The organism is Paenibacillus sp. Leaf72 (assembly GCF_001422685.1).
GTDB lineage: Bacteria > Bacillota > Bacilli > Paenibacillales > Paenibacillaceae > Pristimantibacillus.
Genome location: NZ_LMLV01000007.1, coordinates 57,672 through 115,342 on the forward strand (window position 1 = coordinate 57,672; position 57,671 = coordinate 115,342).

Consider the following 57,671-nt stretch of genomic DNA (forward strand, 5'->3'; position numbering starts at 1 on the left):
TGCAAGGAGCAAACTCTCAAAACAAGCGGCTTTATGCGACTTCTTACCCCATCATATACCTTCATACAGCTTCAAGCTGGAAAATAACGTTTTATTAGCAAACGAATGAACGGCTTTTTCTTTGCGCACCCTTCGACAATGGCTGCTAAAATAAAATGATACCCGCTGCCCCTGCTCCGGCAATGATAATAAACGGATGCAGCTTAAAGCGCATCAGTAAGAATAAGCTGCCTGCAACGATGAGCAGCATTCCAGCGAACGACCAGCTCAGAATCGCGCCATCATTCGGATATCCGAAATGAATGGCTGCATAGACCATTAGGCCGGTAATCATCGGCTTCAAGCCGTAAAAGGAGGCTGACAGCCATTTATTATTTTGAAGGCGGAGGATAAACGCTGACAGCACAATCATGAGCACCAGCGACGGCAGCACCATGCCAGCAGTCGATATAATCGCACCCGTGATGCCGGCGGTCTGATAACCGATTAACGTCGCCGAATTTGTTGCAATCGAGCCCGGCGCCATCCCGGCAAGGGAGACGGCCTGCTCAAATTCCCCTTGCGTCATCCAGCCTCGGGATAGAGCCTCATATTGAATAATCGGAATAACCGCGTAGCCCCCTCCAAACGACACACAGCCTATTTTCAAAAAAACAATAAACAGCTCTCCGAGCATGCTCCGTCCCCCCTCTCCATTTCCCGTCTAAATGTAGTATTCAATTTCGCTGCTGCTTCTGCTGACAGAAGCTTTCTCCGTCAATACCTTCATCCCCAGCAGCTGCTTGCCCTTCGTGAATATGATGCCTCCAAGCAGCCCCGCCATGACGACGTAAATCGGATTAATCGCAGTAAACAGCAGCACAGCGAGCGTCACAACCGCTACGAACGTCGTCGCAACATCAAACAATGCCGTCCGCGCCATGCGGTAAGCGGCCATCACCATTAAGGCGATGACCGCCCCATGTATCCCTTTAAGCGCCGCCACCAGCTTCGGATGATCGCCAAAGGCGCGTATAAACAAGCCCAGCAGCAAAACGAGCAGCAGCGTAGGGAGCGTTATGCCAACGATGGCGATAATAGCTCCTGCGGCACCGGCCTGGCGATAGCCAACCATCGCTGCAGCATTGACGCCTACACCGCCTGGCGCTGACCCTGCTAGCGAAATGAGCTGCGTCCATTCTTTTTCATCCAGCCACTGCCGCTTCTGTACGGCCTCCCGCTCGATCATCGGCATCATCGCGTAGCCGCCGCCAAACGTTGTAGGTCCAATTCGAAAAAATATCCAAAACAGCTGCAGCAGCATACCCAGCCGTTTATTTTGTCCATTTGCCATGAGGTTCCCTCCATTGATGGGGTGATGCTTTCTCTCTATTATACCACCTTTATTCCATAATGGATTTAACTTATCAAAAAAAGGCTCATCATTTCGTTTTATCGAAGCTATTCGATTGAATTATGAGTGATTTGGGTTGAGTTTATTTCTTTTCGAATAAATGTTCGAAGCAGACGTGAACATAGCGACTGTCCATGAATTACGATATAATGAGGAGTGGCACTTTCATTTTTTTCATCCTACCTATAGTAAGCAGGGATTAGTTATGTACAAAGCGGAACGGAGCGTTCCCTCTCATAAAGAGCTTATTTATACACAAATCGCCGAGCAAGGCACCGTATCGAAAGCGGAGCTGCTGGACAGGCACAAGCTGACGAGCAGTACGCTAACGCGTGTATTGGAGGAGCTTGTGACGGACGGGCTGATTCAGGAGACGGGTCTTGGTCCCTCCAGCGGCGGCAGACGGCCGATTTTGTATCAGATTCATGCGGAGTACCGGTACATTTTTGGACTGGAAATTTCGCGTTTCTCTTCGACATTAGGCTTATTCGATATGCAGCTGAATCAGAAATCACTCGTTCGCTGGCGGATGGATGAAGCGATGACACCGCAGGCGCTGGTCGACTACGCGTCGCAGCTGATGCGTACCCTTCTTCGGGATCACCGGATTGAGCGGGAGCAGATTCTCGGCATTGGCATCGGGGCAGTTGGTCCGCTTGACCGGAGCAGCGGGATGATTTTGGACCCGCTGTATTTTGCCGCCAGAGGCTGGACACAGGTGCCGATTTGTCAGATGTTTGAGGAAGCAACCGGATTCACAGCGTTTCTTGAAAATGGTGCCAACACCGCGCTGCTCGGCGAGCGCTGGGCGCTGCGCCATGAAGACATCGAGCATGCGCTGTATGTGCATGCCGGCGTCAGCCTGCGCTCCGCGATCATGTCGTATGGCCGTATCGTCCATGGCACGATGGATATGGAAGGCTCGATTGGACAGATGATTATTCACACTGATGGGCCTCGGTTGTCTTCGGCGGGCAATTACGGTGCGCTGGAGGCGTACGCTTCGATTCAGGCGCTGGAGCATCAGGCACGCTCCCATGCGAAGATGGGGCAGGATTCGCTGCTCAAAGCGTATTCCGTCACGCCCGAGCAGCTGAATTATGAAGTGCTGCTGCAAGCTCTGTCGGCGGATGATCCGTATGTGCAGGAGCTGTTCCAGCAGTCAGCCGTCTATTTCGGCGTCGGCCTGGCGAATTTGATTAATATTTTTCATCCGGAGCTTGTTATTCTGGGCGGCGCTTTAATCAATTCTAAGCCGATGTATTTTCAGACGGCTACAGATACTGCAAAGAAAAACACTTACTACTCCCCCGCCTATGAGCCTAGGTTTTCCAAAGGCCAGCTCAAAGAGGATGCCGTCGTGACCGGCGCGGCGCTGACTGTGCGCAATAAGATGCGGATTTAATAAGCGTGATGAAAATAGTGCAGCAGGGCAGCAAAATGGTTGAGCGGACTGATGAAGTCTCAGTTTAATAGGCTGACCAAACGGTTAGGCAGGCAAGCCTTGTTGCTTGATCCCGCCTTCCATGGTAAAATAATCAATGCTGCGCGCCCGTAGCTCAGCAGGATAGAGCGACAGTTTCCTAAACTGCAGGTCGTACGTTCGAATCGTATCGGGCGCGCCATAACAAAGTCTTCAAAACCTTTATTCTATAAGGGTTTTTCTTTTTTTTACACCAGAATCAAAATGGGCTTTATTCTGTTTGGTGCCCAGTTGGGAACAAATTAGTGCCGTTTTTCTCAACTGTATTGCACGCATTTCAATAGCAAAGAAGCCCCATTAATCTAATGATTTCTGGGGCTTCTGCAATTCCAAGCCTATTCAATCAATACCCGGACTGGCTCCGCATTTCAACTTACTACCTATCTAACAGTTCATTTAAGCATACAGCCCCATGCTCACGCACATTCACGACCAGCACAGGCGTGTCCAGCATTCCGCCAATCCATGACATATACGCTTCCGCATGCTCGTTAGGAATAATGGTCAAAATCACTCCAGCGAATCCTCCGCCATGAACTCGGCATGCGCCATCGCCGATTTTTTTCAAATAGTTTTCAGTAAGGGACAGGGCGATAGCGATCTCCTGATTTTGAATAGCCCCGCTTTGATATACATTTTGAAGCCATTTCCAAGATGAATTCCCCGAAGCCGTAATGAGCGTCAAGAAATCATTGAACCTGCCATCCTCAAGTGCCAGCACCTGCTCATCGACGCGCTGATTTTCCGCAAAGAAATGCAAGGCGCGCAGTACAGCCCGGTCTCCAGCCGCTTCTCTAACCGCCTTCAAATTAGCGTAAATATCCTCTGGCGCTAAATCACGGCAGACCGAAGCTCCTAGCGCTTTGGCCACCGCATACATCTCATTAGGTACCGCCGCATAATCTTCCGTTAAATCAGCATGATTTCCGCCTGTATTTACAATGACCAAGGAGTAGCCATTTTTCTGAAAATCCCAACGCACGGGCTTAATAACAGGCTCCTTAGGCGTCTCAAAATCAATCGCGATTAAACCGCCATAGGCGCAGGCCATTTGGTCCAGCAGGCCGGACGGCTTATTCCAATAGCGATTTTCAGCAAATTGGCCGACTTTAGAGAGCGACACAGCATCAAGCTTTCCATCATTATAATAATGATTTAGAATCGTGCCGATTAGCATTTCGAAAGACGCAGAAGAGCTTAATCCCGATGCAGCAAATACGTTGCTCGATATATAAGCATGGAAGCCGCCTACTTGAAAGCCCGCATTAATGAATCCGGCTGCAATGCCGCGAACCAACGAGGTCGTGCCATCGTCTCCAGACCGAGGCTGTATATCCTGAAGATCAATCACATATTTCGTTGCATAGCCTTCCGAGAAAAAGGTAATAACAGGCTCGTCCACCTTCACCGCCGCCCCAATCGTATCCAGCGTAATGCTTCCCGCTAGAACCTTGCCGTGATTGTGATCCGTATGGTTGCCGCCAATCTCACATCTTCCAGGGGAGCTAAACAGTCCAATCTCCTGCTCTCCGAAATACGTCTGAAATTGCTCAACAAGCGATTGATACCGGTTAGTTTGCTCTACAAGCTGCTGCTTGCCATACATTTGGACAAGCAGCTCCTGTCCCTCGGCCGTTTGCAGCCTTTTTAGCATTTGATTACTCATCTTAATTCCTCCTATATGTCACCTTTAATTGACTTAATAGACTTGATTAACTCGATAAACTTGAACCATACTCTTATCTACAGCCGCTTCATCACAATTATCTCAAATTATGTCCCTATATAGTAGGGCACGAATGCAAGATATACGCTCTTCTTAAACGCCTAGTCCATCCTCCCCAATTCACGCCTCACATAGGAATATTTAACTATTTTTTACAAATTCATATCACTATAGCAGATGTTCACATGCTAGAATATGGACGAACGCTAAGATTAATGATTCATGGGAGGAATGGAATTGATGAAGCTTATACAACGGAAGTCATCCTTGTCACACAAATGGATCAAGTCGCTTATCGCTCTATCTGTCGCTATTCCGCTGCAAGCTGGTTTATGGGGCGGTACGACTGCGGTTCACGCCGAAGGCCCTGCAGATCCGGCCCCTTTTATCCACCCTAAAGTCGTGAACGAAAACGCTGGAAAAAAGATTTTGTTCGACAATACCCACGCCCAGACTGCTGGAGCAGCAGATTGGGTCATTGACGGCGGCTTCTCTGATTTCGGCGACGCACTCGCTAATGATGGCTATTATGTTCAAGAGCTTCGCAAAACAACCCCATTTACCTACAATGATTTGAAAGATTACAGCGTATTCGTCATCGCAGAACCCAACATCCCTTTCAAAGCAACAGAACAAGCTGCTATGACGCAGTATGTAGAAGGCGGCGGCAGCATTTTCTTCGTTGGCGACCACTACAACGCCGATCGCAACAAAAACCGCTGGGACGGCTCCGAAGCGATCAACGGCTACCGCCGTGGTGCATGGACAGATCCGGCAAAAGGCATGAGCGCTGAAGAGCGCAGCTCAGAGGCCATGCAAGGCGTAACCAGCTCAGACTGGCTGTCCGACCATTTTGGCGTTCGCTTTCGCTACAACGCGCTTGGCGACATAAGCGCTAATCAAATTGTACCGCAAGAGCAGGCCTTTGGCATCACCGCTGGCGTATCCGCAGTTGCGATGCATGCGGGCTCCACGCTTGCGATTACCGACCCAACCAAAGCCAAAGGCATTGTATATTTGCCACAAACGAATCAAGCTTGGGGCAGCGCCGTAGACCAGGGCGTATACAACGGCGGCGGTGTCGCTGAAGGGCCTTATGTCGCTGTCTCCAAGCTGGGAGCAGGCAAGGCCGCTTTTATCGGGGACTCCTCTCCGGTTGAAGATGCTTCTCCAAAATATTTGCGCGAGGAAACCGGAGCGCGCAAAACGACCTACGACGGCTTTAAAGAGGAAGATGACGGCGTATTGCTTGTGAATTTGGTCAATTGGCTCGCTGAGCAGGAAAGCTACACGAGTCTAACTGAGGTTGACGGGCTGCAATTGGACAGCGCTACGGCACTGCTGCCTTTTGAGGACCCTACCGCTTCGACGGAGCCGCAGCCGGAACCATGGTCCGCGCCAAGCGCAGGCTACAAATGGTACGACCGTTCTACGTTTAAGCCTGGCTCGTACGGCGGCCCAACAGCGAGCGCCAATGCCGCTTACAGCTTCGTCAAGCAGGCGACGCTTCCGAACGCGCAGGATTTTCAAATTCGTGTTGTCGCCGACAATTTGCCTGCCAATACGACCATATCCGGCTTTAGCGCCGGCATTTATTTGACCGGAGGCACGCAGGTCGCCATGGTTCAAAATGAAAATGGCACCTGGCCGACTGCCTACGGCTACAGCTCAGCTTTTAGTGTCACATCGGACAGCAAAGGACATGCCTTTAAAGATTTGACCGTCCGCATTAAATCTGGAACGTCCGGTGCAGCCAGCTTGCGCCTGCGCTTGAACGGAAGCAATCTGATTACGAACGCAGTAACCGTAGGCAATGTACCGGCAGAGCCGCTTCCTGAAGAGGAAGGTCCGATCCCTGCTCTGGTTCCCATTACGGAAGCTCGTAATAAGCCAGTCGGCTCGACCGTAACGGTTGAAGGAATCGTGACGACGGAGCCGGGCGCATTTGGCGGACAAGCTTTTTATTTGCAGGATGACTCAGGCGGCCTTTATGTGTTCCAAAGCGCAAGCGGCTTCCATCAAGGCGACCGCATTAAAGTGACAGCCGCTACAGCTCTATACAATTCGGAGCTTGAGTTGACCGATGTTATCGCTATCGAAAAAACCGGCACAGCGCCGCTGCCAGCCCCCCTTGCAGCAGACCGCGTCTCGGCAAATAACCAGGGTCAGCTTGTTCAGCTTTCAGAAGTAACGATTCAAAATTTGACGAGTGCAACGCCAGTCGGTTCTTTCGAGTTTGACGCCGTCGATGCTGCCGGAATCAGCAACCATATCCGCGTAGACACACGCACTGGCTTATCGCTAGCTTCCTTCCCTTATGTCGAAGGCCAGCAGGTTAGCATTACAGGCGTTGCCGCTATTTTCAGAGATGTCTTTCAATTGAAGCCACGCGGGCTTAGCGATTTCACCCTGCAAGGCGATACAGCCACTCCGGAGACAACGGCTTCCCTTTCCGCTTCGCCTAATGAGGCGGGATGGCTGAACCAAGACGTTTCCGTAACCTTGACAGCAACCGATGACGCAAGCAGCACCTCCCCTCTTCGCACAGAATACGCCGTGAACGGGAGTGTCTACCAAGCCTATGAAGCACCATTTCTTATTAATGAGGAAGGAAGCTCTGTTATTTCTTTCTTCTCTACAGATGCGGCTGGCAATAAAGAAGCGGTGAAATCTGTAACGGTCAAGCTGGATAAATCAGCACCCGACGTGATTTTAACGCAGTCCGGAGGCGCGATAGCTGATGCTTCCGAGACGGATACGCTTATTTTTGCGCTGAGCAGCTCGGATGCCTTGTCTGGTATTGCTAGCGAGCAGCTGCTGCTGGACGGCCAGCCTGTTAACAGCCCTTATTCCATTACAGGCTCTGAGCTTGGCATTGGCACTCATAACGTTGCTTACTCGGTAACGGATTTTGCCGGCAATCAAGCTTCCCTGCAAGCTTCTTTCCGCATTACCGGGCAGCCGCTTGCGGTAGGTGCTCCTGGAATGCCTGTGCTTTCGAGCAACAACGGCTATGATACAGGCTTGCAAGACGGTGACTATACGATTTCCTTGAATATGTGGTGGGGCAACAATGGGACGAGCTACAAGCTTTATGAAAATGGCGAGCTTATAGACAGCCAGACGCTGCCTGATGTCTCCCCCTCTGCCCAATTTGCCCAAACCCATGTAAGCGGCAAGGCCAATGGAACTTACACGTATACCGCTGAGCTTACGAATGCCAAGGGGACAACCCGCAGCGAGGTCTTAACGGTACGGGTGACCGATGCGTCTCCGGGCAAGCCTGTGCTGTCGCAAGACAACTGGGACGGTGACGGCCAATACAGCATTACCATGAATATGTGGTGGGGAACGAACGCGACGGAATACCGTTTGTACGAAAATAACGAGCTCATCGATACCCAGTCGCTGAAAGCAGCTGCTCCTGCCGCTCAACATGCCGTAACAGCACTGTCTGGCCGCCAGCTTGGGTCTTACGAATATCGGGCCGAGCTTGTGAATGCAGCAGGAGTGACAACGAGCGAAACGATAACCGTTCAAGCAAGCGTAAACGGCTGAAGCCGTCCTTTGGCGGCAAAGCTATCGTTTCGCGGAGAAATATAGAGAAAGAGGATAAAATAATCATATAATTTCCTATATTTCAAGGTGAAACGGCTGTCGTCGTCCTTGGCGACGCGGCGCGTTTCATTCCGGGAAAAATAGAGATAGGATAACGAAAGAATATCCTTTCCTATATTTTTAAAAAATAGTTCTGCCTATTCTGGCGACAAGCTCCCAGTACCGGACAGCAGCGCTTGCTCATCCATTCTTGCTCACAAATTCAGCTCTCGCGATTCCTTTATGGAAACACGAGAGCTTTTTTATTTAGCAACGGTATTTGACGCACACAAACCTTTACCCTGCTGTAACCTTCCAATTCCCCGCGCGAGGGGCATCCAGCGGCTGATGCTTGCGGATGTAATTTTCGGCGAGCATCGCCATATCCGTATCACCGGCAAAAAGAACAGGCTTTCCTGCATACATCGCGTAATTGCCGCCGCCAGCCGCACGATAGCTGTTCATTACAACCGAATACTGAGCATCCATCTGCAAGGGCTCTCCATCGCGATCAAGCTTGACCACCCGGCTTCCCTCCGGCCGCGTAATATCCAGCTCATAGTTGATGCCTGCCCACATGTCGTAGTTATAATGCTGCGCCTTCGGCTCCATGTACAATGGATTTACAATAATCTCCCCCTGATCGTCCAGTGAAAAATAACACGCAGCCTGCTCCAACGCAGCCCGAATGTCCTGCCCGCTTAGCTCCAGCACCGTCAGCGTGTTGGGATAAATAAAATTCGAGAGCACATCCCGCATCGTTACCTTGTTCCCAAAACCGCGCGCCTCCTCGCTTAGCAAAGCAGCGTTAGAAAGCTGTGCTCCCGTAGCCTCCATCTGGACCTGATGGACAAAAGCAAGGAACGGATGGGCAGCCAGCCTCAGCTCAGCTGCATTCTGGATCGACAGATCGCCAATGATTTCGCCAATCGGCTGATCCAGCCAAGCTTGTGCACGTCGCTCCAGCTCATCGGTAAGCGTAAGAACGGCGGCGTCAGGCAAGGCAGACTCCTCTGGATAAAGCAGCTCGGCTCGCTTGCTCTTAATTTCCCAGCGGCCTTCTGGCTGCCGCTCCAGCTGCACCGCAACATGAGCAGCAGATGATCCGTTATAACCCGTCTGCACAATCGTGACGCCATGCAGCTCCTCCGCAAACGACCGATGCTGATGCCCGGTCAGCAATACATCTATGCCTTCCACCTCGCGGCAAATGGCATAGGCTTGATTTTCACCCGTCAGCGGTTCGGCTGGTTGACCTGTTTCTAGATCATTTTCGAAGCCTCCGTGATAGCTGACTATAACGAGATCCGGCTGCTCCTTGTCGCGTATGTGCTGAACCCATGTCCGAATCGTCTCTAATGCATCAAGAAAACGCAGCCCTTTCATATTCTGAGGCTGCTCCCAGTTGGGGATGTAGTGGGTTGTAGCCCCAAGCAGAGCGACTTTTACGCCAGAAGCCATATGCTTCATGATGTACGGAGGCCCAAAAGCGGGCTCGCCACTTTGTTCATCGACGATATTAGCCGACAGCCATGGAAATTTTGAAGCCTGAACAGCACGGTTCAGCATATCCAGGCCGTAATTAAATTCATGATTGCCCATAACAGCAGCATCATAGCCAAGCTCATTCAACACCTCTATAAAAGGATGCGTGTCATAGCTGTCTTGAAAGGTAGCAGCGTAGGAAGCCAGCGGCGAGCCCTGCAGCAAATCCCCATTGTCCACCAGCAGCAGCTCAGGCGCCCGTTCGCGTTCCTGCTTAATTCGCGCTGCCAATAAAGCCAGTCCGTTATGGCTGTAGGCATTGGTCGGGTAATGGATCGGACGGATCGCGCCGTGCAGATCACTCGTCAGTATAATTTCGCAGGTGTACTTGTTCGTTTGCGTCAACATAAACCTCTCCCTCGTTGCAGCATCATTTTTTTCCAATGTAACTATTCTAGCAAAATCATTTTCAACTTAGCAGTGCATAAGCTTGTTTTACAATTAATTCATTTATCGTTGATACTCCGCAAATATAAATTGAATATAGTAAGCAAGTGTCAAAAAATACAATCTCTTGGAGGGTTTTTGATTGAAAAAGATGTATGCCTTTATGTTGCCTCTGTTACTGACTACGCTCTTGCTTGGAGCTTGCGGAACGAACAATACGACTGGTTCGGCTGGTACCGAATCCGCTAGTCCTAGTTCAAGCCCATCTACAGCTGCCTCAACTGAGCCAGCACCAACAGCTAGTGCAGACACAGGCTATGTGCCAACAACACTGACTGTCCAATTCGTCCCTTCACAAAATGCAGATACGCTGGAAGCGAAAGCAAAGCCGCTTGAGAAGCTTCTGGGAGACAAGCTTGGCATTCCGGTAAAGGTCAGCGTGTCGACTGACTACAACACAATCATTGAAGCAATGGCATCTAAAAAGGTAGACGTTGGCTTCCTGCCTCCAACTGCTTATGTACTGGCTAAAGAAAAAGGCGCAGCTGAAGTTATTTTGCAGGCGCAGCGCTTTGGCGTAAACGATGAGACTGGCGCTCCTACGGACCAGCTTGTTGATTTCTACAAGTCCTTGATTATTGTGAAAAAAGATTCGCCGATTCAATCGGTTGAAGAGCTTAAAGGCAAAAAAATCGCCTATCAGAACGTGACGTCATCCGCTGGTTTTGTATGGCCGGCCGCCCTGCTGATGGACAAGGGTCTGAACCCGCTTAGCGATGTGCAGCCTGTAACGGTTAAAGGCCATGACCAAGGTGTTATTGCGGTAATCAATGGCGATGTGGATGCGGCGGCGATTTTCCAAGATGCGCGCAATACCGTCATGAAGGATTTCCCTACCGTGTTTGAAGACACGCGTGTGCTTTCGTTTACAGAAGCGATTCCTAACGATACGATTTCCGTTCGTTCCGACATGAGCGCGGAATGGTCTGCTAAAATTACGCAAGCTTTCATTGATATCGGCAAAGATACAGAAGGACATGCCATTATTAAAGAAATTTATTCCCATGAAGGTTATGTGCAATCCGATGACAGCAAGTTCGATATCGTTCGTCAATATAATGAAAAAGTAAAAACAGAGTAGTACGATTTTTCGTCCTGCACCGTGCGGCACAAGGCGAGCCAGTTCAGCGCAAGCGTGCGCTGTGCTGGCTTGTTGCATTGATTGCATTGTTGCCCGCCGCTATTCTCGCACCGAACTTGAACCGAAAGGATTGACGTCATGATTGAGCTTCGTCAAGTATCTAAAGTGTATCCCAATCAGACCAAGGGCCTGAATAATATTAATCTCACCTTCGAACAAGGCGAGTTTGTCGCTGTTGTCGGATTATCGGGTGCAGGCAAGTCTACGCTGCTGCGCTCGATTAATCGGCTGCACGACATTAGCGAGGGCGATATCCTCATTAACGGCAACTCGATTACGAGTGCTCAGGGCCAGAATCTGCGAATGATCCGCCGCGACATTGGCATGATTTTTCAAAGCTTCAATCTCGTCAAACGTTCTACCGTGCTGCGCAATGTGCTGGCAGGGCGCGTCGGCTACCACTCCACTCTTCGTACGATATTGGGCCGTTTTCCCAAAGAGGATGTGGATTTGGCGTTTGAAGCGCTGGAGCGGGTCAACATTTTGGAAAAAGCTTATTCCCGCGCCGACCAGCTTTCCGGCGGACAGCAGCAGCGTGTCGCGATAGCACGCGTGCTGGCGCAAGAGGCCAAAATCATTTTGGCGGACGAGCCTGTCGCTTCGCTAGATCCGCTTACTACAAAGCAAGTCATGGATGATTTGAAGCGAATTAATCAGGAGCTGGGCATTACGACGATCGTTAATCTTCATTTTGTCGATTTAGCTAGGCAATATGCGAAGCGAATTGTCGGGCTGCGGGCAGGCGAGGTCGTATTTGATGGCCCTGTAGCTGAAGCTACAGACGAGCGGTTTGCTGAAATTTATGGCAGGCCTCTTCTTGAAGGCGAGCTGCTGGGAGAGGTATCGGCATGAAAAGCCCGCTTGAGACTGGAACAAGCCAGGCGCCCCGTCCCCTGCCGCCTACGCGCACGAAGCATGTGCTGACTACGCTGCTTATTTTGCTGCTGCTCTGGGGCAGTGCCGTGCAGACGGAAGTGAGCTTTAAGGAGCTGATTGAGGGCTTTCCGAACATGTTAGATCTGCTGCGCGAAATGTTTCCTCCCCGCTGGACCTACTTTGATAATATCGTGGACGGCATGCTGGAGACGATTCGCATGGCACTAGTAGGAACAACGATTGGGGCGATTATAGCCATTCCGGTGGCATTGCTGTGCGCGGGCAATTTGATGCCGCATCGCTGGGTGTATTATCCGGCACGATTTTTGCTCAATTTGGTAAGAACGCTGCCTGACCTGCTGCTCGCCGCCCTGTTCGTCGCGGTCTTCGGGCTTGGGCCTGTGCCGGGCATTCTCGCGCTTGCTGTTTTTTCGGTCGGTTTAATCGCCAAGCTGACTTATGAGACATTGGAAACGATAGACCAGGGACCGCTTGAAGCGATGACGGCGGTTGGGGCCAACGCTATTCAGCGCATCGTATTTGGAGTGGTGCCGCAAATTTCGGCTGCCTTTATGTCGTACGTGCTGTATACCTTCGAAATTAATGTGCGGGCAGCCGCCATTCTCGGCCTTGTCGGGGCTGGCGGCATCGGCTTGTTTTATGAAGCGACGCTTGGCTTTCTCGAATATGACAAAACCGCTGTTATTATATTATTTACACTGGTCATTGTTCTGTTTATTGATTTTGCAAGCACGAAGCTGCGGGAGAAACTACTATGACGACGAAAAATGGGGATTACCTCATCCAAAAACCGCGGAAAAACCCGCTTCGGTGGCCGATTATTATTGTGCTTGCGCTCGTTTACATTTGGGCGTTCTCTGGCGTTCCGTTTACTGGCTTTAAAGAGACCGCGGGTCAGATCATGAAGTCGATTATGGCGGGCATTTTTTCTCCCGATTGGGGTTATGTATACTTGCCTGAAGGCGAGGATTTGCTGCGGGGGCTGCTGGATACGCTGGCTATTTCGATACTCGGTACGGTGATTTCGGCTGTGCTTTGCATTCCGTTCGCCTTCTGGTCCGCTCGCAATATGAGCAAATATCGGCCGATTTCCGGCTCGGGCAAAATCATGCTCAGCTTCATCCGGACGTTTCCGGAAATTATTATGGCCATTCTGTTTATTAAAGCGGTCGGCCCCGGCTCATTTGCCGGCGTTCTTGCCCTCGGACTGCATTCGATTGGCATGCTCGGCAAGCTGTTTGCGGACGATATTGAAAATATTGATTTCGGTCCTTCCGAAGCGCTGCTCGCTTCCGGAGCGACGCGTTTGCAGCAGCTTTGGTTCGCTGTGCTGCCTCAAGTGCTGCCAGGCTTTCTGAACTACACGCTGTACCGCTTTGAAATTAACGTCCGCTCGGCCACGATATTGGGTGTCATTGGCGCTGGCGGAATCGGCACGCCGCTGATCTTCGCGCTGAGTACCCGAAGCTGGCCTAGGGTCGGCATTATTTTGCTCGGCATCGTTATGATGATTACCGTTATTGACCTCATCTCCGGCTATGTTCGCAAGAAGTTGGTGTGAGGCAGCATAGGCGGTAGCAGGGGCCAGCGAAAGCAGCCAGTTGCCTGAGTGAAGTGCAACCCTTAGAGTAGACATTGGAAAACCCATATGGGAACCAATGATGCTTTAAGGGGTACTTGTATAAGGAATGGCTCCAAATTAAATAACAACCGACAGAACACATACTAAATTTCATGAAAAACTTACCACACATTCATAGCGACTAGCAGTATGAAGAGCCAGTCTCCAATGGACTGACTCTTCACCATGTCAATTTAGCCTTGTTTTTTTAGTGCGATGATTTCAGCTTCAGACAGTCCGGATGCCTTAGCTATAATAGCTGTATCAACTCCAAGCTTGAGAAGTTCCAGAGCCATCTGGGCCGCTTTCCTTTTCTCGCCTTCAGCTAACGCTCCTTCAATCATTGAAGCTTCGTCATGAAGATACTTTTGTCTGTCTTCGTACAATCGGCGGGCCTCGGCATCCTGACTAAGAAATTCTAACGTGTCCATTGCTTTCCTCAAAACAGGCTCGTTCATCGTCAGCACCTCCCAATTGGATTTATCGACACCTTTCAAGAAGAGTAACCAGTTGACCAGTCCACCGCTCTCCACAGGAGCCGCATGATCGCTAAGCTTGGGCAATTCGAGAAAATGCAGTTCCATGTCATCTATAAGCGGTATACCACTTCGATCTTCACGCAAATGAAAAACGTTATGATATTGGTTGTTGGGCAGGAACGAGTAGTTCAGGATGTTGATAGTTACACATTTCTTCAACACTTTATATGATTGGCCCTCTTGAAGCTGTCCGCTGTATAGCTTGCTCCAGTAAAAGAGGGTACGTTTCTCGGTATCGTATTTGTTGAATAATTGCATTTCAACGTTGATAAGTTCCCCGTCCGTTGTTTTGCCGCGAATGTCCAATATCGACTGTTTGTCGCGGGGGGCATCTTTTTCGGTGTAAGGATTCAGCAGGATGATTTCTGTCAAAGGCGGTCTGTCAGCTTCTAAAAAGGTCTTGTTCAAGAAGGCAAGCAGAACGTCGCGGTTTTCCTCACTGCCGAAAATCCGTTTGAATAAAAAGTCATTACGGGGATCAAGCAGTTCATTCATCTGCATTCAGCTCCAATCAGTAATAGTATATCATGCTCACAGGTTCTTAAACACACCAAGCAAGCAGGCACGCAAAAATGAATTCGCGTACCAGCGTGAACTATTGTATTTTAATGTTGCAGAGTATTCGATTCGTCCGAGTTTACCCTAAAAACTGATACGGGGAACCGTACCATAAGTAAAGACTAAAACTTTTCTTAGGGGAACTGACCCAACAATACAATTAACCAAAATAACAACACTAAGTGATATATATACTCGTGTTGCTATCGTGTTTCAATACCCAAACTTCTATTACATACATGCTTTTGTTAGATGCTAAAACGATTTAAAATATTCGGATATCACGAATCCCCTTGTCCGAACAAGCTCTCGATCAGCTCCCATGTCTTCGAATGTGAAGATACATTAAAATCCTCCGCCGCCAATAACGTCAGTACGAACAAAAATCCAGCGATAACAAGCAGACTTATTTTCTGCCACCGCTTGTACATCGACATAAATCTCGGATAAATCAGCGAAATCGTAAAAATAATCATGACAACGATGGCTAGTATTTGCAGAGCTATGCGCATGGCGGGTTCTCCTGTCCTATCTTATACCTGATCAATTAAGCTTAAAGCTTCATCACCACATTTCAAAGGGAATAGGGACCTAAACCTTCCTATGAAAAATAAAGCACTCCTGCCGTTTTTAAGCCCCACCATACTTGAAAACCAAACCTCTTGTCCTGGTTATCCAATTGTGTGCCTTATTCAATGCCAACAGCCTGCCTTTGCCGGATTGATCCGACCAAAGCAGGCTGCTGCTCTTCCTATTTGGTTACGTTAACCTCCATTTGGCTGCTTTCCGTGATGCCGCTATCGTTGGATAGCTCGACGCGGTAAGTGTAACTGCCTACAGCGCGGTCCGTTATTGTCGTAGATGCGCTTTGAGCGCTCGGCGTATTTGCCGTCAGCGTCTGCGTATCAATCAGCGTACCATTTTCATACAAACGGTATTCGGTGGCGTTCGTTCCCCACCACATGTTCATCGTCACCTTGTAGCTGCCATCCCCGTCCCAGTTGTCATTGGACAGCACAGGCTGGCCGGGAAAAGCGTCCTTAACCGTTACAGTATGAGGGGTACAGCTCGTCGTACCGAAGGAATTAGTCAGCTCGCAAGTATACGTATAGGTACCGTTTGCTTTTCCGGTAATATCTACGGACGCCGACTGCGCAGACGGCGAGTTGTCCGTTAACACCTTGCTAGCAATGAGCTCCCCATTCTCATACAGCTTATATACCGTACCATTTTGCCCATACCACAGGTTCATGGTGATTTTGTAGCTGCCATCCAGCAGCCCATTGTCATGACCGTTATTGTCGGACAGCACCGGCTTGCCCGGAATATCCGTTGCCTTCTCGGCTCCTGTCACTGTAATGACGACGGTTTGCGTCGTTTGCAGCCCTGCCTCATTGAGCGCTGTCGCTGTAAAGGTATGCGTTCCAGCCCGGCCAGCCATGGACAGAACGTCGCCATTTACCACTGGATCGCCGTCAAAAGAAAGCGTCAGGCTCCGAATGCCTGATTCCGGATCTTCCGCCGTTACCGCCACCGTCCAGCTGTCGGCTTCGGTCATCTGCTGCGGCGGCAAGCCTGTAATAACAGGAGGGGTTGTATCCTCTTCCTCCTGCGGCGCACCCACATACTGAATGCGCGGCATTGGCGGCTCCTCCATACCTGCACCTAGATAGAAGCTAGTGTGCGGCGGCTGATTGTAAGCTACATTTTGCCATGCAATGCCAAGGCGATATACAGGATCATGCATCAGTGTTCTAATCCGATGCTCGGTTACATCGGTCGTCGTATAAATACGAAGCTCCGAGCTGTCTGTAGAACGCCACATCACTTCCTCACGCCAGTCGCCGAATAGATCGGCCTGCAAGCTCGGATTGGCCTTCGTCGAGTTGTTCGAGGAAGCGCCAGTCGCTGTGAGCAGATTGACCGTCGTTTCATTGACATAATCCCACTTGTCGATCCGATTGCCATCCTGCAGCTCGCGCAGCAAATCGCCATCCCACCATACGCCAAAGTTAGTCGAGGAAGGGATTTTAGTCGTGATCAGCTCGCCGCGTGCATTGTACAACCCGGTGATGGGAATGTGCTGCTCATTCGTAATCGTTGCAGACCACATTTCTTCACCAATATGGTTGGGATCAATTTCTGCTGACAGTCCGCGTCCGGTATCTATGCCGGTGAAGACGCCCCAAAGAATTTCTCCCGTCGCTGCATCGCGCATCTCCATGCCATATTTGGAATCTGTATGCTCATGCACGCCAAACACTTCCAGTCCCGGACGGGTAGGGTCCAAATCGCCAAAATGCAAAGCATCGCCATGACCAAGCCCTGTGTTGTATAGCGGTTTGCCATCATCGTCAATCGCCATCGCGCCAAACGTAATTTCATCCTTGCCATCGTTGTCTACATCGCCAATCGACAAGTTGTGGTTGCCCTGCCCGGCATAGGAGCCGTAGCCTTCGGTATTTGAATCAAATTTCCACTGCTGCGTCAGTTTTCCGTCACGGAAATTGTAGGCAGCCAACACCGTTCTTGTATAGTAGCCACGGCTGAAAATAACGCTCGGATGCTCACCGTCCAAATAGGCGACGCCCGCAAGAAACCGGTCGACTCGGTTGCCATATGCATCGCCCCATGCGCCGACATCGCCGCGCGGCGGATCATAGGCAACGGTATCCAGTGCACCGCCAGTCAAACCATTGAATACGGTCAAAAATTCCTGCCCCAGCAGCACGTAGCCGCTGCTATTGCGGTGATCGGCACTCGGATCGCCAATGACGCGGCCCAGGCCGTCAATCGTTCCATCGGCTGTTTTCATCGTTACTTCAGCGCGTCCATCTCCATCAAGATCGTAAACCATGAACTGCGTATAATGGGCACCGGAGCGGATATTTGGCCCCATATTAATGCGCCACAGCCGTGTTCCGTCCATTTTGTAGGCATCCAAGTAGACGATGCCTGTATAGCCTGCCTGCGAATTATCCTTGCTGTTGGATGGTGTCCACATGAGTACAATTTCCAGCTCGCCGTCCCCGTCAAGATCGCCAACGCTCGCATCGCCCGCATTGTACGTGTAAGGCTGGCCATCCTTTGTATAATCGTCGGCTGGCTTTTGCAGCGGAATGGACAAATACGATTGTGTCCACACGCCGAAATCGTCAGTCGCCGGCTTCTCCACGCCGTTCAGAACAGCCGTCACCTGATAAATGGAGCTGTCTGTTCCTTCCGTATCGAGCAGGTTCGTGCTGCCTGTTATCGGCTCCGCATTCACTTTGCTGCCATCGCGGTACACATTAAAGGCTATGGATGATGGATCAAGCCCAAGCATTCTCCAGCCAATGTAGTTGCCTTCAGCCTTCTTCACCGCAACCGGAGCACGGTCCAAATACTCCATATTGCGATACAAAGTCGTTACGGCAGACGTCTCCAAGCTTTGGGACAGCTCGGAAATGCCGCCCGCATTCACAGATGCAGCCTTATAATAGTAAGGAATCGTCGTCAGCACCGTTGTGTCCGTATAGGCGGCTTCCGCAGACTTGCCAATTAGCGTGTAATCGCCATCCACCTTGGTTGCCCGGTAAATATAGAACACTTTCGCATTGCTGACCGCATCCCAGCGGAATGTCAGGTCATTTTTATTCGTTTCCACAAGCGTGAGGCCTGTCGGAATGGCTGCCGTTGGCACATTTGGATCAACCATCGACACAGCAAGCGCATTGGAGGCCACCGACTCAAGCCCCGTATGGTCAACGGCTGTCACCGTATACACATAATCCAGACCGACATCAGCTGTCGTATCGGCAAAGCTAAGCGCTGCCGTCTCGGTCAAAAGCTCTGCACTAGCGGCTACAGCAGCCTGACGGTAGACGCGGTAGGCCGATGCGCCTTCCACAGCGTCCCATGCCAGGGCAGCCGTTACAGGCTCGTTCTCAAGCTCCAGTTCCGTCAGCGCTAGACCTGTCGGTGCCAGCAGCAGCGGCGTAATTTCCAGACCATTCAAATGAGCCGTTTGGCCGCTGAATACGAGGTTCATTTGACCATCCTTCACGGCAATCTGATTGAATACCCGCTCGGCAATAGACTCCTTGCCGGACGTAATCGTGCCGTAATCCTTCCCTTCAATATTGACATTGGTACGTGTCGAGCCAATCCAATCGCCCGTATACGTTTTGACCGAATAGGAACCGTTCGGCAAATCGACCTTGAACTCATAGCTGGCATTGAAATAAGCCACAAAATCGCGTCTCAGGTCGTCCGTTCCCGCCCCCCGGTCGCGGTCAATCATGCCTGTGCTGTTCGTCAGCCCATAGCCGAGCTCAGGTGTATACAGCACATTGCGCGTAACTTCGGTGTACCCAGCAGCAACGGGTGCTCCTACCGGACCGAAATCAAAACGGTACTGCGCCGATTTGGTCGTGATCGATACTTCGCTGGATGGCAGCGATTCGCCGCGGCCATTAACAGCCGTTACCCGCACGTTATAAGACTTTCCTTCCAGCATTCCGCCGATGGTCAGGGTTGGCACCGTCGCTGTGCCAATCATTGCGTAAGCCGAATCAGGCTCGGAAGCCAGCTTGCGGTAAATTTTATAAATATCGGTGTTGTCCGAAGCGTTCCACTTCAGCACAGCACCGGCGTTGCTGACACTTCCTGCAACTAGATTAGCTGGCGCGTTAGGCACTGCATCAGGCTGTGCAATTTCGCGGACAAAATCCGCCAGCGGCACCGGAAGCTGTTCAATGCCGCCTGCCAGCAGACGAGCGATTTGAATGGCCCCGTATTCCTGGAAATGCGTATTGTCCGCAGAACCATTCGGGAAGGCCCCATAAATGCCTGGCTCCACATGAAGGAATACAGACAAGGAAGCTTGCGGGCCAATGGAGTTGTAGTAGGCGATACTGAGCGCACTCAGGTCAACCAGCTCCACATTCAGCTCGGCAGCTACCTCTTTCATGGCCTGCACATACTCTGGAAAGCTAATATTAAAAATGCCTGTGTCCGCATTGAAATCACGGCGGCCCATCGGCGTTACGAGAATCGGCGTCGCGCCGCGCTGTCTGGCACCATTAACGTAGGTTTTCAAATAGTTTTTGTAATCGGCTGGCGAAGCATAGCGCTCAGGAACACTAATCGTCGCATCATTGTGGCCGAATTGGACAAGGAAATAGTCCCCCGGACGAATCGTCCGCAGCACTTCATCCAGACGGCCCTCTACAATAAAGGATTTGGAGCTGCGGCCGCCAATGGCATGATTTTTGAAAATAACATCATTGCTGAAGAAGCGCGGCAGCATTTGGCCCCAGCCAGCCTGTGGCTCCCAATAGGGATCATAGGTTTGAACGGTAGAATCGCCCGCGAGATATACGGCCTGCCGCTCTCCAGGCTGACGCTCCTGCTGTTTCTTGATGACAAGCGCGTTCAGTTTGGGCGCGGACCCCGTAAATGCAAGATTGAGCTGCCCATCCACAAGCGCCAGCTGAAAGTCCATCTCCAGATATTGGCCAGCTGCTTTGCTAGTCAGCTGTACCTTCTGAATGGTTTCGGCCTTGATCGCGATTTCGGATGCTTCGGTCGCATCACCCGCAATGAGTGAAATCGTATAGTCGCCATTAGGCAGATCGACGTTAAAAACCCCATTATTCGGTGTAACAAAATCCGAGCGCAGCGGATCAGCTGTGCCACGGTTGCCTGAGCCGATATTCGAAATATCAGTAAAGCCGTATTTGAGCGCAGATGTATAGGCGGTCTCGGCTGTTACACGGACATAGCCGTCAGCAAGCTCGCCCGATCCAAAATCGAAGCGAATGGTATCGCCTTCCGGCAGTGTAGTAGGCGGCACATAGACAGCGCTCTCCACAACCGCGGAAGCTTCCGATTCCCCGTGCACGTTAGTAGCTTTCACAGTGTAAAATTGCGCCACAGACGTGTCGACGCCCGTATCCGTATAGGCAGGAACCGTCGTTTGGCCGATTTCTACAAACGGCCCTGCTGCCGCATCGGCACGCAGCACCTTATAGCCTTCCGCTCCCTCGACAACCGTCCAGCCCAGCACAACCGCCGAAGCTTGCACGGCGCTGATGCTGACTTGGCTCGGCGCGGCTGGAGCCGTAAGCGCCGGTATCGTTATCGCAGCGGTAGGGGCGCTTAAGACCGACTCCAGTCCAGCTGTACTGACGGCAGCGACGAAGTAGCTATAGCTGCTCCCTTCTGCAACGGCCGTATCCACATAGGAGGCAGCTGCCGTTTCACCTGCAAGGACAGGAGCGGCAGCGCCCTCCGAGCGATAGAGCTTGTAACGAGCCGCACCGGTAACCGGATTCCACGCGAGCGTCACATCCTGAGGCGTCACGCGTGTCACGGCAAGCCCGCCCGGCGCCTCAGGAGCAGCAGCTACTACCTGCTCAATGACGATGCCGTTCAAATAAGCGTAGCCCGTAGTCGCCGAAATATCGACCGTCAGCTGCCCGTCATTTACCGTGGTCCGGTACGTGCCATGAACGACCGCCTGACGTGTAGAAAGCGTTCCGGCAGCGACTCCCTCCAAGGCAATATTTGTTTTAGTCGAGCTTGTGCCCGTCAGTAAATCGCCCGAATACACGGTGACATCATATTCGCCATTAGGCAAATCCGCATAAAACGAAAACGAGGTTCCGAGGACAAAATCATTCGTCAGCTCATCTCCGCCGGAGCGGTTCCGGGATGCCAACGCGGCGCTCAGCCCGTAACCAGCCTCAGCCGTATACAGCTGCGATTCGCTTACGCCGATAAAGCCTTCCTTGACAGGACTTGAGGCTGTGCCAAAGTCGAATTTCTTCACAAGCTGTTCTACTGTGCTTGCGTAGGCCGTCTGCGATCCAAGCGGCAGCCCCTGCAAAATAGTGGTCCATAAAACCGCTGCGGCAAGCAGCAGAAACATTAGCCTTTTTTTACTTCTTAACATATAAAAAAATTCCCCCCATTTTCTCAATTGAAATGTTCATTCATTGCAACAAGGTTCGACTTGCGGGTAAACTGCGTATCCGTTTTTTAGCCTCAATATTAAGTAAGCGTTTACAAAATACCGCATCCTGCTGTACGATCCTAAGCTGTCTGTTCGTTATGAGGCCATCATCCCTCCCTGCTTCTATGTTTAATGGCTTTGGCAATTAGTTGAATACGCTTTCAAATAGATACTAACGTTGTTTTTTGTGAAATAATAGCAAAAAAACCGTCTTTTTTGATTAAAAATCCGGTTTTCATAGCAAAGCTGCCGCCGAAGCAGCAGCCTCTGAGTATGTTGGAGCTTTTTATTAATGCCTATGCTGCTAATTGAGGACCAATTAGATTCTGCTGCCTTCCTTCAGCTATAGGCCGGATAAACAATGCCAATATCCAGCTCTTTTTCTAAATGCCCCTCTGTATAATGAAGCTGTTCATTCCCCTTAATCTCCAAAGCGAGCTCCGCTCCATCGTAGTGGACAACTCCATTAATCGTCCTAACGCTCATGCCGATCAAGCGGCTCAGCCTGCCTGCTCGATCCGTAACGGCGCGAATGCCGAACGGGAAACGCATATGCTCCTTCCCATCTAAATAAATGACAGACTCCTCCCGAGTATTGAGCAGCTCAAACGTCGAGCCATCCACGGTTCTGCTGTAGGCTGTGCTTCCGCCTGCCGGCTCATCGCCATGATCCATCGCATAAGGCAGCAGCCCCGTAAACCACAGCGTTCCATCTGGCGCAGGCAATATACCACATAATCGCTCTACATAATCCAGCACGCTCAGTATCGCTGGCGAATACGTTTCCGTATAGCCCTCCACCCCCGTCCATGGGCTAAGCGCTTGTGAAAACCGCGTCATATTGGCCATTGCCGACACAAGCGGATACATAACCCAGGTCAGCTCTACATAACGCTGATGCTTCTCGAACGCATGGGCAGCGCGAATAATGCTAAGAAAGTTAGTCGGCCCGCCCCAGCTGTTATAGCTGGAAAACGGATCAAAACGCGGATCATCCATCGCCATCGACGTAAACGGAAATTTAGCAAAAAACTTGCTCGTATTGAGCAGATAGCGCCTTAGCATCGTATCAAAAAAACGGCGGTCGCCCACCTCGCAGGCCATAACCCGCAGCAGCACGTCCGACTGCACCTTTACCAGCTCATTTTGGCGGTCGCGATCATAGAAGAAATGATCCGCTTCGTCAAAGCAATATTCGAACAGGCTTGCAAGCGAGGCCTCCGCCTTCCGCTTCCATTGCTCGGAGGGCAGCCCCAACTCCTCCGCTATTAACGCCAAATACTGCCGCTGGCAATATACATTAGCTGTTAGGTCTGGAGCCAAAAATGGCAAAATCGGAGAATCCGGCTGACAATGTGCCGCATCCCCCAAATGCGGCGTATCCGGCACATGCCAGAAGCGGGGCGACAAATCATGGCCCGTATCGAATGTACTGAACGCTTCTACACAGCCCGTCCCTCTCGTATCGCGGTGAGCCGCCAGCCAGTCGTCATAACGAGACATAGCGTCATACATCGTTTGTAAAAAAGCCTTGTCCCGCCCATGCAGCGCATAATGGTTCCAAACGCTGCGGGCGAGCGGCGTCACCAGCTGAATTTGCCGGTAAGACGGTCCATTCTCCGTTATTTTGTACGGAAATAGGCCATCCTCCCGCTGAAACGCGGCAAAGGAGAGATACGTTGTCTCCGATACAGATGGAATAAACCGGGACAACAGCTCTGCGTTTATCGTCCCTGTACTTTCCAGCCAGCAGCCTAAGTAGACGCCGCCCTCATGCAAAATCGGCTCCGGATTGCCGCCCGTCGGCACGATGCAATCCAGCAAGCGGCGCATGGCCTCCTCATGTACGCCTTCCAGCCGCCCTTCGGCTGCAGCAAATTTTACTCCGCCAGCTTCCCACTCGCTTATTAACGATTGATCGGAGGCTTTGCTCCCCTGCCCCCATATATGCTTTGCAGACTTGCTCCTAAGCCGTTCCAGCAGTTTTTCTTCCATTAATTTCGCCCCGCTTTCTACTAAAATGAACGATTTCAATTGGCACCTGCTAGGTTAAAATACGCGAGCACACTCGCATGCCGACCTTAGCCCCTTCTCCGCCCTTATCGGCTCTGACAACAGCAGGCTGCCTGACGGCAGCCCGAATGAACCTATTTATATTCCAATTAGCAGGTTAGCGCGGCCTTCACCTTTGCATTTCTCTTTGCTTTCGCCTTTGCCTTTTCTCCGCCTATAAGCTTCATTGCCTATTGATTTTTCGCAAAAATTTGCAGCGTGCCGTTGTAAAAATCGGCAACTGCCTGCTCTACCTTTTTACGGCCAAAACCGATTTCCTGAACCGTCGTCTCCGCCAGCTTGGAAAACTCCGCGAAGCCCGGAGGATTGTAGCTGACTGCGAAAGGCTCCGTTTTTGTCGCTTCCGAAACGCGGCTCGTATAATCATAAACGATACGGTCCGCGTCGCTCGCTTCGGCCTGCAGCGCCTCCCGATTTTTGGACGTAACCGGAACGCCGCGGTCATTGCCGAGCACCTTGGCTGCCTCTGGATCATTAATGAAGAAGTTGATCAGCATCGCCACTTCCTTCGGATGCTCTGTTTTTGCATAGCCCGACAGCCCTTGGCTCGACTCGAATACGACACCCGTTCCCTTCGCCCCCCTAGGCAGCTGCACCATCGTGAGCTTATCCTCCGTCAGCCCTTGATACGCTGCAAACTGGTTGGATGGTATAAGGCTCATCGCCACCTTGCCCGTGATGATTAACGATTTGCTAGGATCGCTCGGCGGATTCGATACGGCAAGCTCCGGCGTCACGACGCCGCCTCCCGCCGTTGTCGCTTCCCAGTATTTAAACCAGCTCAGCGCCTGCTCTTCTGTAAAGCCTGGCTTGCCTTCTGCCATGTTGTACAGCTGCGCGCCATTTTGCTTAAGCGCAATATCCATGCCATCTACCGTAAAATTATAGGTGCCATATACGCCATCGCCGAGCTTTTCAGACAGCTCCTTGCTAATGGCGGCGTAGTCGTCCCAGCTCCATCCATCCTGAGGCACCGCAATGCCTGCTTTCTCGAACAGCTTCGTATTAATCAGGATGCCTCTCGCATTCGCGCCAGCAGATATATGCAGCAGCTTGCCTCCCAGCGTACCATACTCCACCATCGACTCATCCATATCCGTCAAATCGAGCTCTTTGCCTACATACGGGTCAAGCTCCAGCAAAACCCCTTTATTGGCATAATCGACAACGTTGCCGCCGAGGAAAAAAACATCCGCCGGCGTACCCGATGCGAGCTGGGTATTCAGCTTGTCAAAATAACCGGATGAAGGCGCGAACTCGCCCTGTACCTTGATGTTTGGATTTTTTTTCTGGAATAGATCCAGCACCTGATTTGTACGGTCAGCCCGCCCTTGGTCTCCCCACCACATGATGCGCAGCTCTACCTGCTCCTGGCCTGTACTGCCGCTGCCAGCGCTTGCACCATTGCCCTCTCCATTATTGCCAGATGCTGCTCCTCCTGCTCCCGTACCTCCCGAGCATGCCGTTACAATTACCATTAATGCTGCCAGCATTGAAAATAGAATACGCCGCTTCATGCCAATCTCCCCCATTTTCGTTAATTTTGTTTGAGTAAAACGCTTACAACGCCATCTTACTTTAAACCTTAGCCTCAGCGCCTTTCATTATTTCGGCAGTTCATTTGCAATTTTTTCGGATCGCGTTATTGCCATATCGCTGACTCGCCGATTGCTAGCCATGAGGCCGCTATTTCAAGCCTGTCGTTGCAATCCCCTCCAGAAAATAACGCTGGAACGTCAGGAAAACCGCCGTAATGGGAAGCAGCGACAGCGCAGACATTGCGAGCAGCGCACCCCAATCCGAGGAGCCCGATGGGTCGAACAGCGCCCGAATGCCCAGCTGCACCGTGAACAGCCGAATATCGCTCAAATAAATCATTTGGCTGAAAAAATCATCCCATGTCCATATAAACGTAAAGATGGCCGTCGTAATCAGCGCCGGGACCAGCAGCGGAAGAATGATGCGGAAATAAATTTGTTTTTGGCTGCATCCGTCAATCGTTGCGCTTTCGTCAAGCTCGCGTGGAATGCCCCGGATAAACTGGACCATGAGCAAAATAAAAAACGAATCCGTCGCCAGCCATTTTGGCAGCACCAGCGGGTAATACGTATTAATCCAGTGCAGCTCGTTGAAAATGACGTATTGCGGTACCAGCGTAACATGATAGGGCAGCATAATCGTAACCAGCATCAGCGAAAACCATAGCTTGCTGAACTTAAAGGTTAATCTAGCAAAAGCAAAAGCAGCAAGCGAGCAGGTTATGGCATTTCCAAGCACGCTCGTGAGCGATATCGCAAAAGAGTTGGCGAAAAAACGGCTGAAGCTGATGCCTTGGAAGCCGCGCCAGCCATTCACGTAATTTTCCAGCGTAAACGAGCTTGGCCAGATGCCCGGATCGGAAAAGATCAGCTGGTTCGGCTTGAAGGAGCTGCTGATCAGCCATAGAACGGGGTAGATCATCAGCAGGCCCATGACGATGATCGGCACATGCCTCAGTACTTGCCCATATTTCATGCGGTTTGTCATCCTTTGCCCTTACCTCCCGTCCTTGTTGTCTCCATAAAACACCCAGTATTTCGAGGTCACGAATATAATCGCCGTCAACGCTCCAATAATGAGCAGCATAATCCAGGCGAGCGCCGAGGCGTAGCCCATATCGAAGAAGGAGAAGCCCTTCAAATACAAATACAGCGTATAAAACATCGTCGCATCAAGCGGGCCGCCGCGGCCGTCACCGATGACGAAAGCCGGTGTAAACGCCTGAAACGAATGAATGACGCTCATAATGAGGTTGAAAAAAATAACCGGCGTCAAAATCGGCAGCGTAATGCTGACGAACTGATTCCACTTCCTCGCCCCGTCCACCTGGGAAGCTTCGTAAAGATCGGCGGGAATTTGCTTTAGCCCCGCTAGAAAAATGACCATCGCCGAGCCGAACTGCCACACCGACAGCGTAACAATCGTATATACAATATAATCTGGATGGGCAATCCAGGATGGGCCTTTGATGCCGAGCCAAGCGAGCGCCTTGTTTACAGCACCAGTACCGTCGAATATTTGCCGCCATACGATAGCGATAGCAACGCTCCCACCAAGCAAGGACGGGATATAATAAATCGTCCGGTAAATTCCCAGTGCCCGGATGCCCTTATTGAGCGCGACTGCTACAAGCAGTGCAAAAGCCAGCCTGAGCGGCACGGAAATGAATACATACTTGAAGGTTAGCCATAACGAGCCCATAAACGTGCTGTCATTCGTAAAAATTTGTACGTAGTTATCCATCCCAATCCATGATGGCGGAGACAGCAAATTGTACTTGGTCATGGACAGGTACAGCGAGCCAAGCATCGGTCCAGCCGTCATGCAGAAAAAGCCAATCAGCCACGGCAGCAGAAACAAATAAGCGGTTTGGTTCTGCTCGCGGGCCAGTGTTTTGCGGGAAACGCCCATGGCAAAAATCCCTCCTAATGATTGATGTACGCAAGCAAGCTGCACTCGTACACCAATCATACGCAGGAATAGGATTCGGCAACATATCATTTCTTCGGGAGTTCGTTATCACTTTTTTCAGATAGGCGCTGGCGAAATTCGGACGGTGTCAGGCCATACATTCTTTTAAACTTGGAGCTGAAATAGCTCGCATTGGAAAAGCCGGACAGCTCGGAAATATCCCATAGGCTGAGCCCCGTTTCCTCCAGCAGCCGGGTCGCATGCGCCATGCGGACTTCGGTCAAATAGTGAATAAACGTTTTTCCCGCTTTCGCTTTAAACAGCTCCGAGAAGTAGGACGAATTATAATTGAATCGTTCAGCAAGCATCGTCAAATTCAAGTCATACATGTAGTTTTCTGCGATATATTGCCTGGAAGCCTCCAGAACCGTATCAACAGCGCCCTCTTCCGCCCCTTGCAGCTTGTCATGAATAGACGAGGCAAGCTTCATCAAAAATTGGCAGGCTTTCTCCGCTGTGCTTAGGTTGAGCGCCATTTCCGGACGCAGCCAAAGCTGCTCGCCGCCCGTTAACGGCACATGCGCTTCATGCGCCTGCGCCTCCAAGACGAGGTTAAACTGAAAAATCGCCTTCACGAACCGGATGCGCGATACGCTAAGCGCCTCCTTCAGCTCGCGCTCTATCATTTTGACGAGCTGCTCCATTTCTCCCCGTTCCAGCAGCCGCCGGATCAAACCGACCGTCTCCTTCGGAAGCAGAAACGGCTCCTCCGCTGCCCGTTCGCCTTGGCGAGCTTGCGCCTCCGCCAAATTCCAGGCGACGAGCGAGGACATGCAGCCCTCCTTCCACTGCTTAAAGCCTTTAACAGCATTTCCTATGCCGATGGAGGGCACGAATCCGAGATGCCCGTACACCATATCGCGCAGCTTCTGCTCAAATTCAGCTGGCTTCTCCTCTCCATCCAGCAAAGCAATATGCATTAAGCCGTGATAATGCTCGTCTCGAACGACTTGCACCGAGCCGGTGGAGCCATCCGCCAGTTCCCGGCAAATTAATTCGAACGGCAGGCTGAATTGCTCAGGCCTACGGTTCGACTGCCAATCTATCTGATCCGTTTGGCCAGTCTGGTCTGACTGGTCTGCTTGGTCTGACTGGTCCGTCTGGCCTTTCCGTTCGGCTGGGTCTGTCTGGTTCATCTGTTCCTTCTGACTCTTCAATCCAACCTGCTCCGCTTGATTCGGCTGAACCTTCTGACTCTTCTGTCCAGCCTGCCCCGACTGATTCAGCTGATTCAACTGCTGCCCACGCTGCTCTAATCCTGCTGTCATAAATCTGACCGTCCGCTCTCCCCATTCCTCCAGCTGAAACAGCTTTGCCCGCTCCATTAGCGCTTCCTCACGCCCTGCCTCGCCCCGGATGAGATAGCGCAGAAAATGCTCCTTCATTTCCCGATAATACTGGGTCAGACGCCATTTCATATCCTCGGACTGCCGATGGCTCTCCTGCTCCCTATCGAGCTCCCCTCTGACCTTCAGCAGTGCCTCCGTCAGCTCATCCCGCGCAATCGGCTTGAGCAAATAATGGCGTGCCTGATGGCGGACAGCCGCATGCGCATAACTAAAATCCTCATAGCCTGTAAGGATGATCAGCCGGATTTCAGGATACAGCCTGCGGCAATCGTCCAAAAAAGACAATCCGTCCATAACGGGCATATTCATATCTGTCATAACAACATCGAAAGCATCGCGCTCCAGCTGCTCCAGCGCCTCCATGCCATTCGCCGCCTCGCCCGCAATACATAGGCCCAGTTCCTCCCAATCTACCTTGAGCCGCAGCCCCAGCCGGATTTCCGGTTCATCGTCCACAATCAGCACCTTATACATGCTTACCCTCCTCCTGTATAGGCAGCGCCAGTACGATTAGCGCACCGCCCCAGCCGCTATCTTTAATCTGGATCTCAAACAGCTCGCCGTAATACAGCCTGCACCTTGCAATGACGTTGCTGAGGCCAATTTGACTATCTCGGCTATTCAACAGCATGTCCATTCGAGCAGCGGCCGAGCGTTCCGCAAGCTGGCGCTTCATGTCGTCAGGAATGCCCTGGCCATTGTCCGCAATGCTCAGAACGATGCGCCCCTCACTCCTGCTGACCACAATTTCCACCCAGGCTTCCGGCTGATGCTGAAAGCTGTATTTGACGGCATTTTCGATTAGCGGCTGCAAAATAAACTTAATAATCGTCAGATGCGCAAGCTCGCCTTCTTCCTTCAACGTCAAGCTCAGCCGTTCGCCAAAGCGGATTTGCAAAATCTCCACGTAATCCTTCACGTATTTCAGTTCTTCGCGCAGCGGCACCACATCGTCGCTCATTCGCAGCGAGAATCGCATCATTTTGCCGAGCGACTCGATGACCTGCACCGTATCGTCGGTGCGCTTCTGCATGGCGAGGCTGCTCATCAGCTCCAGCGTATTGAACAAAAAATGCGGATTGATCTGCATCAGCAGCGCCTTGTATTCCGCTTGCTGGCGCAGCAGCTTCAGCTCAAATTCGTTTTTGATATGCTGCCGGAGCTGGCGCACCATATTGCGGAAGGTTACCGTCGCAAAACCTACTTCGTTGCGAATGCTGATTTCTGGCGGAAGACGCAGCTCCGCCTGATTGAAATCGCCCCGCTGAACATGGCGCATAGCGGATATGAGGCGGGATAGCGGATTGGAGATGCTCTGCGACAGCCATATGGCTAGAAAGACGGATAATACGAGCAATATGGAGGCGAATAAAATAATGCTGCTGCGCAATTGGAACAGCTTTGCATACAAGTCTTGTTCCGATACGAAGCCGACAAGTATCCATCCCGTTCTTTGCAGCTTTTTAAATACGACAATATCGGTTTTCCCTTTATCCGAATCCATATAAATAACGCCTTGTTTGCGCATATCTCCGCGGATTTTCTCCATAGCAGCCTGCATGTCGGCCTGTGCCCCGGCTTCAGGCGGGGAAAGCAGCAGCTGGCCGCCTTGATCCAGCAAATAAATGGTACCGCTTTCACCAAGGTGAATCCGATTGAGCGGCTGCTGAAAATAGTCGCTGCTCACATTGATTTTCATCACCGTTCGGGCACGGCTTGGCTCAAACGTTCCGATTGGCATGAGCATGCTGACAACCGGATGCGTGTTATTGTATCGTGCCTCGACCGGGTCAATATGGCTGGCCACCCAGTGGGTTCCCGATGCTTTAAAATCGCTGTACCACTGCTGCTCAAGCAGACCCGGATCGGACACGACCTGATTGTCGCTGCTGATCCACGTGCCATCGGCGCGGTAAAAGGTCACCCGCGATACGCTCGTATAGCTGTTCATCGCCTGCGTGAGAAAGCTGCTGAGCTTAATATTCGCCAGCATTTTCTCGCCCGCCACAAGCTTCGGGTCTGTCATGGCCCCGTCCCAGTTTTTCGTCGTATCGCTATTGAACACGAGCGAGGCCAGATCGTAGATCTGCATCTGGACCATATCGACGTAAGCGCCGTACTCCTCCATTTTCTCCAGTGCCGAGGATTCGATATAAGAGCGGATAATAGAGCGTGATTCATTAAATAATATATAAGACATAGCGCCAAAAGAAAGGACGAACAGCAAAATAAAAACAGCAATTAGTCGGCTTTTTAATGAGTAAAACACAGCTAGTCCCCTTTTCTGTCAAACATCGTGCTTGATTTGCCAATATAGTAGCACAATGCTTGCTAGGTTCGCTCTTTTTTCTCTAAATGGTGAGGACAGGGGTTCCGCTATTCTGGATTTTGAACCGATTTCGGGTCGTAAGCGGACAGGAAATTCGTTATCAACCGCATGATCCCGTCAAAATGGCCATTTGCAGCATATTAACGGCTCCTGTGTCCGCGGCCTGTGCCTTAACCCATCATTCTGATAAAATAGCTGCTACTGTGTCCGCCAAGACTAGCTCTGTGCTGGAAGTAAACTCTCAAAACGAAAAGGACAACTCTGCCTCTCGGTATGTAGGTTCACATTCATAAGGGGAGACTTTTTCGGCAGAAGAGGGCATTCAAAAATAATACCTTGACCTTGAGGTATACTTCAATCTTTATACTCTGTTTATACAAGATTTCCGGCCTGCTGGACGGAGAATACAGAAATAAATGGAGGTACTGTATAATGAAAATATTAGAGGTCATTGTCATTCTGGTTATTTTAGCGGCAGCGGGAGGCTTGTTATTCGCAAGAAAATCGAAGCGGCTCGATGCCGGGATGCTTGGAGCGGTTGTACTGGCTGTGCTCTTGCATGGAGTAATCGATCATTTCCGCATCCAGATGGTTGCTGCTTACGCTGTAGCTTTCGTTTTGATTATGGCCTTAGTCCGCCGGCTGCTGAAGCCCTATGACAATTCTATCCGTTCCAAAGCTATTATTAAAAAAAGTCTGCTCTCCCTTATCGTCATCGCACTTAGCGGATTTTCTGGATATGCGAGCACGCTGCTGCCGATTTTCACAATGCCTGAACCTAACGGCAGCTATGGCATTGGCACCATCGCACGGCAACTGACGGATGAGTCCCGCGCTGAAACGCACAGTGACGACCCGAATGACAAGCGCGAGCTGATGATCAATATATGGTATCCGGTAGATAAAAATAATACCGAAGGCGCATCGACTGAGCATTACCCTTCGGAAATTGGGGAAGCGGTCAGCCTCGTATTCGGCATACCGAAGCAAATTTTCAGCCATGTGGTTAACATTCCGACGCATGTCGTAGAAGGGGCCGAGCTATCCTCTGCTGAAGCGAGCTATCCGGTTGTCCTGTTTTCTCCTGGCATTCGCTCGACCCGCTTCCAGAGCATGACGGCAATTGAGGAACTCGTAAGCAATGGCTATATCGTCGTAGGCATGGATCATCCTTATACATCAGCGAAGGTTGATTTTCCGGATGGCCGTTCGATTTTATACGAAGCTGAGCCCGAATTTCCAACTTCAGCAGAGCTTTACGACAACAATATCAAAGAAGTCGCTATCCGTGTAACTGATACGAGTTTTGTGCTCGACACGTTGACGGCATGGAATCAGGATGACCCTGATCATAAGCTGGAGGGCAAGCTGGATCTAAGCCGCGTTGGCATTTTCGGCCACTCCTATGGCGGGGCGACAACTGCGGAGACGCTGGCACAGGACAGCCGTTTTAAGGCGGGGGTTAGTTTAGAAGGCGGATTTTGGGGCGATGTAGCCCATAATGGCTTGAAGCAGCCGTTCATGTATTTGATGACAGGCGACACAGCCAAAAGCCTTGCTCCAGCGACGAAGGAGAAATCCTATGTCTATTTCGATGAGTTCGCTTCCGATTTGGATTCGGTCATGACGAAAAGCACCAATGACACGTATTACATGACTGTTGAACCCTTTATCCATCAGAGCTTTACCGATATCGCGCTGCTGTCGCCTAAGCTGTTCGCCAAAGGAGTCGACTCTGTTCACGTGGTAGATATTACCCGTTCTTATATCACAGCCTTTTTCAATCAATATTTGAAAAATGAATCGCAGCCGCTGCTGGCTGGGCCATCGCCGGACTATCCTGAGGTTGTGTTCGACAATAACTATACGAAAAAAGCTGCTGCCCAATAAACACACGGACAACAGCAAGAAGGGGAATGCTCATGGAAGGAATGACACGCGGCGAGCTTGCCAAAAAAACGGGTCTCAGCATGGCAACGATTCGCTACTACGAGGAAAGCGGCATCCTTCCGGCCCCCCGCCGAAGCCAAGGTGGATACCGTTTGTACTCGGACGATTATTTGGTCAAAATCAAATTCATTAAGGACACCAAGTCGCTCGGCTACTCCCTTAAGGAGATTCAGGAAGTGCTGCATCTGCTAGGCCGTGATATGGACGCTGAAGCCTTAAAAGAGTATGTGCGCAGCAAAATAGTCGAGATTGATGACAAGGTGGAGTCGCTGCGCTCCATTCAATCGATGCTCAAGGGCTTGCTGAAGACACCCGAAGCTGACATTCACAATTATTTGGATTCGTTTCGCACTCCAGAGGGCTAGCATGCATTTAAAAATAGTCGAGTCCCACATATGCAGAGATACGGCATATCAATAGAGAAGGGAGGCCCTTATGCGGGGCCTCCCTTCTTTGCTATTACATTCGATTATTCATTTATTGCACCTTAATCTCATCCAAATAAATCGTTGCTGCACCTGTCGAGGCACTTGGTGCAAACACTTGAATGCCTAGCGCCTGAACATTGCTTTTATCCGCGACGCCTGACAAATCGTAGCTTACCGTCACGAATCCATCGCCGCTATAGGAAACCGTTTCATTCGGCGCGAACCAGCTCCAGCCGCTGCCCGTTTGCAGAAACAACTTCACGGATACAGCGCCCGAAAGCGCTGCATTCCCATCCGCTGCCACTTTAAACTTGGCGGACAGCGTACTTGCTGTACCCAAGTTCAGCACACCGACCCGTCTAAGCTGGAAATTGCCGCTGTTCAAATCAAAAGCCGCCTTCAGCGAGCTGTTTCCTGATGATGCTGCATCAGTCGACACTGCTATATCACGGGCATTTGCCGTATTGTAGGCATTATCCGCATCGGTATTAATGGCCCAACCCTCTGCTCCGCTTTCAAAATCGTAAGTGGGACCAGCCGTTCCCGGACCCCCGCTTCCTTCCACATACACATCATCTACATAGACAGCTGCTGTGCCCGTCTGTCCCGCTGTCGGCTCGATCTTCACGCCGATTGCCTGCACGCTTTCTAGTCCCGTTACACCGGTGAGCGGAAGCGTCAGCGTCTTAAATCCGCTGGAATCGACGATAACGCCCATTCCGCTATCATGCCACTCCCATGTGCTCCCTGTCTTAATATATAGGCGGGCATTAGCAGTTCCTTGCGACAGCTTCACCTTGACGCTGAGTGATGTAGAGGCGGACAGGTCCGCTGCAGCAACCTTCGTCAGCTCAAAGCCCGCCGGGCTTGCTAGCGAGAAGGTAGACGTCAGCGAATGGTCGCCCTCTGTCTTCTCATCCGCTGTAGTCGCGGCATCTGTGGCCTGCGCCTCATTCGAGCTTACCGTCCAGCCAGCCGTATCCGTTTCGAATCCATAAAGCGTGCCTGGCTCCGCTGGCGAGCTTCCCGAACCGGAGCCGCCATTTGGCACGCCGCCTGTTCCATCATTTATCGCTTCAATATCATCGAAATAAAGCGTGCTATTAAGGGTTGCTCCATTAGTGGCATTCACGTAAATGGAAAACTCCTGTACATTTTTCAAGCTGACCTTGTTGATCTTTTTGCCCGTATTTCCTGTATCCCAAGGAGCAACGGTAAACGCATTAAAGTGAAGGCTGACCCATTGCCCGGTTGTACCTGCAAGCGATGGATATGCTTCGTAGGAAACGCCATCCACACGCAGCTGAATCACGAGCTTCTGGTTGCTGCCGTCCGGCACCATCCAAAATTTCAAATGGTTGAACGTGGACCAGTCTACTCCACCCAGCACTTTCGTAATGCCCGCATAGCCGGAAGTGCCCAGCGTATAGTCCAGTTTCATCCCATAGTTGCCCGAGCTTTTATGCACGCCGTCCAGCGCTACAGCTGTCGCATCGCCGCCCGCATGGATGAACTTCGCTGCCAGAGCGGCATCGCTGCCTTGATACGTCTCGAAGTTGTCCACTACAGCCGGGTCCTTCTCCGCTTCAGCAAACGTGCTGTACAAGCTTAGATTATCGACGCAGATTGAAAAATCGCCTTCTAATCCGCTGCCCACCAAGGAAAGGACAAGCCCCGTCGCCGCTGCTGATTTTGCCGCATCATTCAAATCAATAACTGGCGAAAATTTCGCATATACCGTGCTGCCTACGGTCACCTGCGGAAGCTCGGACAGCTTGATTTTGGTCGTCGTCATCCCATATTTCGTATCCCAATCCGGCGGCAGCATCGCCATGCTGCTAATCGTCGCCTCCGCATCTCCCGCATTCAGCGGAATAAAAGCGTCCAGCTTGATGCGCTTCACATCGGCCAGTGCATTTCCGCTGTCCAGCACTGGAAGCGCAAGCTTGAATTCCTGCCACGTATCCGCTGCTGCTGCATGCTGGGCATCCAGCTTCAATACGCCGTTGCCGTCCAAAACATCATGCCCCACGGTCAGCGCCATCGTTTCCGGATAAGTGCCCGGATCGCCATTTTTAACGACGCCTTCTGTATCTTGGTCAAAGGTGTACGTTTTCATCAAAATCTCGCTTGCCTGTACCGATACCGTCGCAGATTGCGTTAGCGCAACCTGATTGCCAACATATGCTTTGACGTTCAGCACCGCTGTTTTGCCATTTAAGCCCGCTGCCGGAGACCAATTCGCCGTATAGAAAAATCCGTCGCTATCAAGCGTCATCGGATATTCTGTATCCGAACCCTGTACCGTATAGACGACCTTCGTTGGGGTAATTTCCAGCGCCCGTGCGCGAATCGTGACGGAGCTGCCGACAATGCTGTTATCCGTAGGCGTTGCAATATGCATGAACGGCTGCTCTGGCGCTGTCACGACCGTATGGCCATATACGCCCTGCACCTCATTGCGGAAAGTCGTAAACGAATCATTATAGAAGTTAATAAAATCAGGCAACAGCTCATGATCGCCGAGCCCGTTTGGCGCATTTTTATAAGGCACATACAAATTGTTGCCAAGGCCAAAGTTCGCCCATGTCTGCATATAGGCAATGCGTGAAGCGTCCTCATCGGACTTGATTGCACTCAGCAAATCGGTAAACCAGGTCGTATTATTGTTCCCGGTCGTCTTCATCCCCTCCGGGCTGTAGCCGAATTCGGAAAACGTCGCAATTTTCCCCTTGCTGTCCGCCAGCCTTGAGATCATGCCCAGATCCGTAACCAGTCCGTTCAAAAAGCCCTGCGAACCCGCATTCTCCTTGTTATCGTATTGGTCCATCCCCAATATATCGACATAATCGTCGCCCGGGTACGTCGTCAAATAAGTGCTTTCCGCGCCGCCGAACGAGCCATTTGGCGAGAAAACATACAGGAAGTTGCGCACGTCCTTCTTATCGCGCAGGTATTCAACCGTATAGCGGAAAACCTCCTTGTATTCGCTTGTGGTCGTCGTTTTCGCGCCCCACCAGAACCAGCCGCCGTTTTGCTCATGGAAAGGACGGAACAGAATTGGAATGAGCTTGCCATCATCATCCTTCACATTATTTGCGAAATTCGCAATGGTGTCTAAAAAAGCATTAAACTCCGCATGCTTGTCGCCGCCCGGCAAAATATGAGCAACTACATTGCCTGACGTATCATTAAAGCTGCCGCCAGTCACAAAGTTCGGAAAATGGGTGCTGAGCGTCACAATGCCGCCGAGATCGTGGGCATTCTTGACCGATGCAGTGAGATTGATCCGGCTTTGCTCCACATTGTTCGGCACACCCGGCTTCTCTTTGCCTTCCAGGCTTAGCGTATCCCAGCCGAACACGGCAGGGTAATCGCCAACCGAATTTTTCACCTCGGATTGCGAGCCGTCTGCCCCGGTCAATGTCACACCTTCGTCCGTTGCATGCTGATGGCCGAATAAAATTTCATGACCGCGCACGCCGTTCAAATAGGCGAACAGTGATTTGGTCTCAGCCGTTGCATGCTGATCGACAAAGTTCACCGTCGGCTCCGTATTTCCGCCGTTTCCGCCGCCGTTGTTGCTGCCACCACTGCTGCCCGAGGATGCTCCTGTTCCTGGCATCGTGCCGGTGCCAACTGGCGTCAGCGTGCCATTTTTCAACGTATAGCTGCCTTTGGCTATTGGCTGGCCATTAATAGTGACGGAATCGGCCTGCACCGTCAGCCTCCCGATCGTTGTACCTGGGCCGGTGATCAGCTCCGTAGGCTGATTCAGCACGATACTGTCTGCCTCCGCGTTGTCTCCCAGCTCCAGAATAGCCTTGCTGTTAGCCACGATGCTATTGATTTTGGTGTCTCCGTCTGCCTCGACATGCACCTTGCCATCCTTGCGGTTAATTTCTACGCCTGCCAGCGTTGAATCGTGAAAGATAACGGTATGCTCGCCGCCACCTGCAATAAACGTCGTTCCTTTCACGCTGGCATGATCGACTACTGCTTCGCCGTCCCCAATGCCTGCGGTCAAATAAAGGTTGCCGGCAATTTGGGCATCTTTGAGCGTAATGCCAGCATGATTAATGATCGCATGGCCCGAAATCGTTTGCGCCGCTGTATAATCCCCTGCCTTGGCATACAGCTCGGCCACCAGTTTGTCCACCAAGGTTATGACCTCTGCACGAGAGATTTTTCCTGCGGGCTGGAAATCGCCATTTTCGTAGCCGCTGACGACACCTTGCAGCGCGTTGATCGCCTTTTTCGCATAGCTGGAAATTTGGCCGCTATCCTTGAAGGACCCCGCGTACGCTGCATTGTCCGCTGCTTTCAGCTCGAAAATACGCGCCAGCAGCGTTACCGCATCCTGCCTCGTTATCGGCTGCTCCGCTCTTGCCTCGTTACCCGGGAACCCCTCATAAAAGCCCGCAGCCCGCGCTTTGCTAAGATCGCCCGCATACCATGCTGTCTCCGGCACATCGCTAAAGGCTGAAGCAGACAAAGCCGATAAACCGAACAGCCGATTAATGACCGTGACAAATTCCGCCCGGGTCATGCTGCCATTCGGATGGAAGGTCCCGTCCGAGTAACCGCTTACAATTCCCTGCGCACTCCATTTCTCTATAGCAGCTTTCGCCCAATGTCCCTGTATATCGGGAGCAAACGCGTTAGTTGCCGCCCCTGATTGAGCGAAAGCAGCAGAAGAGAACATCGAAACAACGATAGCTGGGGCCATGATGGCCGCGATCCATTTGCGTTTTTTATTCATGCGATCCTCCTATTTTTTAAAGTGTTTTGAAAGCGCTTCACATCATTATAGAGGAACCACTTGAAAAAAATAGGAGATTCAATTTGTTTTTATAGTTCTCTTTTGTCTTCTATTTTGTTATGTTTCTTTAATTTAAGGTGAAACGGCTGTCGCCGTCCTTTGGCGGCGCAGCACGTTTCATTCCGAGAAATATAGAGACAGGATCGGGAAATCCTATACTTTCCTATATTTTAAAAAATGCAACCAAGCTTTCGCTTCGCCGTATCTAATCAGACATCCCTGCTGCAGCAGGAACTGTAACACCATTAACCATTAACAACTACAATCACAATCTGCTATACTACAAATAGTTTCATATTCTTACACAGAATCGACAAATTCCACCATTCTGGCCTGTTAAGAGCTTCAAGGTGAATAACTGTCGAGGCAGATGGTTCTTTTATTTCATATTTGAGGAGGCAATACAAATGGGTATTGGATCGAATTCAAACGGCGGCAACAATTTTGGTGGACAAGGCGGCATTCAGGGCGGTATCCAAGGCGGTATCCAGCAGGGTGGCATTCAACAGGGCGGTATTCAGCAAGGCGGTATCCAACAAGGCGGCATTCAACAGGGCGGCATTCAACAGGGCGGCATTCAACAGGGCGGCATTCAACAGGGCGGCATCCAAGGCGGTGCTCAGCAAGGCGGATTCCCGAATGCGGGCAACGCTAACTCCTTTGGTGCAGCACCTGCTCCTCAAGGTGGCGGCTTCGGAGGCGGACTTGTATTGTCCAAGGGACAGAAGCTCGATTTGACGAAAAACAACCCCGGACTCGACCATTTAAAGGTTGGACTCGGTTGGGATACGAATCGCTTGCAAGGCCAAAATTACGACCTCGATGTTGAAATTTTCCTGCTGAACCAAGCGGAGAAGCTTCCTTCCAACGGCCATATCATTTTTTATAATAACTTGAACAGCCCAGACGGAGCGATTCGCTATAACGGCGACAACCGGACTGGACAAGGTAGCGGCGACGATGAGTCGGCAGAAATCCAACTGTCCCGCGTGTCTCCTGACATTCAGAAAATCGTATTTACCGTGACGATTGACGACGCTGTTCGCAAAAATCAAAACTTTGGCCAAATCGGCAACGCCTACATTCGGATCGTCAACCAGGCGAACGGCGCTGAAATTTGCCGCTTCGACCTGTCCGAGGACTATTCCACTTCCATTTCCTTGCTCGCGGGAGAAGTATACCGCCACAACAACGAGTGGAAGTTCAATGCGGTAGGTACAGGCCTTACGCTTGATCTCACTGGCATTTGCGCACATTATGGCGCTATGTAATTCACTACACATCTAACTGGAGGTCAACTCATATGCCATTTCAATTTCAAGTGGAACGCGAGCTGTTTCTGAAAGCTGAAGGCCAAGGCAAGTTTTTCGCTAAAAAAGGCTCCATGGTCGCTGATCAGGCTTACAACGGCAAATTTAAATATTCCAAGCGCTTGCTTGGCACAAACTCCGGCAACATTGTTGGACAAGTATTGAACCACGGTATGCGCCGCATTACAGGCGAAAACCTTGAAATTATGGAAGTCGAAGGCCAAGGCTCCGTCTATCTTGCTGACCAGAACACGCATGTGACCATCATTAATTTGGAGCAGGGCGGCCCTTGGCAGCACGTCAGTGTTGAAAGTGAAGACCTGCTGGCGTTTACAGAAACTTGCCACTACGGCGTTACGATCATCGGCTCCGGTGTCATTTCCCAACGCGGACTTTTCACCTCCAAGCTCTCCTATAACGGACAAGGCGCTCAAGTCGCAGTGAAAACGAACGGCAACCCGCTCGTTCTGCAAGCTCCATGCCGCGTCGATCCCGATGCGATTGTTGCCTGGACAGGCCCTTCACCTAAAGTGAAGCTTGATGTGAACTGGAAAACCCTTATCGGACAAACCTCTGGCGAATCGTATATGTATGAGTTCAATGAGCCTGGGCAAATCGTTATCATTCAGCCTTTCGAGCGCCAAAGCGGCGTGAAATTCGGCATTGATGACAACCGTTACCAGCCGCAAGAGCAAAGCAGCGCCTTCCAAAACACTTTTGGCGGCAACGGCGGCAATGCTGGTAACGCTGGCAACGTTGGCAATAACGGCGGTGCTCCAAGCAATAACAATAACGAAGGCGGGCTCGGCGGCATTATTGGCCGAATTTTGCGTTAAGCCATTTATTATACGTAAATCCGATAAGAAGATTAAAGCATCTCCACTCATCATTCCTGATGAGCAGAGATGCTTTTTTTCATGCTGGTGCCTGTTATTCCTGCCACTCCACGAGCTGTGGATTATTATCCAAAATCGACAGGTATTGCTCCTTCCAGCCATACTTGGCGTCGGGGTCAAGCAGCTGGTAGCGGTGGAGCTTCTCCCGGCGATGCTCTTCTTTTGCCCAGCCATAATGCTTAAGGCGAATGCCCGACAGCTGATGAGGCAGCTCCAAAATATTAGCGGGAAAACGCCCGCAATGCTGCGGTGTATTTTTCCACTTATAATCAAATGCTGGGTCATAGCGGAGCAAAAAAGGACGATAGCTTTCATGCGCCTGCCAGATCGCATCCGATCTATACGAATGAAGGCTCCAGAAATCGTATAGCCGGAAGCAAAATACATTCGTAGACCGATTTTGCAGCAGCGAATCGAGCTCCTGAACGAAGCTTTGCTCGAACCATTCATCCGCGTCTAGATTCAGAATCCACTCCGGATTTACAGTCAACGTCTCTTCCCACTGCTGCTTCCGCAGCGTAATTTCATTGCTGAAACGCGACACCTCGTTGCGGATCAGCTTAACCGGAATGCCTTCCAGCGCCTGTAGGCACACCTCAGCTGTGTCATCCGTGCTGCCATCGTCAATAATGACCGCGTCATCAATATACTGGCGATGCTGCTCCAGCGCCTGGCGCAAATAGCGGCTGCTCTCGTTCCTTACGATCATCGACAGCGTGAGCCGTCCTCGGGTCTGGGGCTGGACTTCCGCTTCTTTCTGTAGAAACCGCTCCGCCCCAGCCAAATCCGCGCTGCGATAAATATGATAGGCGGGATAGTGGGTATCCACAAACAGCCGCAGGCCAAGCGCAGCCGCCCTAATGCAAAAATGCCGATCTTCCCCCCAGAAGGTTAAATTGCTAATGGGGCCAAAGTGCACACCTGCTTCAAGGGCACGTCTGCTCAGCAGTGTACATGCGCCAAGCCCGCCTACCTCGTATACGCCAGGCTCGTTTAACATGGCGTAAAACTGCTCCAAACGCTCCGCAATTTCCAAATCGCTCAGCTTCTCGCCTCGGCCTCGCTCCCACTGTCCATATTCATCATGCAGCCATACTTGCGGCTGAGGACGTGCATCCGGCTGCCAGCGGGTCCAAAAAATTTCCGATACAATATCTTTGTCGTCCGCTACTAGCTGCGCAAGCGTCCTGGCGTCCAGCAGCAGGTCCGAGTCGAGCAGAAATAGGTAATCAAATTGGCTCTCTAGCGCATGTTCAATGATTCGATTTTTGAAATGGGCAACCTTCCAAATGAGCTGCTCGTTCCAGCAATGCGTTATATCCGTGCGTACATACACGTCTTGACTATCGGAGGATTCTGAGCGGATAATGGTTACCCCCTCGCGAGCGGCAGTAAACTGTTCCAGCAGCTGACTGCTCGTAGCATCCGTATTATCGTCAATAAAGAGATAGCTCAGCTCCAGCTGATCTGCATGAAAGCGTTTCAGCGAAGCGAGAAACAACGCAAGAATCGTAGGCTGCTGCTGAACGGGACTGGCAATGAGCACACGCCTTTTTTTCTCAGACAAGAACGATCCCTCCCTCATCCTTCTTACTCAGCCGCTGACTCAAATATTCCCGGTTCGCTATCATTCGCTCATCCTCCGGCCGATAGCTGGCCGCCTGCTCGTTATGCCTATAAGCTGACTCATAGTCGCCCAGACGGTCATAGCAGACACATAGCTGAAGCTGCGGCAGCCAGGTAGAGCAGGCTATATTCGCAAAACCCCAGCCTGTTGTGTCCGTATGCTCCACGTGGAGCGCCTGCTTATACCAATATACCGCCATCTGAAGCTCATCCCGCTGCAAAAAATAATAACCAAGACGGCAGCAAAATTCCGCCCGAGGCTTATCGTAATAGAAGGATCGCAGCACAGAATCCATCATATTGCGCGGCTCATTCAGCTCGTGGTAGCAGTCCGCAAGCCGCCCGCAAGCAAGAATATTATCCTCGATCCAGCCTTTGCCGGTAGCAAGGAACTTGTCATAATAACGGATGGCCGAATCGTAGCGTCCATTGTCTTTCAGCTCATTGGCATAATAAAATAAATCGCGCGGGGTGAATACTTCTCCTCTGCGCAGCCGATTTTCGTACATCGTTAAATTGCGGTCGCTATCATGACCGAGGCTCTTATGTGTAACGATCACATCACTATGGATGATGTTTCCGTAAACCTCCAAATACTCATGGACTGCGCCAATCCACTGAAAGTTCCGCTCACGCTTGACAATGCGATTGCGCCGCAGCTTGTTAACTACGTTGCCGTACTCGTCAAAGGACAGGTGGTAATCCATCGAGACGGAGTCTACCGTATCGTCCAGCTGGTGTTTGAGCGCCTTCAGCTTATGCAGCTCGGAAACCTCCAATACATCGTCCGCATCCAGCCACATCATATAAGGCTTCGTTGCAAGCGAGAATGCGAAATTGCGGGCGGCGGCGAAGTCATCCACCCAGGTGAAAGACTCGACGCGATCGGTAAAATCGGCAGCGATTTCCCTTGTAGCATCGGTCGAGCCAGTGTCGACAATAATAATTTCATCTACGGCGGGGGCAATAGAGGAGAGGCAGCGTGCCAATGTTTTTTCTTCATTTTTGACTATCATGCAAAGACTGATCGCGATCAATGAAACCACACTCCTGCGAGTTGATTCTATTGACCCATCCTATTCAGTCACTCTTGCCTTGGTGCCCAACTGGCCGACTTAGCTTAATTGGATAATGGTCAATGCCGCGCCGGCGCTGCCTCCAAGCAATGTGGCCGCACCCAGCAGTCCAAATAATTGAAGGGTAATGGTCGAGCCTGCTGTCAGTCCAACAATAATATCGTTATTGAAAGAGGATAAGCTTAATACTGGCTCCAATGTTGAGGCCGTACTCGCTATGCCGTTAATTAACAGACGCGAGCTGACCAATAACGCCGCTGTCAAATTAATTTGGTACGTAATATAATATCTGCCCGCTGCGGCAACTGTGAACGTATCGTTTAATCCATTGACCGTTATGCCTGCGGCGATATTTTGAGAGCTTGGAAGCGGTACATTCGTGCCTCCAAGTATAACTGCAATGATACCCCCAGTTGTATTGGCTGCAAAAGCGGATACAGCTGTCGTACTAACGCCTGTTGCTCCAGTGACTCCGGTAGTTCCAGTTGCTCCTGTAGCACCAGTTGCTCCGGTCACACCTGTCACTCCCGTGGCTCCGGTTGCTCCTGTGACTCCTGTCGCACCCGTTGGTCCGGTTATTCCTGTCGTTCCGGTCTCACCAGTTGCCCCTGTCACGCCAGTTATACCGGTTGTTCCTGTGACACCAGTTGCTCCGGTTACACCCGTGGCTCCTGTCTCTCCCGTTTCTCCGGTTGCTCCTGTCGTTCCGGTCTCACCAGTTGCACCGGTTGCTCCTGTGACTCCTGTCGCACCCGTTGGTCCGGTTATTCCTGTCGTTCCGGTCTCACCAGTTGCTCCTGTCTCTCCGGTTGCTCCTGTCGAACCCGTTGGTCCGGTTACTCCTGTCGTTCCGGTCTCACCAGTAGCCCCTGTCACACCAGTTATACCGGTTGTTCCTGTGACCCCAGTTGCTCCGGTTACACCCGTTGCTCCCGTCTCTCCGGTTGCTCCTGTTGCTCCTGTTGCACCAGTTGTCCCGGTTTCTCCAGTCGTTCCGGTCTCACCAGTAGCCCCTGTCACGCCAGTTANGCTCCCGTCTCTCCGGTTGCTCCTGTTGCTCCTGTTGCACCAGTTGTCCCGGTTTCTCCAGTCGTTCCGGTCTCACCAGTAGCCCCTGTCACGCCAGTTATACCGGTTGTTCCTGTGACACCAGTTGCTCCGGTTACACCCGTGGCTCCTGTCGCTCCTGTCTCTCCGGTTGCTCCTGTCGCACCCGTTGGTCCGGTTATTCCTGTCGTTCCGGTCTCACCAGTAGCCCCTGTCACACCCGTGGCTCCTGTCGCTCCTGTCTCTCCGGTTGCTCCTGTCGCACCCGTTGGTCCGGTTATTCCTGTCGTTCCGGTCTCACCAGTAGCCCCTGTCACGCCAGTTACACCGGTTGTTCCTGTGACCCCAGTTGCTCCGGTTACACCCGTGGCTCCCGTCTCTCCGGTTGCTCCTGTTGCACCAGTTGTCCCAGTTTCTCCAGTCGTTCCGATCTCACCAGTAGCCCCTGTCACACCAGTTACACCGGTTGTTCCTGTGAAACCAGTTGCTCCGGTTACACCCGTGGCTCCCGTCTCTCCGGTTGCTCCTGTTGCTCCTGTTGCACCAGTTGTCCCGGTTTCTCCAGTCGTTCCGGTCTCACCAGTAGCCCCTGTCACGCCAGTTATTGTTCCTGTGACACCAGTTGCTCCGGTTACACCCGTGGCTCCTGTCGCTCCTGTCTCTCCGGTTGCTCCTGTCGCACCCGTTGGTCCGGTTATTCCTGTCGTTCCGGTCTCACCAGTAGCCCCTGTCACACCAGTTATACCGGTTGTTCCTGTGACCCCAGTTGCTCCGGTTACACCCGTGGCCCCCGTCTCTCCGGTTGCTCCTGTGACTCCTGTCGCACCAGTAGCCCCTGTCACGCCAGTTATACCGGTTGTTCCTGTGACCCCAGTTGCTCCGGTTACACCCGTGGCTCCCGTCTCTCCGGTTGCTCCTGTCGTTCCGGTCTCACCAGTAGCCCCTGTCACGCCAGTTACACCGGTTGTTCCTGTGACCCCAGTTACTCCGGTTACACCCGTGGCCCCCGTCTCTCCTGTTGCTCCTGTTGCTCCTGTCGCACCAGTTGCTCCTGTCACACCGGTCACGCCTGTCGAGCCCGTTACGCCGGTTACACCAGTCGTGCCTGTCGCACCCGTTACCCCGGTCACACCGGTTGCTCCTGTCTCTCCTGTCACACCAGTCATACCTGTCGAGCCCGTTGCTCCGGTTGTTCCAGTTACGCCGTTGGTACCCGTTACACCCGTTGCTCCTGTCTCTCCTGTTGCACCAGTCACACCTGTCGAACCTGTCGCTCCAGTGACCCCTGTTGCACCTGTTTCTCCCGCTGTACCTGTAGATCCAGTTATGCCAGTAGAGCCTGTAACCCCTGCACCCGTCGCCCCTGTTGCTCCTGTAAAACCTGTCACTCCAGTTGTACCAGTAGCCCCGGTTACTCCGGTCGTTCCGGTCACTCCAGCCCCCGTTGCTCCAGTTGCCCCAGTCGTACCCGTCGCACCTGCACCAGCCAGCATCGTATAATCTGCCGAGCTTTCTGGTACTCCGCTTGGCGGTGCCGTATTCACGACATACGTACTTCCATTGAATGTAACGACCCAATTAACGGGATATGCCGGGGCTGCCAAAGGATTAAATGCCACCATCCCTTCCAGTCCTGCCCCTGTTGCTCCCGTTACACCTGTCGCTCCTGTAGCTCCCATTACCCCGGCTGATCCTGCCGACCCATTGGCTCCTGTTGCACCCGTTGCTCCCGCGCCAGCAATCAGAGTATAGTCTGCGGAGCTTCCTGGCACTCCGCTTGGCGTCGCCGTATTCACGATATACGTGCTACCATTAAACGTAACGACCTGATAATCGGGATAAGTTGGGGCTACCAAGAGATCATACGCGACTATCCCTTCTAGCCCTGCCCCTGTTGCTCCAGCTACACCAGTCGCTCCAGGCGATCCTGTAGCTCCCGAAGCACCATTCGCCCCCGCTGGGCCAATTGCTCCCGCAGCGCCTTGCGCTCCAGGCGATCCCGCTGGACCAATCGCTCCGGGAAGGCCCATCGCTCCAGGCTGCCCTGCAGATCCTGTTGCTCCTGCCGGACCAGTTGCTCCAGTTGCCCCATCAGTTCCAGCTTGACCGCTAAAACCTCTCGCACCCCTTGGGCCTCTGGCACCCCTCGGGCCACGTTTTCCGCGTCTTGCATGAGCTGGCCAATGGGTATGGCCATTCCGAGGTTTTTTATCTTGATTCCCATCGAGACATTTCAGCGCCTCTGTCAGCAGCAAAATCGAGTCGATCACTTCGCGCTCCGCCCGGACAATTTTATTTCTCCCCGCCAGCCTGCGCGCAAATCTCAATTCAAGAATGGCGAGGTTTAATTTCCGCAAACAACTGGCTCTTCTTTTCGCCAACCTGCTCATCTCCCATTGTTTTTTCGCATTACCGCTTTTTATAGACTGTACGCCTGCATGCTGAAATGACATATCGAATATGGGAGCTTGCTCGTTTAACCCGATTTTGGCGTATTAGACCTTTCACAAGCTGGAGCTGCTTAATCCATTTGTTAAGCTCTTGTGATTTCCGGTTCCTGTTCATCTTCATCCCTCTTTACCGATTTATTTGCTCGCTTTCTATTCAAAAACGCAAAAAATAGTCTTTTATCATCATTACACCAGTCTATGTTTGCGCCCTATATGCAACACGGTATTCACCCAGTCTTTGAATATAAAAAAAGCCCAATCCTCTGCATGAACGCAGACAATTAGACTTTTACTCAAAATAAATGCTTGCTTATTTGATAACAAAAGCAATTCTCGAACCATCCGGGTATTTCTCCAGCTGGTTGCTGACCCATGACCCCGCCCCGCGATTATCCGATGGGTCAATATAAGCAATATGGGCGCCGCTCCCGCCTTCGGCACACATCGCCATTGGCCATTCATCACGATCGTAGCCTTTTTTCACCTTTACGCCCTGCAAAGATTTTTTCCGATTCTGATCCGCGCCTTCCCGATCAATCGTACAAATAGGGGATTTTCCCGCTGCAATCGCATCTTTTATGTGCTTGCCTGTCTCTGGATACCGATCCGTCGGAAAATATAACGTGTAATCCGTTCCTTCTGCCGTATTCCAATCTTTCGCCAGCTCATCAAGCCAGCCCATATAAGACGCTCCGGCCAAAGCCAGCATAATAAGCAAGGAAATAAGGGCATTTTTCATTTTAAACTTCTTTTTACGGGACTTTCTTTTCAACGCGCATAGCCTCCTGATGCTCTTTTTCCTCATTTTCTCATCATAAAGGGCGAAGGACAACCCTTGGCCAAATTTTATTTTCACACCTGTTAGGCAAAACATATACTTTCTTATATTTCAAAAAAAAGCTGAAGCAGCGTCACTTGCCCGCCACCCCAGCCTTCCCTAAAATCTGTTTATATTCAAATATTCATCATTTCAGTTATATACAATTACGCCTTGTCTGAATTAGCATCCTTAGCCGCCGAAGGCGCGCAAGTGCCATCCGAACAAGCTGCACCGTCAGCATCATCCGGCAAATCATTGATGACGGTCAGGGCCGGATACGCTTCATCCCAAGCCTGCTTGATTGCATTCAGGAACACTTCATTGGGCTGAGCGCCCGATATCGCGTATTTGCGATTAATGACGAAGAATGGCACACCGCGCACGCCTATCCGCGAAGCCTCCTCCTCATCGCCACGAACGTCCTGTGCATGAGCATCGCTTTCCAGCACAGCAAGTGCCTCCTTACGATCCAGTCCAACCTCGGCAGCCAGATCAGCGAGTGTATCGCGCTGTCCCAAATGCTTGGAATCGGTAAAATAAGCACGGAACAGTCGTTCCGACATCGCATCTTGCTTGCCGTATTTAGCTGCAAAATGGGTTAAGCGGTGCGCATCAAACGTATTCGTCAGCACCAGTGTATCGAAGTTAAAGGTCAAGCCAACGGATGCCGCCTGCTTTGCCAAATCGCTGTTCATCTCGATTGCTTTCTCGCGTGGCATGCCGTATTTGCGGGACAGCATTTCATGCACATCGTGCTCATAGCTGATCGCGGCGTTAGGGTCCAGCTCGAAGCTGCGGAACACGACCTTCACCTGCTTGCCATGCTCGAACTTGGCTAATGCGCCCTCCAGCCTCTTTTTACCAATATAACAAAACGGACATGCAAAATCTGACCATACATCTATTTGCATTACGATTCCTCCTTTAAACTCATATACGTATAGTAATATACTTTACTTTTTAAAGCAATAGAATCATTCAGGCCTCCGCTACAGCGTTATAAAAAAAACCGCTCATTCACTTAGAATGGGCGGCTTCTTTTGTATCATTTTAAGCTATAAAATTACATACCCAATCCCATTCCAGACATCAGCTCATCCATCTTAACCGCGTCCGTCGGAATTTCATACAGGAATTTAGGCGCTTTATTAATATTGTGGTATTCAGCTGTTAACGAACCGCCAACTTTCACGATACCGCCGCTTTCATCCGTAAAATCTACATTGATTTTAGCAGTCTGCTGCGATAAGTAGCCATCTTTAATGGCTCCTACAATGGAGAAATCATTGACTTTCAGGTTTGTTTTCAGCTGGTCCAACGTTTCTTGCTTGTTGGCTTCGAAATCTGCCTTCAGCTTCGTTACATCCTCATTCGTGCTTTCAATCATTTTCATGAAATCTTCGTTTTTCGTCAATGTGTCGATTAGCTCTGGAAGCACTTGATTAACGATTGTTTCTACTGCCTGCTGATAGTTGCCTTCATTAATTTGAAAGCGAACAACTTGATCCGCCTCTACCCCTTCAGGGAGCGCTGCATCTTCTTTTTTCAGCGAGGAGAAATACGTTTTTTCATCAAAATGTTTTAAAATAATGCCGCTCACTTCTTGACCAAGCTTCTGTTGGGCCGCAGTATCCAGCATGGCTCCTGTTTCCGCTTGCTTTGCCAGCTCCTCCAGATCAATCTCCACGAATTTATCCGTGTATTGCTCTGGCAGCATAAGCATTGGAAGCGCTGGAATTTTCACGAACATCTTTTTGTCGGTCATAATCATCGGAATTTTAATGGAGATGCCCGCTGCCGTAACATCCATTTCCATATCTGTGCGCAGCGGCTCTTTTTGATATACTGCTTTAACATTTACTTTAGCGCCTTTAAGCAGGCCAATGACGTATTGTGCTCCAGCTCCGTCTTCCTGAAGCAATTCGTCTGGCACTGTAAGCTCATCTATCCCAAAAGACATCGTAGATTCATACGATGTGACTTCCGCCATTTTTTGAGTAGCTTTCTCCAAAGACTCCTTAGGAGACGCGCTCGCGCTGCATCCTGCGACAATAATTAAAGCAGCAGCGATAAATAGCATAGCCACTTTATGTAGTCTGTTTTTCATTCTAGTTGATCCTCCCTATTTGTATCTCTGCTTGACATCCCCCCTATTCTATAACAAAACGACAGCATATAGAAGCAATATCCAAAAAATCCCGCTTCTCTAAGAAGAAACGGGACTTTTGTATGAACACCTTGAATTTATGATCCTTCCGGATTTAGGTGAGAAGTATGATTTTTCTGCTTCGTTTTTTTCGATCCAGATAAAGGCTGCTGTTGTGCAGAGTCATCATTGCGGCTTCTTTTGTCCTGAGATTGACGCTGCGCCTCCGGCACAGGCACGCTGTCTGGCTTGCTCATATCATCGTCCTCCTTTTAGGCGTGTGTAAGCTGCGCAAGCGCTTGGGCGCATTCATGGATATGACGCTTGTAATCATGAATGAGCTGTTGAAGCATGTCTGTGCGTTCATCCACAGCTTGATGATCCTTTTCCACATCTACGAGCTCCACTTTAATTTCACGGCTATCCACATATGTCACCTTAAAATCGATCTCATACGCCTGATGCCCCGCGGACTGAATTGTAATCCGCAGCGATTTTGGGTCCGCCTCATCGGCTGCTACCTGGCACTTATCCGGCTTGTTCATCATATCCGGCAGCGTGCGGTTCCATGCTTCCACCAGTTCTGGCTGGCTGTAGGTCAGCTCATCTTTTTTCGCCATCTTTATCAACACCTCCACATCTTATAAGATGCGGCGCGAGCCCGCCAATTATTCAGGCAAAATCCAGCATAAACACAAGATTATCCACAGTTTTATACACAATTCATGCGAGTTATCCACATTATATACAATTTGTCCACAGGGCTATCGTGGATAATGGTGATAACTCCTGCTCAGACGATATCCCCAATCCCCAGACAACAAAAAAACGCCCAAACCGTAAGGTTGGACGTTATCATTTATTAAGTTGGCGGAGAGGGTGGGATTCGAACCCACGTGGGCTTGCACCCTAACGGTTTTCAAGACCGCCCCGTTATGACCGCTTCGGTACCTCTCCACATATAAAATCATCACAAAAATCATTATACCACAGGTTAAAAATGAATATCAACCTTTTTCTTAACCTGTGGCTATCAAAAATGTAAAAACTTTAAGCTTTAGGTCCAATTACGCTGATTCCGCCCATATAAGCACGCAATACTTCAGGAATGACGATGGAGCCGTCTGCCTGTTGGTAATTTTCAAGAATAGCGGCAACGGTACGTCCTACCGCAAGACCTGAGCCGTTAAGCGTATGAACGAATTCCGGCTTGCTCTTCGCGTCTCTGCGGAAACGGATGCCCGCACGTCGCGCCTGGAAGTCCTCTACGTTCGAGCATGAGGAGATTTCCCGGTATGTGCCTGCACTTGGCAGCCATACTTCAAGGTCATAGGTTTTCGCAGCGGTGAAGCCCATATCGCCTGTGCACAGAGCGAGCACGCGATAGGACAAGCCCAGCAGCTCAAGTACCTTCTCGGCATTAGCCGTCATCTTCTCCAGCTCATCGTAGGACTCTTCCGGCTTCGCAAGCTTAATCAGCTCGACTTTGTTGAATTGATGCTGACGAATCAAGCCGCGTGTATCTCGGCCTGCCGCACCCGCTTCCGAGCGGAAGCAAGAGCTGTAAGCTACAAAATGCTTCGGCAGCTCTTCAAGCGACAAAATCTCTTCACGATGAAGATTCGTAACCGGAACCTCGGCCGTTGGAATTAGGAAATAATCCGAATCGGATATTTTGAACAAATCCTCTTCGAACTTCGGAAGCTGCCCTGTTCCAATCAAGCTGTCGCGGTTGACCAAATAAGGCGGCAGCACTTCCTCATAACCGTGCTTATCACTATGTAGATCCATCATAAAGTTAATCAGCGCACGCTCAAGACGCGCACCTAAGCCGCGATAAAACGTAAAGCGGGAGCCCGTTACTTTAGCTGCACGTTCGAAATCAAGAATGCCAAGCTCTTGTGCAAGATCCCAATGCGCTCTCGGCTCGAAATCAAATGCCGGCTGCTCGCCAATCCGGCGAAGCTCTACATTATCATCCTCAGAAGCCCCTACTGGCACACTTTCATGCGGCAAATTCGGAATCGAAAGCATAAGCTCGTCCACTTGTACCTCTACCGCGCGCACTTCTTCGTCCAATTGCTTAATCCGGTCGCCTACTTCACGCATTTCGATAATCAGCGCATCAGCGTCGCCGCCTGTTTTTTTCAGCTTCGCCACTTCCTGCGATACGGTGTTGCGGCGATTTTTCAGCTGGTCCGTTTCCTGCAGCAGGTCCCGGCGCTTTGTATCCAGAACAGGGAAATCTGCGATTAAATCAAGCGATTTACCGCGATTGGTCAGCCCTTGCTCTACTTTTGCGTAATCATTACGCAGCCATTTTATATCTATCACGCTTGGTTGAACTCCTCTCAGCTACCGGCTCACTGCCAATTGTTTAATCATATCGACAAAATAGGCATGCAAACGGTAATCATCGGTTAACTCGGGATGAAAGGATGCTGCCAGCAAATGTCCTTGCCGAGCCGCCACAATTTCCCCTTTGTATTCCGATAGCACATCAACCTGCGATCCAACTTCCTTGATCAAAGGAGCACGAATGAATACCGCACGAACCTGCTCATCAATGCCTTTAATGTCTAGATCAGTTTCGAAGCTCTCCCGCTGTCTTCCGAAAGCATTGCGCTCCACCGTCATATCCATGAGCTTCAGATGCGCATCCTCTTGTCCTTCAATACGTTCAGCGAGCAGAATCATTCCCGCACAAGTACCAAAAATCGGCTTAGATTGCTCGGAGAAAGCTTGAATCGCTTCTAGAAAGCCGTATTTGCGGATCAGCTTGCCTATCGTCGTACTTTCGCCGCCTGGAATAACAAGACCTTGCAGCTCATCCAGCTGCGAGGTCTGTTTAACGGCGACCGCTTCCGCGCCCGCCGCCTCCAAACTGCGTATATGCTCTGCAACTGCGCCTTGAAGCGCGAGTACACCAATTTTCATCGCCTACACGCCTTTCTTATCCAAGCTTGTTGCTTAAATTCCGCGATCTTGCATACGCTGCGAAGCGTCCAGCTTGGAAATTTCGATGCCCTTCATTGGCGCTCCCAAGTTTTTGGATACTTCTGCGATCAATTTGTAGTCTTGGTAATGAGTTGTAGCTTCTACGATAGCACGAGCAAATTTCTCCGGGCTGTCGGATTTGAAAATACCCGAGCCTACGAATACGCCGTCAGCGCCCAGGTGCATCATCAGTGCTGCGTCAGAAGGTGTTGCTACGCCGCCTGCTGCAAAGTTAACGACTGGCAGCTTGCCGCTCTCGTGTACGCCCAGAAGCAGGTCATAAGCAACGCCCAGAACCTTCGCTTCATTATACAGCTCGTCCTTCGACAAACCTTGAATTTTACGGATTTGGCCATTGATCAGACGAAGGTGGCGAACAGCCTCAACAATGTTTCCTGTTCCCGGCTCACCTTTCGTACGAAGCATTGCTGCCCCTTCTTGAATACGGCGAAGCGCTTCGCCAAGATCTTTAGCGCCACATACAAAAGGAATCGTAAATTCATTTTTGCTAATGTGGAACACTTCGTCTGCCGGAGTCAGAACTTCGCTCTCGTCAATATAGTCAACGCCCATCGATTCAAGCACTTTCGCCTCTACATAGTGGCCGATACGCGCTTTCGCCATAACAGGGATCGAAACAACTTTCATAACTTCTTCTACGATGGTTGGGTCAGCCATACGGGCAACGCCGCCTGCTGCACGGATATCGGAAGGAACGCGCTCCAGCGCCATAACTGCTGTTGCACCTGCCGCTTCTGCTACTTTTGCTTGCTCGGCGTTCATAACGTCCATGATGACGCCGCCTTTTTGCATTTCAGCCATACCACGTTTTACACGCGAAGTTCCTGTTTCCATTTTTGAAAAATCCTCCTCAAGGTTTTACGCCGCGCCCTTCATCCTGAAGGGTTAGCGCTTAGCTCCCATTATAATATCGATACTTGCTCTAGGCACTAATTTTACAGGAACGCTCCTTAATCGACAACTATTGTTTTCCCTGTATTTATGTGATTAAAACAGATTCACAATATCGTTGAACAGTCCAACGAAAAATTGACCAATAGCGCGGAACATCAGACGCAGCCAGCCGCCCTTTTCCACATCCTCCGATGCGATCAAATTAACCGTTCTGTCCACTTTATTGCCTTCAGCATCCGTATACTCGTAAGTGACTGTTCCGAGCTTCTGACCAGCTGTAATGGGAGCAACAAGCTCTTCCTCTTTCAAAAGATTGCTTTCCTTCAGCTCGATCTTAGGCTCCGCACCTTTTTTCACCGTGAAAGTGATGTCGGACTCCGTAACGGCAGGAACCGTCTTTTCGACACCCTTCTTAATTTTAACCGATTCCAGCGTTTCTACTACAGATTTTGCAGGAAGCACTGATTTCTTCTCAAAATTGTTGAACGCATAGTCGTACATCTTAGCTGTTTCAAAGAAACGGGCCTCTTTTGACTTTGTATTCATTACGACGCTGATATAACGCGTATCGCCTCGTTTAACTGTACCCGTAAACGTATAACCAGCTGCCGATATATAGCCGGTTTTCATGCCATCTACGCCCTCATAAGCATACGCACGTAAATACGTGTTGCTTTTGTTCGTTTCCAGCATCCAGTTATAATTCTTCATGGTCGCTGTATCGCGTTCACGGAATTTGTATTCCTGAATTTTCGAATAATCCAGAAAGTCCGGATGTTTTTTCAAAATCGTTTGTGCCAGCTTCGCCATATCGCGAGCCGAAATAAGCGTTGTATCAAGCAATCCTGTCGCACTTGTAAAATGAGCCGTCGTCAGGCCGAGCTCTTTCGCCGTTTCGTTCATCTTGGCAACAAAGCTCTGCTCACCACCGCTTATTTGCGAAGCAAGAGCAATCGTTGCATCATTCGCCGAACCTACTGCCATAGCAATATATAAGTCCTTAACCGTATGCTGATCGCCTTGCGCCAAATAAATTTGCGAGCCATCTGCAGGAGTATTCGCTGCTTCTTCACTAACGGTAACGACCTGATCCCAAGTTAATCTTTTATTCGTAATTTCCTCAAGTACGATATATTCCGTCATGAGCTTCGTCATGCTGGCAGGAGGACGCGGCGTATCCGCATTGACTTCATAGATGACTTGTCCCGAATCTGCATCTATTAGAATGGCTGATGATAATTCCATGCCTAAAGAGTTTTCGACCCAATCTTCCTTACCTGCAGCCGCTGCTGCACCAGACCCTAATGACAGAATAACCAACCACATCGCCACAAAAGCGGCGATAACCGATGTCAGTCTAATCGGCTTTACCTTTGCCTTCAACGTCTTCTCCCCTTTTCATCCGAAAGTTTGTCGTTGTTAATTGTATCACATGCAAGCAGGGGAATTAAACCTCTACTGCGCTCAGCCCTCTTTCAATAGCTAAGCCCTTGCAGGAAGCCCGTTTGAGCTGTTTAAACCCCTTAAAACTTCCCCGGAGCAATAATTACCATGTAAAATAGTGGATCTAAATCAATGCCCTCTATTGAAAAAAAAGACAGACCCGGCAAAAGCGAAGTTCCGCTTTCTTGTGGTCTGTCTCTGGCCCGTTGGCCGGGATATTAAAGCGAGTAGTTAGGCGCTTCCTTCGTAATTTGCACATCATGTGGATGGCTTTCACGAAGTCCTGCACCAGAAATCCGGATGAAATGTGTATCGTTCTTCAGTTGCTCCAGGTTTGATGTTCCGCAATAGCCCATACCGGAACGCAAGCCGCCAAGCAGCTGATGAACCGTATCCGACAAAGGACCTTTGAATGGCACGCGGCCTTCAATGCCTTCTGGAACTAGCTTGCTCTCGTTTTCTTGGAAGTAACGGTCCTTGCTGCCTTCTTTCATAGCGCCAAGGGAACCCATACCGCGATATACTTTAAAGCTTCTGCCTTGGAAAATCTCTGTTTCGCCAGGGCTTTCAGAAGTACCTGCAAACAAGCTGCCGATCATAATGGCACTTGCGCCTGCTGCAATAGCTTTCGTAATATCGCCGGAATATTTAATACCGCCATCAGCGATAACCGGTACATTGTATTCACGAGCAACGGAAGCACAGTCATAAATCGCTGTGATCTGTGGTACGCCAATACCTGCGATTACACGCGTTGTACAGATCGAGCCTGGACCGATGCCGACTTTAACGACAGATGCGCCTGCTTCAATCAAATCGCGTGTAGCTTCGCCTGTAGCCACATTACCTGCGATAATCGTCAATTCCGGGTATTGCTTGCGGATTTTGCGAACTGCCTCAAGGATATTGATATGATGCCCGTGTGCAGAGTCTACAACGAGAATATCGATACCTGCTTGTACGAGTGCTTCGGTACGATCCATTGTATCTTTAGAAATACCAACAGCTGCTCCGCAAAGCAAGCGGCCATGTGTATCTTTTGCAGCATTAGGGAATTGAATCGCCTTCTCAATGTCCTTGATTGTAATCAGGCCTTTGAGCGTATTCGAGTCATCCACCAATGGCAATTTCTCAATTTTGTGTTTTTGCAGCAATACTTCCGCCTCTGTAAGCGTCGTGCCGACTGGAGCCGTTACTACATTGTCACGTGTCATAACTTCATGGATTTTAATGGAATAATCATGTACAAAACGAAGGTCACGATTCGTCAAAATACCAACAAGCTTCTTGTCAGCATCTACGATCGGCACGCCCGAAATGCGATATTTACCCATTAATTCTTCCGCATCATACACATGATGATCAGGTGTAAGCGAGAATGGATTCGTAATAACGCCGCTTTCCGAACGTTTTACACGATCTACTTCTTCCGCTTGTTGTGCAATGGACATATTCTTGTGAATAATGCCGATTCCGCCCTCACGCGCTATGGCAATAGCAAGAGCTGCTTCCGTAACCGTGTCCATCCCTGCGCTGATCAATGGAATATTCAGCTTGATGCTAGCAGAAAGTTTTGTCGAAATATCCGATTCTCTTGGCAGTACTTCTGATTTCCTTGGAACGAGCAGCACATCATCAAATGTTAGGCCTTCCTTGGCAAATTTTGATTCCCACACGAATATGTTCCTCCCTTAAATTGAGCCGTCTTCACGTATATTATTGCAATATTAGCAGAGGGGTCATGGGCTGTCAAGGCTGTCACAAGGCGAGCAATTTCCGTTTTGCAATAAGCTTTTTGTCTGAATTTTCTCACTAAACAGAAGCGTCACGCTTACATGTGAGAACTTCGTATTTTGAGGAGGCGAAATATCTGTAATAAAAAGGGTTACAAGTCCGACTGCTGTTGCCTTTTTATAATCAGCGCTAGCAGGCATCATTTCGATTTCTACTTTGGCAATAGCTTTGGCAATAGGCTCTTTGTTCAGCATCGTCTCTTCCAGCACTTGAAACAAATTTATGAATAATTAAGTACCTGCTTAAAAGCTGCAAAAACAGCAAACTCATGATGCTTATAGACACAATCTGCCGCTGCAAAACCACTTTTGTGGAGCCACTGCAGTTGATCGTGTACCGTTGCATTCTGATCGAGCTTTCTTCGCTCAATTGCAGACTCTATCGCCTGCTCAGCCAAATCCCCTTTGCCAATGTGCCGCTCCCATTTGTCCTTATAGGCAAGATCAAAGCAAGATAAGCTTCCGGCAGCTTGGTCAGCATTAATAAAGCTGCCATCGTCCTCTAGAAGCTCATGCACGGTGTGAAAAAGCTCCTGCTTAGATTCATGGCTCAGGTGATGAATAGATAAGGACGAAATGACAATATCATATTTTTGCTTGAACATATATTTTGTATAATCTTCCGCAATATATTCGACTTGCTTGCTATGTTCAAATCTCAAACGAGCTGCCCTCATCATCTCTTCGCTCAAATCAATCAGAGTAAACTCCGCCAGCGGGTATTTTTGCTGAACAAACGCGGCGAAC

General features: G+C 50.6%; 39 protein-coding genes, 2 tRNA genes and 1 pseudogene (1 of these 42 only partly in view). 11 read left to right on the forward strand and 31 right to left on the reverse strand.

The window, feature by feature from the left end; genetic code table 11:
• Positions 1-145: 145 nt before the first annotated feature.
• A complete protein-coding gene (locus ASF12_RS13110; protein ID WP_056035129.1) occupies positions 146-676 on the reverse strand; it encodes a chromate transporter in 531 nt (176 codons plus the stop codon).
• Positions 677-703: 27 nt separating this feature from the next.
• Positions 704-1,333 (reverse strand): chromate transporter, encoded by a 630-nt coding sequence (locus ASF12_RS13115; RefSeq protein ID WP_056035132.1) that lies wholly within the window; start codon positions 1,331-1,333, stop codon positions 704-706.
• A 265-nt stretch (positions 1,334-1,598) separates the two neighbouring features.
• On the opposite strand from ASF12_RS13115, the gene ASF12_RS13120 reads away from it, so the two are divergent.
• Together ASF12_RS13120 and ASF12_RS13125 are read left to right on the forward strand one after the other, a co-directional pair.
• Positions 1,599-2,798: an ROK family transcriptional regulator gene (locus tag ASF12_RS13120; protein ID WP_056035135.1), complete on the forward strand. Its 1,200-nt coding sequence runs from the start codon at positions 1,599-1,601 to the stop codon at positions 2,796-2,798.
• Between the two features lie 143 nt (positions 2,799-2,941).
• Positions 2,942-3,018 (forward strand) — tRNA-Arg (locus ASF12_RS13125).
• Positions 3,019-3,252: 234 nt separating this feature from the next.
• On the opposite strand, the gene ASF12_RS13130 is transcribed toward ASF12_RS13125, so the two are convergent.
• Complete coding sequence (locus ASF12_RS13130) at positions 3,253-4,542, reverse strand: galactokinase (protein ID WP_056035137.1); 1,290 nt, start codon at positions 4,540-4,542, stop codon at positions 3,253-3,255.
• Positions 4,543-4,842: 300 nt separating this feature from the next.
• On the opposite strand from ASF12_RS13130, the gene ASF12_RS13135 reads away from it, so the two are divergent.
• The gene (locus ASF12_RS13135; RefSeq protein WP_056035139.1) at positions 4,843-8,160 is read left to right on the forward strand and encodes an OmpL47-type beta-barrel domain-containing protein; all 3,318 of its coding nucleotides are present in this window, start codon (positions 4,843-4,845) and stop codon (positions 8,158-8,160) included.
• A 336-nt stretch (positions 8,161-8,496) separates the two neighbouring features.
• Here ASF12_RS13135 and ASF12_RS13140 read toward each other — a convergent pair whose 3' ends face one another.
• Positions 8,497-10,092, reverse strand: a complete 1,596-nt coding sequence (locus tag ASF12_RS13140) for a bifunctional metallophosphatase/5'-nucleotidase (protein WP_056035143.1) — start codon at positions 10,090-10,092, stop codon at positions 8,497-8,499.
• 181 nt (positions 10,093-10,273) lie between these two features.
• Here ASF12_RS13140 and ASF12_RS13145 point away from each other — a divergent pair, with 181 nt between their 5' ends.
• The 4 genes from ASF12_RS13145 to phnE (ASF12_RS13160) all read left to right on the forward strand — a co-directional run bounded on the left by ASF12_RS13145 (position 10,274) and on the right by phnE (ASF12_RS13160) (position 13,790).
• A complete protein-coding gene (locus ASF12_RS13145) occupies positions 10,274-11,272 on the forward strand; it encodes a phosphate/phosphite/phosphonate ABC transporter substrate-binding protein (RefSeq protein WP_056035145.1) in 999 nt (332 codons plus the stop codon).
• A 138-nt stretch (positions 11,273-11,410) separates the two neighbouring features.
• Positions 11,411-12,184, forward strand: a complete 774-nt coding sequence (phnC, locus tag ASF12_RS13150; protein WP_056035148.1) for a phosphonate ABC transporter ATP-binding protein — start codon at positions 11,411-11,413, stop codon at positions 12,182-12,184.
• The gene (gene phnE / locus ASF12_RS13155) at positions 12,181-12,987 is read left to right on the forward strand and encodes a phosphonate ABC transporter, permease protein PhnE (RefSeq protein ID WP_056035152.1); all 807 of its coding nucleotides are present in this window, start codon (positions 12,181-12,183) and stop codon (positions 12,985-12,987) included. Before phnC ends, phnE (ASF12_RS13155) begins: the two co-directional genes overlap by 4 nt.
• Positions 12,984-13,790: a phosphonate ABC transporter, permease protein PhnE gene (phnE, locus tag ASF12_RS13160; RefSeq protein ID WP_056035155.1), complete on the forward strand. Its 807-nt coding sequence runs from the start codon at positions 12,984-12,986 to the stop codon at positions 13,788-13,790. Before phnE (ASF12_RS13155) ends, phnE (ASF12_RS13160) begins: the two co-directional genes overlap by 4 nt.
• 254 nt (positions 13,791-14,044) lie before the next feature.
• Here phnE (ASF12_RS13160) and ASF12_RS13165 read toward each other — a convergent pair whose 3' ends face one another.
• From ASF12_RS13165 to ASF12_RS13205, 9 genes are all read right to left on the reverse strand, one after another.
• The gene (locus tag ASF12_RS13165) at positions 14,045-14,884 is read right to left on the reverse strand and encodes an Rpn family recombination-promoting nuclease/putative transposase (protein ID WP_056035158.1); all 840 of its coding nucleotides are present in this window, start codon (positions 14,882-14,884) and stop codon (positions 14,045-14,047) included.
• 344 nt (positions 14,885-15,228) lie between these two features.
• Positions 15,229-15,459: a hypothetical protein gene (locus ASF12_RS13170; protein WP_056035160.1), complete on the reverse strand. Its 231-nt coding sequence runs from the start codon at positions 15,457-15,459 to the stop codon at positions 15,229-15,231.
• Between the two features lie 239 nt (positions 15,460-15,698).
• Positions 15,699-21,884 carry a rhamnogalacturonan lyase family protein gene (locus tag ASF12_RS36325; protein ID WP_056035162.1) on the reverse strand — a complete coding sequence of 2,062 codons (6,186 nt, stop codon included), beginning with the start codon at positions 21,882-21,884 and terminating at the stop codon, positions 15,699-15,701.
• Positions 21,885-22,283: 399 nt separating this feature from the next.
• The gene (locus ASF12_RS13180; RefSeq protein ID WP_056035242.1) at positions 22,284-23,939 is read right to left on the reverse strand and encodes an MGH1-like glycoside hydrolase domain-containing protein; all 1,656 of its coding nucleotides are present in this window, start codon (positions 23,937-23,939) and stop codon (positions 22,284-22,286) included.
• Positions 23,940-24,187: 248 nt separating this feature from the next.
• The gene (locus ASF12_RS13185; protein WP_056035165.1) at positions 24,188-25,534 is read right to left on the reverse strand and encodes an ABC transporter substrate-binding protein; all 1,347 of its coding nucleotides are present in this window, start codon (positions 25,532-25,534) and stop codon (positions 24,188-24,190) included.
• Between the two features lie 169 nt (positions 25,535-25,703).
• Positions 25,704-26,543: a carbohydrate ABC transporter permease gene (locus ASF12_RS13190; RefSeq protein ID WP_056035168.1), complete on the reverse strand. Its 840-nt coding sequence runs from the start codon at positions 26,541-26,543 to the stop codon at positions 25,704-25,706.
• Positions 26,544-26,552: 9 nt separating this feature from the next.
• Positions 26,553-27,467, reverse strand: coding sequence for a carbohydrate ABC transporter permease (locus ASF12_RS13195; RefSeq protein WP_056035172.1), 915 nt, complete (start codon positions 27,465-27,467; stop codon positions 26,553-26,555).
• A gap of 86 nt (positions 27,468-27,553) precedes the next feature.
• Positions 27,554-29,350 (reverse strand): response regulator, encoded by a 1,797-nt coding sequence (locus ASF12_RS13200; protein ID WP_056035180.1) that lies wholly within the window; start codon positions 29,348-29,350, stop codon positions 27,554-27,556.
• On the reverse strand, positions 29,343-31,145 hold the full coding sequence (locus tag ASF12_RS13205) for a sensor histidine kinase (RefSeq protein ID WP_056035182.1): 1,803 nt from the start codon (positions 31,143-31,145) through the stop codon (positions 29,343-29,345). The genes ASF12_RS13200 and ASF12_RS13205 overlap by 8 nt, the downstream gene beginning before the upstream one ends.
• 492 nt (positions 31,146-31,637) lie before the next feature.
• On the opposite strand from ASF12_RS13205, the gene ASF12_RS13210 reads away from it, so the two are divergent.
• The gene (locus tag ASF12_RS13210) at positions 31,638-33,095 is read left to right on the forward strand and encodes an alpha/beta hydrolase family protein (RefSeq protein WP_056035184.1); all 1,458 of its coding nucleotides are present in this window, start codon (positions 31,638-31,640) and stop codon (positions 33,093-33,095) included.
• Between the two features lie 32 nt (positions 33,096-33,127).
• Entirely contained in the window at positions 33,128-33,520 is a 393-nt protein-coding gene (locus ASF12_RS13215; protein WP_056035186.1) for a MerR family transcriptional regulator, read from the forward strand.
• A 112-nt stretch (positions 33,521-33,632) separates the two neighbouring features.
• Here ASF12_RS13215 and ASF12_RS13220 read toward each other — a convergent pair whose 3' ends face one another.
• Positions 33,633-38,345, reverse strand: a complete 4,713-nt coding sequence (locus ASF12_RS13220; RefSeq protein WP_056035188.1) for a glycosyl hydrolase — start codon at positions 38,343-38,345, stop codon at positions 33,633-33,635.
• A gap of 770 nt (positions 38,346-39,115) precedes the next feature.
• On the opposite strand from ASF12_RS13220, the gene ASF12_RS35635 reads away from it, so the two are divergent.
• Together ASF12_RS35635 and ASF12_RS13230 are read left to right on the forward strand one after the other, a co-directional pair.
• A complete protein-coding gene (locus tag ASF12_RS35635; protein ID WP_056035246.1) occupies positions 39,116-39,676 on the forward strand; it encodes a TerD family protein in 561 nt (186 codons plus the stop codon).
• 32 nt (positions 39,677-39,708) lie between these two features.
• Positions 39,709-40,551 carry an AIM24 family protein gene (locus ASF12_RS13230; RefSeq protein ID WP_056035191.1) on the forward strand — a complete coding sequence of 281 codons (843 nt, stop codon included), beginning with the start codon at positions 39,709-39,711 and terminating at the stop codon, positions 40,549-40,551.
• A gap of 94 nt (positions 40,552-40,645) precedes the next feature.
• Here the strand turns inward: ASF12_RS13230 and ASF12_RS13235 are convergent, their stop codons facing one another.
• The 17 genes and pseudogenes from ASF12_RS13235 to ASF12_RS13310 all read right to left on the reverse strand — a co-directional run.
• Positions 40,646-42,178, reverse strand: coding sequence for a glycosyltransferase family 2 protein (locus tag ASF12_RS13235; RefSeq protein WP_235533149.1), 1,533 nt, complete (start codon positions 42,176-42,178; stop codon positions 40,646-40,648).
• Positions 42,171-43,274, reverse strand: coding sequence for a tetratricopeptide repeat-containing glycosyltransferase family 2 protein (locus tag ASF12_RS13240; protein ID WP_155973137.1), 1,104 nt, complete (start codon positions 43,272-43,274; stop codon positions 42,171-42,173). Before ASF12_RS13240 ends, ASF12_RS13235 begins: the two co-directional genes overlap by 8 nt.
• Before the next feature lie 78 nt (positions 43,275-43,352).
• A complete protein-coding gene (locus ASF12_RS34485) occupies positions 43,353-44,333 on the reverse strand; it encodes a BclA C-terminal domain-containing protein (protein ID WP_063892556.1) in 981 nt (326 codons plus the stop codon).
• A 9-nt stretch (positions 44,334-44,342) separates the two neighbouring features.
• Positions 44,343-44,965, reverse strand: a pseudogene (locus tag ASF12_RS36565) (hypothetical protein); the annotation flags it as partial.
• Positions 44,966-47,120: 2,155 nt separating this feature from the next.
• Positions 47,121-47,549, reverse strand: coding sequence for a NucA/NucB deoxyribonuclease domain-containing protein (locus ASF12_RS13250; RefSeq protein WP_056035252.1), 429 nt, complete (start codon positions 47,547-47,549; stop codon positions 47,121-47,123).
• Between the two features lie 245 nt (positions 47,550-47,794).
• Positions 47,795-48,541, reverse strand: a complete 747-nt coding sequence (locus ASF12_RS13255) for a DsbA family oxidoreductase (protein ID WP_056035197.1) — start codon at positions 48,539-48,541, stop codon at positions 47,795-47,797.
• 152 nt (positions 48,542-48,693) lie between these two features.
• Entirely contained in the window at positions 48,694-49,737 is a 1,044-nt protein-coding gene (locus tag ASF12_RS13260) for a hypothetical protein (RefSeq protein ID WP_056035200.1), read from the reverse strand.
• Between the two features lie 137 nt (positions 49,738-49,874).
• On the reverse strand, positions 49,875-50,033 hold the full coding sequence (locus ASF12_RS13265) for a small acid-soluble spore protein P (RefSeq protein WP_056035203.1): 159 nt from the start codon (positions 50,031-50,033) through the stop codon (positions 49,875-49,877).
• Between the two features lie 15 nt (positions 50,034-50,048).
• Positions 50,049-50,396: a hypothetical protein gene (locus tag ASF12_RS13270; protein ID WP_056035206.1), complete on the reverse strand. Its 348-nt coding sequence runs from the start codon at positions 50,394-50,396 to the stop codon at positions 50,049-50,051.
• A 248-nt stretch (positions 50,397-50,644) separates the two neighbouring features.
• Positions 50,645-50,733, reverse strand: a tRNA-Ser gene (locus tag ASF12_RS13275).
• 93 nt (positions 50,734-50,826) lie between these two features.
• A complete protein-coding gene (serS, locus tag ASF12_RS13280; RefSeq protein ID WP_056035209.1) occupies positions 50,827-52,110 on the reverse strand; it encodes a serine--tRNA ligase in 1,284 nt (427 codons plus the stop codon).
• Positions 52,111-52,131: 21 nt separating this feature from the next.
• Entirely contained in the window at positions 52,132-52,713 is a 582-nt protein-coding gene (gene pdxT, locus ASF12_RS13285) for a pyridoxal 5'-phosphate synthase glutaminase subunit PdxT (RefSeq protein ID WP_046234145.1), read from the reverse strand.
• 33 nt (positions 52,714-52,746) lie between these two features.
• A complete protein-coding gene (gene pdxS / locus ASF12_RS13290) occupies positions 52,747-53,628 on the reverse strand; it encodes a pyridoxal 5'-phosphate synthase lyase subunit PdxS (protein WP_046234144.1) in 882 nt (293 codons plus the stop codon).
• A gap of 153 nt (positions 53,629-53,781) precedes the next feature.
• Positions 53,782-55,071, reverse strand: coding sequence for a D-alanyl-D-alanine carboxypeptidase family protein (locus ASF12_RS13295; RefSeq protein ID WP_235533151.1), 1,290 nt, complete (start codon positions 55,069-55,071; stop codon positions 53,782-53,784).
• Positions 55,072-55,349: 278 nt separating this feature from the next.
• Entirely contained in the window at positions 55,350-56,807 is a 1,458-nt protein-coding gene (guaB, locus tag ASF12_RS13300; protein WP_056035212.1) for an IMP dehydrogenase, read from the reverse strand.
• A gap of 63 nt (positions 56,808-56,870) precedes the next feature.
• Positions 56,871-57,119, reverse strand: coding sequence for a hypothetical protein (locus ASF12_RS13305; protein ID WP_155973140.1), 249 nt, complete (start codon positions 57,117-57,119; stop codon positions 56,871-56,873).
• A 26-nt stretch (positions 57,120-57,145) separates the two neighbouring features.
• On the reverse strand, positions 57,146-57,671 hold the 3' portion of the coding sequence (locus tag ASF12_RS13310) for a class I SAM-dependent methyltransferase (RefSeq protein ID WP_056035219.1). It continues 167 nt past the right edge of the window; only the last 526 of its 693 coding nucleotides appear in the window; its start codon lies beyond the right edge, outside the window — the gene reads right to left on this strand; the stop codon is at positions 57,146-57,148.

Coding starts and splice junctions, on each gene's coding strand:
- ASF12_RS36325 (WP_056035162.1), bottom strand. CDS start 21,884: ATGTTAAGAAGTAAAAAAAGGCTAATGTTTCTGCTGCTTGCCGCAGCG.
- pdxT (WP_046234145.1), bottom strand. CDS start 52,713: ATGAAAATTGGTGTACTCGCGCTTCAAGGCGCAGTTGCAGAGCATATA.
- ASF12_RS13270 (WP_056035206.1), bottom strand. CDS start 50,396: ATGGCGAAAAAAGATGAGCTGACCTACAGCCAGCCAGAACTGGTGGAA.
- ASF12_RS13110 (WP_056035129.1), bottom strand. CDS start 676: ATGCTCGGAGAGCTGTTTATTGTTTTTTTGAAAATAGGCTGTGTGTCG.
- pdxS (WP_046234144.1), bottom strand. CDS start 53,628: ATGGAAACAGGAACTTCGCGTGTAAAACGTGGTATGGCTGAAATGCAA.
- ASF12_RS13255 (WP_056035197.1), bottom strand. CDS start 48,541: ATGCAAATAGATGTATGGTCAGATTTTGCATGTCCGTTTTGTTATATT.
- ASF12_RS13305 (WP_155973140.1), bottom strand. CDS start 57,119: ATGCTGAACAAAGAGCCTATTGCCAAAGCTATTGCCAAAGTAGAAATC.
- ASF12_RS13140 (WP_056035143.1), bottom strand. CDS start 10,092: ATGTTGACGCAAACGAACAAGTACACCTGCGAAATTATACTGACGAGT.
- ASF12_RS13210 (WP_056035184.1), top strand. CDS start 31,638: ATGAAAATATTAGAGGTCATTGTCATTCTGGTTATTTTAGCGGCAGCG.
- ASF12_RS13115 (WP_056035132.1), bottom strand. CDS start 1,333: ATGGCAAATGGACAAAATAAACGGCTGGGTATGCTGCTGCAGCTGTTT.
- ASF12_RS13185 (WP_056035165.1), bottom strand. CDS start 25,534: ATGAAGCGGCGTATTCTATTTTCAATGCTGGCAGCATTAATGGTAATT.
- phnE (WP_056035155.1), top strand. CDS start 12,984: ATGACGACGAAAAATGGGGATTACCTCATCCAAAAACCGCGGAAAAAC.
- phnC (WP_056035148.1), top strand. CDS start 11,411: ATGATTGAGCTTCGTCAAGTATCTAAAGTGTATCCCAATCAGACCAAG.
- ASF12_RS13165 (WP_056035158.1), bottom strand. CDS start 14,884: ATGAATGAACTGCTTGATCCCCGTAATGACTTTTTATTCAAACGGATT.
- ASF12_RS13135 (WP_056035139.1), top strand. CDS start 4,843: ATGAAGCTTATACAACGGAAGTCATCCTTGTCACACAAATGGATCAAG.
- ASF12_RS13170 (WP_056035160.1), bottom strand. CDS start 15,459: ATGCGCATAGCTCTGCAAATACTAGCCATCGTTGTCATGATTATTTTT.
- ASF12_RS13265 (WP_056035203.1), bottom strand. CDS start 50,033: ATGAGCAAGCCAGACAGCGTGCCTGTGCCGGAGGCGCAGCGTCAATCT.
- ASF12_RS13190 (WP_056035168.1), bottom strand. CDS start 26,543: ATGACAAACCGCATGAAATATGGGCAAGTACTGAGGCATGTGCCGATC.
- ASF12_RS13120 (WP_056035135.1), top strand. CDS start 1,599: ATGTACAAAGCGGAACGGAGCGTTCCCTCTCATAAAGAGCTTATTTAT.
- ASF12_RS13220 (WP_056035188.1), bottom strand. CDS start 38,345: ATGAATAAAAAACGCAAATGGATCGCGGCCATCATGGCCCCAGCTATC.
- ASF12_RS13180 (WP_056035242.1), bottom strand. CDS start 23,939: ATGGAAGAAAAACTGCTGGAACGGCTTAGGAGCAAGTCTGCAAAGCAT.
- ASF12_RS13200 (WP_056035180.1), bottom strand. CDS start 29,350: ATGTATAAGGTGCTGATTGTGGACGATGAACCGGAAATCCGGCTGGGG.
- ASF12_RS13195 (WP_056035172.1), bottom strand. CDS start 27,467: ATGGGCGTTTCCCGCAAAACACTGGCCCGCGAGCAGAACCAAACCGCT.
- ASF12_RS13260 (WP_056035200.1), bottom strand. CDS start 49,737: ATGAAAAACAGACTACATAAAGTGGCTATGCTATTTATCGCTGCTGCT.
- ASF12_RS13130 (WP_056035137.1), bottom strand. CDS start 4,542: ATGAGTAATCAAATGCTAAAAAGGCTGCAAACGGCCGAGGGACAGGAG.
- ASF12_RS13250 (WP_056035252.1), bottom strand. CDS start 47,549: ATGAAAAATGCCCTTATTTCCTTGCTTATTATGCTGGCTTTGGCCGGA.
- phnE (WP_056035152.1), top strand. CDS start 12,181: ATGAAAAGCCCGCTTGAGACTGGAACAAGCCAGGCGCCCCGTCCCCTG.
- ASF12_RS13215 (WP_056035186.1), top strand. CDS start 33,128: ATGGAAGGAATGACACGCGGCGAGCTTGCCAAAAAAACGGGTCTCAGC.
- ASF12_RS13230 (WP_056035191.1), top strand. CDS start 39,709: ATGCCATTTCAATTTCAAGTGGAACGCGAGCTGTTTCTGAAAGCTGAA.